The 56,474-nt window shown below is 64.1% G+C and carries 54 protein-coding genes (1 of these 54 cut by a window edge); 30 read left to right on the top strand and 24 right to left on the bottom strand.

Features of this window, described 5'->3' with window-relative positions; all coding sequences use genetic code 11:
- The 9 genes from nusA to DPM35_RS14420 all read left to right on the top strand — a co-directional run.
- Window positions 1–1,487, top strand: the 3' portion of a protein-coding gene (gene nusA / locus DPM35_RS14460) for a transcription termination factor NusA (protein ID WP_112127964.1). It extends 109 nt beyond the left edge of the window; 1,487 of the gene's 1,596 nt are visible here — the last part of the coding sequence; its start codon lies off the left edge, out of view; the stop codon is at window positions 1,485–1,487.
- A 32-nt stretch (window positions 1,488–1,519) separates the two neighbouring features.
- Window positions 1,520–2,170: an RNA-binding protein gene (locus tag DPM35_RS14455; RefSeq protein ID WP_112127963.1), complete on the top strand. Its 651-nt coding sequence runs from the start codon at window positions 1,520–1,522 to the stop codon at window positions 2,168–2,170.
- On the top strand, window positions 2,167–4,749 hold the full coding sequence (infB, locus tag DPM35_RS14450) for a translation initiation factor IF-2 (protein WP_112127962.1): 2,583 nt from the start codon (window positions 2,167–2,169) through the stop codon (window positions 4,747–4,749). The genes DPM35_RS14455 and infB overlap by 4 nt, the downstream gene beginning before the upstream one ends.
- A 121-nt stretch (window positions 4,750–4,870) precedes the next feature.
- Window positions 4,871–5,287, top strand: coding sequence for a 30S ribosome-binding factor RbfA (gene rbfA / locus DPM35_RS14445; protein ID WP_112128469.1), 417 nt, complete (start codon window positions 4,871–4,873; stop codon window positions 5,285–5,287).
- Complete coding sequence (truB, locus tag DPM35_RS14440) at window positions 5,287–6,246, top strand: tRNA pseudouridine(55) synthase TruB (protein ID WP_112127961.1); 960 nt, start codon at window positions 5,287–5,289, stop codon at window positions 6,244–6,246. Before rbfA ends, truB begins: the two co-directional genes overlap by 1 nt.
- Window positions 6,247–6,368: 122 nt before the next feature.
- Window positions 6,369–7,457, top strand: coding sequence for a magnesium/cobalt transporter CorA (gene corA, locus DPM35_RS14435; RefSeq protein WP_112127960.1), 1,089 nt, complete (start codon window positions 6,369–6,371; stop codon window positions 7,455–7,457).
- Window positions 7,458–7,680: 223 nt separating this feature from the next.
- Window positions 7,681–7,950, top strand: coding sequence for a 30S ribosomal protein S15 (rpsO, locus tag DPM35_RS14430; protein WP_042647108.1), 270 nt, complete (start codon window positions 7,681–7,683; stop codon window positions 7,948–7,950).
- Window positions 7,951–8,316: 366 nt separating this feature from the next.
- Window positions 8,317–10,467: a polyribonucleotide nucleotidyltransferase gene (gene pnp / locus DPM35_RS14425; protein WP_112127959.1), complete on the top strand. Its 2,151-nt coding sequence runs from the start codon at window positions 8,317–8,319 to the stop codon at window positions 10,465–10,467.
- A gap of 70 nt (window positions 10,468–10,537) precedes the next feature.
- Entirely contained in the window at window positions 10,538–11,545 is a 1,008-nt protein-coding gene (locus DPM35_RS14420; RefSeq protein ID WP_112127958.1) for a class I SAM-dependent methyltransferase, read from the top strand.
- A 20-nt stretch (window positions 11,546–11,565) separates the two neighbouring features.
- Here the strand turns inward: DPM35_RS14420 and DPM35_RS14415 are convergent, their stop codons facing one another.
- The 4 genes from DPM35_RS14415 to fabA form a co-directional block, all read right to left on the bottom strand.
- Complete coding sequence (locus DPM35_RS14415) at window positions 11,566–13,119, bottom strand: putative bifunctional diguanylate cyclase/phosphodiesterase (protein ID WP_112127957.1); 1,554 nt, start codon at window positions 13,117–13,119, stop codon at window positions 11,566–11,568.
- 102 nt (window positions 13,120–13,221) lie between these two features.
- The gene (fabI, locus tag DPM35_RS14410) at window positions 13,222–14,034 is read right to left on the bottom strand and encodes an enoyl-ACP reductase FabI (RefSeq protein WP_112127956.1); all 813 of its coding nucleotides are present in this window, start codon (window positions 14,032–14,034) and stop codon (window positions 13,222–13,224) included.
- A 13-nt stretch (window positions 14,035–14,047) separates the two neighbouring features.
- A complete protein-coding gene (gene fabB, locus DPM35_RS14405) occupies window positions 14,048–15,268 on the bottom strand; it encodes a beta-ketoacyl-ACP synthase I (RefSeq protein ID WP_112127955.1) in 1,221 nt (406 codons plus the stop codon).
- Window positions 15,269–15,383: 115 nt separating this feature from the next.
- Window positions 15,384–15,899, bottom strand: coding sequence for a 3-hydroxyacyl-[acyl-carrier-protein] dehydratase FabA (fabA, locus tag DPM35_RS14400; protein ID WP_040985924.1), 516 nt, complete (start codon window positions 15,897–15,899; stop codon window positions 15,384–15,386).
- Window positions 15,900–16,145: 246 nt separating this feature from the next.
- Between fabA and irrA the strand changes: the two genes are divergently transcribed.
- A complete protein-coding gene (gene irrA / locus DPM35_RS14395) occupies window positions 16,146–16,577 on the top strand; it encodes an iron response transcriptional regulator IrrA (RefSeq protein ID WP_112127954.1) in 432 nt (143 codons plus the stop codon).
- Window positions 16,578–16,581: 4 nt separating this feature from the next.
- Window positions 16,582–16,968 (top strand): DUF4260 domain-containing protein, encoded by a 387-nt coding sequence (locus DPM35_RS14390; protein WP_112127953.1) that lies wholly within the window; start codon window positions 16,582–16,584, stop codon window positions 16,966–16,968.
- 148 nt (window positions 16,969–17,116) lie between these two features.
- Here DPM35_RS14390 and DPM35_RS14385 read toward each other — a convergent pair whose 3' ends face one another.
- Window positions 17,117–17,674: an SH3 domain-containing protein gene (locus DPM35_RS14385; protein WP_112128468.1), complete on the bottom strand. Its 558-nt coding sequence runs from the start codon at window positions 17,672–17,674 to the stop codon at window positions 17,117–17,119.
- 269 nt (window positions 17,675–17,943) lie between these two features.
- Here DPM35_RS14385 and DPM35_RS14380 point away from each other — a divergent pair, with 269 nt between their 5' ends.
- Entirely contained in the window at window positions 17,944–18,945 is a 1,002-nt protein-coding gene (locus DPM35_RS14380; protein WP_112127952.1) for a 2-hydroxyacid dehydrogenase, read from the top strand.
- A gap of 4 nt (window positions 18,946–18,949) precedes the next feature.
- Here the strand turns inward: DPM35_RS14380 and DPM35_RS14375 are convergent, their stop codons facing one another.
- From DPM35_RS14375 to DPM35_RS14325, 11 genes are all read right to left on the bottom strand, one after another.
- Window positions 18,950–19,363, bottom strand: a complete 414-nt coding sequence (locus DPM35_RS14375) for an aconitase X swivel domain-containing protein (RefSeq protein WP_112127951.1) — start codon at window positions 19,361–19,363, stop codon at window positions 18,950–18,952.
- A complete protein-coding gene (locus tag DPM35_RS14370) occupies window positions 19,360–20,613 on the bottom strand; it encodes an aconitase X (protein ID WP_112127950.1) in 1,254 nt (417 codons plus the stop codon). Before DPM35_RS14370 ends, DPM35_RS14375 begins: the two co-directional genes overlap by 4 nt.
- Window positions 20,610–21,098 carry a GNAT family N-acetyltransferase gene (locus tag DPM35_RS14365; protein WP_112127949.1) on the bottom strand — a complete coding sequence of 163 codons (489 nt, stop codon included), beginning with the start codon at window positions 21,096–21,098 and terminating at the stop codon, window positions 20,610–20,612. Before DPM35_RS14365 ends, DPM35_RS14370 begins: the two co-directional genes overlap by 4 nt.
- A 4-nt stretch (window positions 21,099–21,102) precedes the next feature.
- Window positions 21,103–21,858: a molybdopterin-synthase adenylyltransferase MoeB gene (locus tag DPM35_RS14360; RefSeq protein WP_112127948.1), complete on the bottom strand. Its 756-nt coding sequence runs from the start codon at window positions 21,856–21,858 to the stop codon at window positions 21,103–21,105.
- Window positions 21,859–21,987: 129 nt separating this feature from the next.
- A complete protein-coding gene (recF, locus tag DPM35_RS14355) occupies window positions 21,988–23,148 on the bottom strand; it encodes a DNA replication/repair protein RecF (protein WP_112127947.1) in 1,161 nt (386 codons plus the stop codon).
- A gap of 137 nt (window positions 23,149–23,285) precedes the next feature.
- Entirely contained in the window at window positions 23,286–24,404 is a 1,119-nt protein-coding gene (gene dnaN / locus DPM35_RS14350) for a DNA polymerase III subunit beta (RefSeq protein ID WP_073989394.1), read from the bottom strand.
- Between the two features lie 199 nt (window positions 24,405–24,603).
- Entirely contained in the window at window positions 24,604–26,079 is a 1,476-nt protein-coding gene (dnaA, locus tag DPM35_RS14345) for a chromosomal replication initiator protein DnaA (RefSeq protein ID WP_425373359.1), read from the bottom strand.
- 910 nt (window positions 26,080–26,989) lie between these two features.
- Window positions 26,990–27,256 carry a 30S ribosomal protein S20 gene (rpsT, locus tag DPM35_RS14340; RefSeq protein ID WP_040985913.1) on the bottom strand — a complete coding sequence of 89 codons (267 nt, stop codon included), beginning with the start codon at window positions 27,254–27,256 and terminating at the stop codon, window positions 26,990–26,992.
- A gap of 187 nt (window positions 27,257–27,443) precedes the next feature.
- Window positions 27,444–28,217 (bottom strand): enoyl-CoA hydratase, encoded by a 774-nt coding sequence (locus DPM35_RS14335; protein ID WP_112127945.1) that lies wholly within the window; start codon window positions 28,215–28,217, stop codon window positions 27,444–27,446.
- A gap of 47 nt (window positions 28,218–28,264) precedes the next feature.
- Window positions 28,265–29,155: a bifunctional DNA-formamidopyrimidine glycosylase/DNA-(apurinic or apyrimidinic site) lyase gene (gene mutM / locus DPM35_RS14330; protein ID WP_112127944.1), complete on the bottom strand. Its 891-nt coding sequence runs from the start codon at window positions 29,153–29,155 to the stop codon at window positions 28,265–28,267.
- Window positions 29,148–30,386, bottom strand: a complete 1,239-nt coding sequence (locus tag DPM35_RS14325) for a phosphopentomutase (RefSeq protein WP_112127943.1) — start codon at window positions 30,384–30,386, stop codon at window positions 29,148–29,150. The genes mutM and DPM35_RS14325 overlap by 8 nt, the downstream gene beginning before the upstream one ends.
- 174 nt (window positions 30,387–30,560) lie before the next feature.
- Between DPM35_RS14325 and DPM35_RS14320 the strand changes: the two genes are divergently transcribed.
- Window positions 30,561–31,457, top strand: a complete 897-nt coding sequence (locus DPM35_RS14320) for a phosphate/phosphite/phosphonate ABC transporter substrate-binding protein (protein WP_245431540.1) — start codon at window positions 30,561–30,563, stop codon at window positions 31,455–31,457.
- Window positions 31,458–31,460: 3 nt separating this feature from the next.
- On the opposite strand, the gene DPM35_RS14315 is transcribed toward DPM35_RS14320, so the two are convergent.
- The 3 genes from DPM35_RS14315 to DPM35_RS14305 all read right to left on the bottom strand — a co-directional run bounded on the left by DPM35_RS14315 (window position 31,461) and on the right by DPM35_RS14305 (window position 33,284).
- Window positions 31,461–32,087, bottom strand: coding sequence for a TadE/TadG family type IV pilus assembly protein (locus tag DPM35_RS14315; protein WP_112127941.1), 627 nt, complete (start codon window positions 32,085–32,087; stop codon window positions 31,461–31,463).
- Window positions 32,088–32,129: 42 nt separating this feature from the next.
- On the bottom strand, window positions 32,130–32,723 hold the full coding sequence (locus DPM35_RS14310; RefSeq protein ID WP_425373358.1) for a TadE/TadG family type IV pilus assembly protein: 594 nt from the start codon (window positions 32,721–32,723) through the stop codon (window positions 32,130–32,132).
- 138 nt (window positions 32,724–32,861) lie between these two features.
- Window positions 32,862–33,284: a pilus assembly protein N-terminal domain-containing protein gene (locus tag DPM35_RS14305; protein WP_112127940.1), complete on the bottom strand. Its 423-nt coding sequence runs from the start codon at window positions 33,282–33,284 to the stop codon at window positions 32,862–32,864.
- A gap of 355 nt (window positions 33,285–33,639) precedes the next feature.
- Between DPM35_RS14305 and DPM35_RS14300 the strand changes: the two genes are divergently transcribed.
- The 11 genes from DPM35_RS14300 (at window position 33,640) to DPM35_RS32190 (ending at window position 43,498) form a co-directional block, all read left to right on the top strand.
- Window positions 33,640–33,822, top strand: a complete 183-nt coding sequence (locus DPM35_RS14300; RefSeq protein WP_112127939.1) for a Flp family type IVb pilin — start codon at window positions 33,640–33,642, stop codon at window positions 33,820–33,822.
- Between the two features lie 312 nt (window positions 33,823–34,134).
- A complete protein-coding gene (locus tag DPM35_RS14295) occupies window positions 34,135–34,317 on the top strand; it encodes a Flp family type IVb pilin (RefSeq protein ID WP_112127938.1) in 183 nt (60 codons plus the stop codon).
- 154 nt (window positions 34,318–34,471) lie between these two features.
- Window positions 34,472–34,990, top strand: a complete 519-nt coding sequence (locus DPM35_RS14290; RefSeq protein ID WP_112127937.1) for an A24 family peptidase — start codon at window positions 34,472–34,474, stop codon at window positions 34,988–34,990.
- A 196-nt stretch (window positions 34,991–35,186) separates the two neighbouring features.
- Entirely contained in the window at window positions 35,187–35,999 is an 813-nt protein-coding gene (gene cpaB / locus DPM35_RS14285; protein ID WP_112127936.1) for a Flp pilus assembly protein CpaB, read from the top strand.
- A complete protein-coding gene (locus DPM35_RS14280; RefSeq protein ID WP_112127935.1) occupies window positions 35,996–37,522 on the top strand; it encodes a type II and III secretion system protein family protein in 1,527 nt (508 codons plus the stop codon). The genes cpaB and DPM35_RS14280 overlap by 4 nt, the downstream gene beginning before the upstream one ends.
- Window positions 37,523–37,536: 14 nt before the next feature.
- On the top strand, window positions 37,537–38,268 hold the full coding sequence (locus DPM35_RS14275; protein ID WP_112127934.1) for a CpaD family pilus assembly protein: 732 nt from the start codon (window positions 37,537–37,539) through the stop codon (window positions 38,266–38,268).
- A 38-nt stretch (window positions 38,269–38,306) separates the two neighbouring features.
- Entirely contained in the window at window positions 38,307–39,590 is a 1,284-nt protein-coding gene (locus DPM35_RS14270; RefSeq protein WP_181592024.1) for a CpaE/TadZ family protein, read from the top strand.
- A gap of 30 nt (window positions 39,591–39,620) precedes the next feature.
- Window positions 39,621–41,120: a TadA family conjugal transfer-associated ATPase gene (locus tag DPM35_RS14265; RefSeq protein ID WP_112127932.1), complete on the top strand. Its 1,500-nt coding sequence runs from the start codon at window positions 39,621–39,623 to the stop codon at window positions 41,118–41,120.
- 29 nt (window positions 41,121–41,149) lie between these two features.
- Window positions 41,150–42,163 (top strand): type II secretion system F family protein, encoded by a 1,014-nt coding sequence (locus tag DPM35_RS14260; protein WP_112127931.1) that lies wholly within the window; start codon window positions 41,150–41,152, stop codon window positions 42,161–42,163.
- Between the two features lie 13 nt (window positions 42,164–42,176).
- On the top strand, window positions 42,177–43,193 hold the full coding sequence (locus DPM35_RS14255) for a type II secretion system F family protein (protein ID WP_112127930.1): 1,017 nt from the start codon (window positions 42,177–42,179) through the stop codon (window positions 43,191–43,193).
- A gap of 41 nt (window positions 43,194–43,234) precedes the next feature.
- Complete coding sequence (locus tag DPM35_RS32190; RefSeq protein ID WP_146767955.1) at window positions 43,235–43,498, top strand: hypothetical protein; 264 nt, start codon at window positions 43,235–43,237, stop codon at window positions 43,496–43,498.
- Here the strand turns inward: DPM35_RS32190 and DPM35_RS14250 are convergent.
- The gene (locus DPM35_RS14250) at window positions 43,462–44,289 is read right to left on the bottom strand and encodes a tetratricopeptide repeat protein (protein WP_112127929.1); all 828 of its coding nucleotides are present in this window, start codon (window positions 44,287–44,289) and stop codon (window positions 43,462–43,464) included. The two genes, DPM35_RS32190 and DPM35_RS14250, sit on opposite strands and share 37 nt — an antisense overlap.
- A 123-nt stretch (window positions 44,290–44,412) precedes the next feature.
- Between DPM35_RS14250 and DPM35_RS14245 the strand changes: the two genes are divergently transcribed.
- From DPM35_RS14245 to pdeM, 5 genes are all read left to right on the top strand, one after another.
- Window positions 44,413–45,780 (top strand): leucyl aminopeptidase family protein, encoded by a 1,368-nt coding sequence (locus tag DPM35_RS14245; protein WP_112127928.1) that lies wholly within the window; start codon window positions 44,413–44,415, stop codon window positions 45,778–45,780.
- Window positions 45,781–45,835: 55 nt separating this feature from the next.
- On the top strand, window positions 45,836–46,186 hold the full coding sequence (locus DPM35_RS14240; RefSeq protein ID WP_112127927.1) for a MarR family winged helix-turn-helix transcriptional regulator: 351 nt from the start codon (window positions 45,836–45,838) through the stop codon (window positions 46,184–46,186).
- A gap of 28 nt (window positions 46,187–46,214) precedes the next feature.
- Complete coding sequence (locus DPM35_RS14235; RefSeq protein WP_181592023.1) at window positions 46,215–47,075, top strand: C40 family peptidase; 861 nt, start codon at window positions 46,215–46,217, stop codon at window positions 47,073–47,075.
- Between the two features lie 229 nt (window positions 47,076–47,304).
- Window positions 47,305–49,836, top strand: a complete 2,532-nt coding sequence (locus DPM35_RS14230; RefSeq protein ID WP_112128466.1) for a ligase-associated DNA damage response DEXH box helicase — start codon at window positions 47,305–47,307, stop codon at window positions 49,834–49,836.
- A gap of 19 nt (window positions 49,837–49,855) precedes the next feature.
- Window positions 49,856–50,572: a ligase-associated DNA damage response endonuclease PdeM gene (gene pdeM / locus DPM35_RS14225; RefSeq protein WP_112127925.1), complete on the top strand. Its 717-nt coding sequence runs from the start codon at window positions 49,856–49,858 to the stop codon at window positions 50,570–50,572.
- 4 nt (window positions 50,573–50,576) lie between these two features.
- On the opposite strand, the gene DPM35_RS14220 is transcribed toward pdeM, so the two are convergent.
- Genes DPM35_RS14220 through DPM35_RS32435 form a run of 4 tightly spaced genes read right to left on the bottom strand, consistent with a single transcriptional unit; the run spans window position 50,577 to window position 55,334 of the window.
- Entirely contained in the window at window positions 50,577–51,515 is a 939-nt protein-coding gene (locus DPM35_RS14220; protein ID WP_112127924.1) for a dimethyl sulfoxide reductase anchor subunit family protein, read from the bottom strand.
- Window positions 51,516–51,517: 2 nt separating this feature from the next.
- Window positions 51,518–52,252, bottom strand: coding sequence for a 4Fe-4S dicluster domain-containing protein (locus DPM35_RS14215; RefSeq protein ID WP_112127923.1), 735 nt, complete (start codon window positions 52,250–52,252; stop codon window positions 51,518–51,520).
- Window positions 52,249–55,179: a molybdopterin oxidoreductase family protein gene (locus tag DPM35_RS14210; protein ID WP_112127922.1), complete on the bottom strand. Its 2,931-nt coding sequence runs from the start codon at window positions 55,177–55,179 to the stop codon at window positions 52,249–52,251. The genes DPM35_RS14215 and DPM35_RS14210 overlap by 4 nt, the downstream gene beginning before the upstream one ends.
- Window positions 55,176–55,334 carry a hypothetical protein gene (locus DPM35_RS32435; protein ID WP_181592022.1) on the bottom strand — a complete coding sequence of 53 codons (159 nt, stop codon included), beginning with the start codon at window positions 55,332–55,334 and terminating at the stop codon, window positions 55,176–55,178. The genes DPM35_RS14210 and DPM35_RS32435 overlap by 4 nt, the downstream gene beginning before the upstream one ends.
- Window positions 55,335–55,458: 124 nt before the next feature.
- Between DPM35_RS32435 and DPM35_RS14205 the strand changes: the two genes are divergently transcribed.
- On the top strand, window positions 55,459–56,346 hold the full coding sequence (locus DPM35_RS14205; RefSeq protein ID WP_112127921.1) for a LysR family transcriptional regulator: 888 nt from the start codon (window positions 55,459–55,461) through the stop codon (window positions 56,344–56,346).
- Window positions 56,347–56,474 lie beyond the last annotated feature (128 nt).

Here is a 56,474-nt window from a genome sequence, read left to right as displayed (position 1 = left end):
AGAAGGCAGCGCGCTCGCGTTACGGCCAGGAGACCAACATCCGCGCCGACATCAACCCGAACACCGGCGAGATGAAGCTGCAGCGGCTGATGGAAGTGGTCGAGAAGGTCGAGGACTACGCGACGCAGATCGCGCTTTCCACGGCGCGCGAGCGCAACCCCGACGCCCAGCTCGGCGACTTCATCGCCGAGCAGCTGCCGCCGATGGATTTCGGCCGCATCGCCGCCCAGTCGGCCAAGCAGGTCATCGTGCAGAAGGTGCGCGAGGCCGAACGCGATCGCCAGTATGACGAATACAAGGATCGCATCGGCGAGATCGTCAACGGCACCGTCAAGCGCGTCGAATACGGCAACGTCATCGTCGATCTCGGCCGCGGCGAGGCGATCATCCGCCGCGACGAGCTGATCCCGCGCGAGAACTATAAGTATGGCGACCGCGTTCGTGCCTATGTCTACGACGTGCGCCGCGAGCAGCGCGGCCCGCAGATCTTCCTGTCGCGCACCCATCCGCAGTTCATGGCCAAGCTCTTCACCATGGAAGTGCCGGAAATCTACGACGGCATCATCGAGATCAAGTCGGTCGCCCGCGATCCCGGCTCGCGCGCCAAGATCGCCGTCATCTCGCGCGATTCCTCGATCGATCCGGTCGGCGCCTGCGTCGGTATGCGCGGCAGCCGCGTCCAGGCGGTGGTCGGCGAATTGCAGGGCGAGAAGATCGACATCATTCCGTGGTCGCCTTCGGCCGCTTCCTTCATCGTCAACGCGCTGCAGCCGGCCGAGGTCGCCAAGGTGGTGCTCGACGAGGATGCCGAGCGCATCGAGGTGGTGGTGCCGGACGACCAGCTGTCGCTGGCCATCGGCCGCCGCGGCCAGAACGTGCGCCTGGCCTCGCAGCTCACCGGCTGGGATATCGACATCCTGACCGAGCAGGAAGAGAGCGAGCGCCGCCAGAAGGAATTCGTCGAGCGTTCGGCGCTGTTCATGGAAGCTCTCGATGTCGACGAGATGGTCGGCCAGGTGCTTGCCTCCGAAGGTTTCACCAGCGTCGAGGAAGTCGCCTATGTCGACGCGGGCGAAATCTCCTCCATCGACGGCTTCGACGAGGACACCGCTTCGGAAATCCAGACCCGCGCCCGTGAATATCTGGAGAAGATCGAGGCCGAGCATGACGAAAAGCGCAAGGCGCTGGGCGTCAAGGACGAGTTGCGCGAGATCCCCGGCGTCACCACCGCCATGATGGTGACGCTTGGCGAGGACGGCGTGAAGACGATCGAGGACTTCGCCGGCTATGCCGCCGACGACCTGATCGGCTGGAAAGAGCGCAAGGACGGCGAGACCAAGGTCTATCCGGGCGTTCTCGCCGCTCACGGCGTCTCGCGCGCCGAAGCCGAGCAGATGGTGCTCGCCGCCCGCAAGAAGGCCGGCTGGATCACCGAGGAAGAGCTCGCCGCCGAAGAGGCAGCGGCCGGCGAAACCGTCGGTGCGTGAGGTGACCACCAATCGCAAAGCCCGTGGACGAGATGAACGATCGCACTTGCATCGTTACGCGCAGGCAGGCCGAAGCGGATGAACTGATCCGCTTCGTCGTCGGCCCGGATTCGGCCGTCGTTCCGGACATCAAGAGAAATCTGCCCGGCCGCGGTTGCTGGGTCACCGCCGATCGCCTACATATCGAGAAGGCAGCGGCGAAGAACCTGTTCGCCCGCGCATTCAAGGCGCAGGTGACCGTTCCAGTCGATCTCGGCGGCATGGTCGACGGGCTGCTTTCCAGATCCGCTCTGGGTATGCTTGGCCTTGCCCGCAAGGCTGGCGCCGTCGTTCTTGGCGCCGCCAAGGTCGAGGGCGCGGTGCGAGACGGGCAGGCGCTGTTCGTGCTGCATGCGGCAGAGGCGTCGGACGACGGTGTCCGCAAGATCAGTCAGGCGCGGCGGGCGACCGTCCATCTCGGCGGTCCCGCCATTCTTGCCTACAAACTTTTCTCCGAGGCCGAGTTGAGCTTGGCATTGGGGGGTACAAATGTGATACATGCTGCCGTCCTCGCGCAGGACGCGGGACTGGCGGTTGAGAAGCGCGTTGTTGCGCTCGACCGATATCGGGGCGGTACCCCGAACGATCTGGCAATGCTTGCGGCCGTTGCCGACGAAGATGATGCCGCAGAGGATATGGAATGAACGATACGAAATCGGGCGACGACAAGACGTTGAGCGTTACGCCGAAGAAGACCTTGACGCTGAAGCGCCCCGGTCTCGAGCAGGGCACCGTGCGCCAGAATTTCTCGCACGGCCGCACCAAGTCGGTCGTCGTCGAGACCAAGAAGCGCAAGTTCTCGCTGCCCGGCGACAAGCCGGAGCCGGTGGCGCCGTCCGTGTTCACGCCGAAGCCCGCCGCGGCCGCCCCTGTCGCCGCCGCGCCTGTCGTGCAGGAAGCGCCGAAGGCGCCGCCTCCGCAGCCTGAGCGTTCGGGCATGGTCCTGAACGAGCTGTCACGCGGCGAGATGGAAGCGCGCCGCAGGGCGCTGGAAGGCTCCAAGGCCCGCGAGGCCGAGGATCGCCTGCGCGCCCAGGAGGATGCCAAGCGCCGCGCCGAGGAAGAGGAACGCCGCAAGCGCGAGCGCGACGAATCCGCGCGCCGTCAGGCGGAGGAAGAAGCGCGCCTGCAGGCCGAGGCCGAGTCGCGGCGTCGTGCCGAGGAAGAGGCTCGCCGTCGCGCGCCGCAGGCAGCCGATGTCGCTACGGCCGACGACGAGGAAGAGGTCAAGCCGAGGCGCACCGGTGCCGGTGGCGGAGCCAGCGCGCCGCCGCGCCGTCTCGCGACCCCGGAAGTAGCCCGTCCGGCCAAGCCGACCAAGGGCGAGGAAGATCGCCGCCGTGGCAAGCTGACGCTGAATTCGGCGCTCTCGGATGACGATGCGCGCGGTCGCTCGCTGTCGTCGATGCGCCGCCGCCAGGAAAAATTCAAACGCGCGCTCCATAATGAGCCGCGCGAGAAAGTCATGCGCGAAGTGATCCTGCCCGAAACCATCACCATCCAGGAACTGGCGCAGCGCATGTCCGAGCGCGCCGTGGACGTGGTCAAGTTCTTCATGAAGCAGGGCCAGATCCTGAAGCCGGGCGACGTCATCGACGCCGACACGGCCGAACTGGTGGCTTCCGAATTTGGCCACACGGTCCGCCGCGTTGCAGAGTCCGACATCGAGGAAGGCCTGTTCAACATCGCCGACCGTCCGGAGGACTTGGTATCGCGCCCGCCGGTCGTGACCATCATGGGCCATGTCGACCACGGCAAGACCTCGTTGCTCGACGCCATCCGCAACGCCAATGTCGTCTCCGGCGAGGCCGGCGGCATCACCCAGCATATCGGCGCCTACCAGATCGAGAAGAACGGTCAGAAGATCACCTTCATCGACACGCCCGGCCACGCCGCCTTCACGGCCATGCGCGCCCGCGGCGCCCAGGTCACCGACATCGCCGTGCTGGTGGTGGCGGCGGACGACAGCGTGATGCCGCAGACGATCGAATCGATCAATCACGCCAAGGCGGCCGGCGTGCCGATCATCGTGGCGATCAATAAGATCGACAAGCGCGACGCCGATCCGCAGAAGGTGCGGACCGAACTGCTGCGCCACGAGGTGTTCGTGGAATCGATGGGCGGCGAGGTGCTGGACGTCGAGGTTTCGGCGACCAAGGGCACCAATCTCGACAAACTGCTCGAAGCGATCCTGCTGCAGGCCGAAGTTCTCGACCTCAAGGCCAATCCTGACCGCACCGCCGAAGGCGCGGTGATCGAAGCCAAGCTCGACAAGGGCCGTGGTCCGGTCGCCACCGTTCTGGTGCAGACCGGCACCCTGATGCCGGGCGACATCATTGTCGCCGGCAACGAGTGGGGCCGTGTGCGCGCGCTTGTCGACGACCGCGGCGAGCACGTGCCGGAAGCCCCGCCGGCGATGCCGGTCGAGGTGCTCGGCCTTCAGGGCACGCCGCAGGCCGGCGACCGTTTCGCCGTCGTCAACAATGAGGCCCGCGCCCGCGAGATCACCGAATACCGTCAGCGCCTGGCGCGCGACAAGGCGGTGGCCAAGCATGCCGGCCAGCGCGGCTCGCTCGAACAGATGATGTCGCAGTTGCAGACGAGCGGACTGAAGGAGTTTCCGCTGGTCATCAAGGGCGACGTGCAGGGCTCCATCGAGGCGATCAACGCCGCTCTCGAAAAGCTCGGCAACGACGAGGTCAGGGTGCGGATCGTCCATTCGGGCGCTGGCGGCATCACCGAGAGCGACGTCTCGCTGGCCGAGACATCGGGTGCCGCGATCATCGGCTTCAACGTCCGTGCCAACGCGCAGGCGCGCACCGCGGCAGCTGCCGCGGGCATCGAGATCCGCTACTACTCGATCATCTACAACCTCGTCGACGACGTGAAGGCCGCCCTTTCCGGCATGCTTTCGCCGGAGCGGCGCGAGACCTTCATCGGCAACGCCGAGATACTCGAGATCTTCGATATCTCGAAGGTCGGCAAGATTGCCGGCTGCCGCGTCACCGAAGGCAAGGTCGAGCGTGGTGCAGGCGTGCGCCTGATCCGCGACAACGTCGTCGTCCATGAAGGCACGTTGAAGACGCTCAAGCGCTTCAAGGACGAGGTTGCGGAAGTGCCGGCTGGCCAGGAGTGCGGCATGGCCTTCCAGAACTACGAGGACATGCGCGTCGGCGACGTCATCGAATGCTTCCGCGTCGAGATGGTGAGCAGGACGCTCTAATTCGGGTATACTTGCCGAAATGAAACGGGCGGCGGCCGCAAGGCTGCCGCCCAGACCGCTCATGCATTTGAGACATGCGGCGTGGTCCCATCCCGCGCTCCACGATTTCAGGACCGAAGAAATGTCACGTTCGACAACGTCAGGCCCCTCCCAGCGCATGCTGCGCGTCGGCGAGCAGGTGCGCCATGCCCTTTCCGAAACCTTGCAGCGCGGCGAGATCATCGATCCGGTGATCGAGAACAGCGTCGTCTCGGTCTCCGAGGTGCGCATGTCGCCCGATCTCAAGATCGCCACCGCCTTCGTCTCGCCGCTTGGCGCGGGTGACGACAATGCCGTGGTCGAGGCGCTCAACAAACATGCGAAGTTCATCCGCGGCCGTGTTTCGGGCGCGTTGAGGCAGATGAAGTATATGCCGGAGTTCCGTTTCCGGCTCGATACCTCCTTCGACAATTTCGCGAAGATCAATGAACTGCTGAAATCGCCCGAAGTCGCGCGCGATCTCGGCGACGGCAAGAACAACGACAAGGACGAGGAATAGTGGCGCGCCGCGGCAAGAAGAAGGGACGGCCGGTCTCCGGCTGGGTGGTGCTGGACAAGCCGGTCGGCATGGGCTCGACCGAGGCCGTTTCCAAAGTCAAATGGCTGTTCCAGGCCGAGAAGGCCGGCCATGCCGGCACGCTCGATCCGCTCGCTTCCGGCATGCTGCCGATCGCGCTTGGCGAGGCGACCAAGACCGTCCCTTATGTGCAGGACGGCGCCAAGGTCTACCGCTTCACCGTCGCCTGGGGCGAGGAGCGCTCGACCGACGACCTCGAAGGCCCGGTGACCAACAGCTCCGACCGCCGCCCGGCCCAGGCCGAGTTGCGGGCGCTGCTGCCGAAATACACCGGCGTCATCATGCAGACGCCGCCGCAATTCTCGGCCATCAAGATCGCCGGCGAACGCGCCTACGATCTCGCTCGCGACGGCGAGACGGTCGAGATACCCGCGCGGGAAATCGAAATCGGCCGCCTGGATATCGTCGAGCACCACGCCGACAAGACCGTCTTCGAGGTCGAGTGCGGCAAGGGCACCTATGTGCGCTCGCTCGCGCGCGACATGGGCCGCGATCTCGGCTGCTTCGGCCATATCGCTGAATTGCGCCGCGTCGAGGTCGAGCCGTTCACGCCGGACGATTTCGTCACGGTTGCCGAACTGGAAGCGGCCCGTTTTGGCGGCAAGGCCGAAGAAAGTCCGGACGAGGCCGAGGCGCCGGCCGATTTCAGCGCCATCGACGCGCTGCTGGTCGAAACGGCGGCGGCGCTCGATTGCCTGCCGCAGGTCGCGGTCAGCGACGACGCGGCGACGAAGATCCGGCTGGGCAATCCCGTCATCATTCGCGGCCGCGATGCGCCGGTCGAGGCGGAGGAGGCCTGCGCCACCGCGCGCGGCAGGCTCGTCGCCATTGGTGCCATCGAGCAGGGCATGTTCAAGCCCAAGCGGGTCTTTGCCGGGTGAATCCGGTGCAAGTGTCTGTTATTTATCCAATTCCGAACGGAAAACCGCTGCGCGCTTGTCCTGGAATGCTCTAATCTCGGCCGAGCGCGGAAGCCCGGGGAGCTCATGGCCCCAGGAAGAACATGGCTGATACAGGCAACAAGAGGGCGCCGCTGAGAACCCGCCGGCCGCCGGTCGGGGCGTCGCCCGGCACGCTGATCGCCGATCCGGCGGCACGGCGCAGCGAGCTTCGGCTGACATTGATCTCGCCGCAGAAATACGAGACCATCGACAATGCCTCGATCGACGACCTCAACACCCATTGCCAGAAATGGCCTGTCGTCTGGCTGGACTGCACGGGGCTTGCCAACATTCCGCTGATCGAGGAGATCGGCCGTATCTTCAACCTCCACCCGCTGGCGCTGGAGGATGTCGTCAACACCGGCCAGCGGCCCAAGGTGGATTTCTTCGAAGACCATGCCTTCGTCGTCATGCGCATGATCGACGATGTCACCTCGCATCGCTACGAGCAGATCGCGCTGTTCTTCGGCCGGAATTTCGTCGTCACCTTCCAGGAACGCGAGGGCGATCCGTTCGATCCGGTGCGCAAGCGCATCGCGGCCGCGATGCCGAACCGGCTGCGCTCGCGCGGCGCCGACTATCTTGCTTATGCGCTGATCGATGCCATCGTCGACAGCTATTTCCCGCCGATCGAGGCGGCGAGCGAATTGGTCGACGGCATCGAGGACGAGATGCTGAACAAGCCGCACAAGCATCAGATGCGGCAGCTGCATGAACTCAGGCGTGACGCCGGCGTGCTCAAGGGCGTGCTGTGGCCGATGCGTGACGCGCTGGCGACGCTGATCCGCAACGACGTGCCTTTCGTGAAGGCCGAAACCAAGATCTTCTTCAACGACACGCTCGACCATTCGCTGCGGCTGATCGAGCTGGTCGAGAACCAGCGCGACATGCTCACCGGCCTGATCGAGATGCATCTCTCGCTGACCCAGGCCCGCACCAACGACGTCATTTCCTATCTGACGATCGTCTCGGTGATCTTCATGCCGCTGACCTTCCTGGTCGGCGTCTGGGGTATGAATTTCGATCCGGAAAGCTCGCCCTGGAACATGCCCGAGCTGAAGGCCTATTACGGCTATCCGGCCTCGCTTATGTTCATGGCGATCATCGCGGTCGGTTTGATCGCGTTTTTCAAATGGAAGAAGTGGCTCTAACCCCTGCACACTTTCTGGGCGACATGCATTAGCCTTTGAATTCTCCCGGTTTCGCGGCCGGAACCTGCGACAAGCCGGCTTGACAATTGGGCTGGTGTTTTTTCCGGAATTGCACTATATGCGCCGCAGCTTCGCGCCCTGACGCGTCGCTTGCACTGGCCCCTGCTGGACGACATCCCGGCTGTGGGCGTCCCGTTTCCTCCAACAGATAAGGAAAAGCACGATGTCGATTACTGCCGAGCGCAAGAAAGAACTGATGACCGAATTCGCGACCGCGAAAGGCGATACCGGATCTCCGGAAGTCCAGGTTGCCATTCTTTCCGAGCGCATCAAGAACCTGACCGAGCACTTCAAGGACCACAAGAAGGACAACCATTCCCGCCGTGGCCTGCTTGCTCTGGTTTCCCAGCGCCGCAGCCTGCTTGACTATCTCAAGCGCAAGGATGATGCGCGCTACCAGACGCTGATCGACAAGCTCGGTCTCCGTCGCTGACCAATTGACCGGCGGGCTCTCCAAGGGGGCCCGCCGGTCGCGCATTGGCGCATCGGATGGTCCGGTGCCGCAATGCTGAAAAGGAAATTCGCCTGCGCGCATGGCGCGTTCCGGAAACAGGATTTCCGGCGTCATGCGCAGGGTCGGCCGGGACCAATCGGCCAACCGGGTTCCGGACTGCAGAGGGCTATCCGGAACCGCCCATGGACGGTCATGGGGCAGGATTGCAGGATGCTCGCTCGGCTCTGAGCCGGACTTTATCGAGCTTCCCGTTGTCTTGCCCGTGGCTGCCCGAAGGAAGCCAGGGAAGGGAGAACCCGCGACCGTTTGGACGGTGCGGCCCTTTCCGCATATGAAGGACAAGATATGTTCAATCAGCACAAAGTGGAAATCGAATGGGGCGGCCGTCCGCTCATTCTGGAAACCGGCAAGATCGCGCGCCAGGCTGACGGCGCGGTGCTGGCCACCTATGGCGAGACCGTGGTTCTGGCCACCGTCGTCTCGATGAAAGAGCCGAAGCCCGGCCTCGATTTCTTCCCGCTCACCGTCAACTACCAGGAAAAGACCTATGCCGCCGGCAAGATCCCGGGCGGCTATTTCAAGCGCGAGGGCCGTCCGAGCGAAAAGGAAACGCTGGTTTCGCGCCTGATCGATCGCCCGATCCGCCCGCTCTTCGCCGACGGCTACAAGAACGACACCCAGATCGTCGTCACGGTCGTCCAGCATGACCTTGAGAACGATCCGGACATCCTGTCGATCGTCGCCACCTCCGCCGCGCTCACGCTTTCGGGCGTGCCCTTCATGGGTCCGATCGGCGGCGCCCGCGTCGGCTACATCAACGGCGAATATGTGCTCAACCCGCATATCGACGAGATGGAGGAATCCAAGCTCGACCTCGTCGTCGCCGGCACCGCCGACGCCGTGCTGATGGTCGAGTCCGAGGCCAAGGAACTCTCCGAGGACCTGATGCTCGGCGCCGTCGTTTTCGGCCACAAGAGCTTCCAGCCGGTCATCGATGCCATCATCAAGCTGGCCGAGGTCGCCGCCAAGGAGCCGCGCGACTTCACCGCGCCGGATTATTCCGCGCTTGAAGCCGAGATGCTGAAGGTTGTCGGCGACGAGCTTCGCGAGGCCTACAAGATCACCGACAAGCAGTCGCGCTATGCGGCGGTCGACGCCGTCAAGGCCAAGGTCAAGGCCGCCTTCGCCCCGGCCGAGGGCGAGGAAGCCAAGTACACCTCCGAGCAGATCGGCAGCGTCTTCAAGGAACTCCAGGCCAAGGTCGTGCGCTGGAACATCCTCGACACCGGCTCGCGCATCGACGGCCGCGATCTCAAGACCGTGCGCAAGATCGTGTCCGAAGTCGGCGTCCTGCCGCGCACCCATGGCTCGGCGCTGTTCACCCGCGGCGAGACCCAGGCGCTGGTGGTCGCCACGCTCGGCACCGGCGAGGACGAGCAGTTCGTCGATTCGCTGACCGGCATGTACAAGGAGAAGTTCCTTCTCCACTACAACTTCCCGCCCTACTCGGTCGGCGAGACCGGCCGCATGGGCTCGCCGGGCCGTCGCGAAATCGGCCACGGCAAGCTGGCCTGGCGTGCGATCCATCCGATGCTGCCTTCGGCGGAACAGTTTCCCTACACGCTGCGTGTCGTCTCGGAGATCACCGAATCCAACGGTTCGTCCTCGATGGCGACCGTGTGCGGCACTTCACTGGCGCTGATGGACGCGGGCGTGCCGCTGGCAAAGCCGGTCGCCGGTATCGCCATGGGCCTGATCAAGGAAGGCGAGCGCTTCGCTGTGCTCTCCGACATCCTCGGCGACGAGGACCATCTCGGCGACATGGACTTCAAGGTCGCCGGCACCGCCAATGGCGTCACCTCGCTGCAGATGGACATCAAGATCGACGGCATCACCGAGGAGATCATGGGCATCGCGCTTGCCCAGGCCAAGGACGGCCGCCTGCACATCCTGGGAGAGATGGCGCATGCGATCTCCGGCGCCCGCGCCGAGCTCGGCGAGTTCGCGCCGCGCATCGAGGTCATGCATATCCCGACCGACAAGATCCGCGACGTCATCGGCTCCGGCGGCAAGGTGATCCGCGAGATCGTCGAGAAGACCGGCGCTAAGATCAACATCGAAGACGACGGCACGGTCAAGATCGCTTCGGCCAACGCCAAGGAGATCGAGGCGGCGAAGAAGTGGATCCACACCATCGTCGCCGAGCCGGAAGTCGGTGAGATCTACGAAGGCACCGTCGTCAAGACGGCCGACTTCGGCGCGTTCGTCAACTTCTTCGGCCCGCGTGACGGTCTCGTCCACATCTCGCAGCTCGCCAATGAGCGCGTCGCCAAGACCTCCGATGTCGTCAAGGAAGGCGACAAGGTTTGGGTCAAGTTGATGGGCTTCGACGAGCGCGGCAAGGTTCGCCTGTCGATGAAGGTCGTCGACCAGGCGACCGGCAAGGAAATCGTCCAGGAGAAGAAGAAGGCCGAAGGCGAGGAAGACGCCGCCTGATCGGTTCGGCTGGATAGTTTAAGACGGGCGCGCCGCAAGGTCGCGCCCGTTTTGTTTCGAGGGTGCATGAATGGCCGCCGAGCCGCTGAAGACGCTGTTCTACCCGTTCGAGGCCGAGGCGCTGCCTCTGCCGCGAGAGGATGCCCGCGTTCTTTTTCTGGGCGCCGAGCCCGGCTTCCGCTTGCCCGAGGGTTTCGAGGCGGCACTGCATCTCGTGCAAGGTTTTCGGCCGCATTTTCGCGCCTTGCAGGCGTCCGGCTACACGGTCACGCCGCGAGTGGAAGGCCAAGGCTACGACATGGCTCTCGTGCTCGCCAGTCGCCATCGGGGCCAGAATGAGTTGCGCATCGCCGAAGCACTCGAGCGTGTCGAGCCGGGCGGGCTGATCGCCGTGGCAGGTGGCAAGGATGACGGCATCGACAGCTTGCGCAAGCGGATCAATGCGCTGGCGCCGCTCGAAGGCCACCTGCCGAAGCATCACGGCGTTGCCTTCTGGTTCCGGCGGACCGGCACGGAAGCAGCCGCGACGCTGCGCGCCGGCAACCCGGACCTGATCGTCGAAGGGCGCTTCAAAACCACGCCTGGCATGTTCTCCTTTGATCGGATCGATGCCGGTTCGAAACTGTTGGCCGCCAGCCTGCCTGATGATCTCAAAGGCAATGTCGCTGATTTCTGCGCGGGCTGGGGCTATCTGGCGGCGGAGGTTCTGCAGCGCTCGCACGGCCTTACCGCGCTTGATCTCTACGAGGCGGACTTCGAGGCCCTGGAAGCAGCCAGGCTGAACGTCCATGGCGCCATCGAGCCGCGCTTTTTCTGGATCGATCTTCTCACCGAAGCGGTCGAGCGGCGCTACGACGCAATCGTCATGAATCCGCCTTTCCACAGCGGCCGCGCCGCCGAGCCCGGCATCGGTGCCGGCATCATCCGCGCGGCGTCGAAGGTGCTGAAGCCGGGTGGCCGCCTGTTCATGGTCGCCAACCGCCAGCTTCCTTACGAACAGGTGCTTTCGGCGGCCTTCGCCAGCCATGTCGAGATTGCGCGCGACGGCATGTTCAAAGTGTTTTCGGCGCGCCGCTGAAATGCCTGTTGGGTGGCAGTTTACTGCAAGCTGACGATCCGTGCCGGCTCGCGCGCGGCGAAAGCGGACCGCGCCTCGCCGAGCTCGTCAGTGAGCGGCGCCGGCCGGCCGAACAGATAGCCCTGCACCACCTCGCAGCCAGCTGCCCTGAGCAGCGTGGCCTGGTTCTCGGTCTCCACGCCCTCGGCGATAATGCCGACGCCCAGTGCCCGCGACAGGCCGACAATGGTCGAGACGATCGCGCCGGAACTGGAGTCGGTGTCGATGCGGCTGACGAAGGAACGGTCGATCTTCAGCTTGCCGAAGGAGAAGTCGATCAGGTAGCTCAAATTGGAATAGCCGGTGCCGAAATCGTCGACGGCCACCGAAATCCCCATCTCGGCAAGCTGCTTCAGGATCGCGGCGGCGCGGTCGCGATCCTGCATCATCGCCGTCTCGGTGACCTCGAGCTCCAGCCGCGACGGCTTGATGCCGGTCGATTCCATCACCTCGCGCACGATGCCGACGAAATCCCTGGTCATGAACTGGACCGGCGAGATGTTGACGGCGACGAAGCAGTCCTGCGGCAGGTGCGCGGCGTCGCTGCAGGCCTTGCGCAGCACCCATTCGCCGATCGGGTTGATCATGCCGGTTTCCTCGGCGATCGGAATGAACTCCATCGGCGGGATCATGCCGCGCTCGGGATGCTTCCAGCGGATCAGCGCCTCGTAGCCGACGACACGACCGCTCGGCAGATTGAGCTGCGGCTGGTAGTGGAGGCTGAAGTCGCCGCGGTCGAAAGCGGTCTTCAGCTCAGCCTCGATCCATTGCCGATAATCGGCCACGCGGCCCATGTCGGCCTGGAAGACAGACCAGTTGCCGACGCCGCTGGACCGCGCATTCTGCAGCGCAAGGTTCGAACGGCGCAGGATCACCACCGGGTCGACGCCGTCCTTCGGCATCGCCACGATGCCTACCGACAGGCTGACCGACTGCAGGTGGGTCTGCAGCTGATAAGGCTCCATCATCTCGTTGATGAATTTTTCGATCAGCCGCTCGATCGAACCACGGATGTCGCGGTCCGGCAGCAGCACGCCGAACTCGCCGGCGCCGATGCGCCCGATCACCGCATCCTTCGGCATGCTCTCCCTCAGCCTGCTGGTGAAGGCGCGGACAAGCTCGTCGCCATGGCTGTAGCCGATGGCGTCGTTGATCTGTTTGAAGCGATCGATGTCGATGTCGATCAGGAACACCGGCTCGCCGGTTCGGATCGTCTCCGAGGCGGCATCGGCTATCTTGCCGACCATGGCCTGGCGCGACAAAAGGCCGGTGAGCTTGTCGAAATGGGTTTCCTTGACGACATAGGCCACCGATTCATCGACGCCGGCGAAGAACGACATCGCTGCACCGCCGGCGGCAAGCGCGCACAGCGCGGCGACGGCGCCTATCATCGTCTCGGCCGGCATGCCGGCCATGCCGTCGCCGAAGCCGAACCGCACTCCCCACAATCCGAGGATAAAACTGCCCATGCCGGAGCTGGCGATGGTGATCAGCCGGAACAGCGGTGTTCGCTTCGGGTTGCTGACTGCAGACATGCAAGGTCCCTGGATTGAGGGGTCTTATAACGGATATCTCCTTAAAATGAGTTTCCGCCGATGCATGCAATTTTACTGGAAGGCTACTGTCGCGACGGCAAACTATTCACGACCACCGTCGTTCTGCTTCAGTTCCTCCAGCGACGGCATCGAAACGATGTGATAGCCGGAATCCACATAGTGGATCTCGCCGGTGACACCCGACGAAAGATCGGAGAGCAGGTAAAGCGCCGAGCCGCCGACTTCGTCGAGGGTCACGGTGCGCCGCAGAGGCGAATTGCGCTGTTGATAGGAGAACATATGGCGGGCGTCGGAAACGCCCGAGCCGGCCAGCGTACGCACCGGTCCGGCCGAGATGCCGTTCACTCGGATGCCGCGCGGCCCGTAGTCATTGGCAAGGTAGCGCACGCTGGCCTCGAGCCCGGCCTTGGCGACGCCCATGACATTGTAGTTCGGCATCACCCGCACCGACCCGGCATAGGTGAGCGTGATCATCGAGCCGCCATTGCCCATCAGCGCGGCGGCGTTGCGGGCGACCTCGGTGAAGGAATAGCAGGAGATCACCATGGTGCGCACGAAATTGTCGCGGCTGGTGTCCGCGTAGAGGCCCTTGAGCTCGTTCTTGTCGGAAAAGCCGATGGCATGCACCACGAAATCCAGCCCGCCCCAGGCCTTGCCGAGGGTTTCGAAGGTCGCGGTGACCGAGGCGCTGTCCTCGACATCGCATGGCACGATCAGAGAGGCCCCCACCTTCTCGGCCAGCGGCTTGACCCGACGCCCGAAGGCGTCGCCCTGGTAGGTGAAGGCCAGCTCCGCCCCGTGCTCGGACAATTTCTTGGCGATGCCCCAGGCGATCGAATGATCGTTGGCGACCCCCATGACAAGCCCGCGCTTGCCCTTCATCAACCCTTCCATGTCCGGCAGATCCTTATGCGGAATAGCGCTGGAAAATCAGCGTTGCGTTGGTGCCACCGAAACCGAAGGAATTGGACAAAACGGTGTCGATCTTGGCGTTGTCGATACGCTTGCGCACGATCGGCATGCCCTCGAATTCCGGATCGAGCTCCTCGATATGGGCGCTCTCGCCGATGAAGCCGCCCTGCATCATCAGGATCGAATAGATCGATTCCTGCACGCCTGCCGCGCCCAGCGAATGGCCGGTGAGCGACTTGGTCGAGGTGATATAGGGCATCTTGTCGCCGAACACCTCGCGGATGGCGCCCATTTCCTTGGAATCGCCGACCGGCGTCGAGGTGCCGTGGGTGTTGATGTAGTCGACCGGGGTCGAGACGGTGGCAAGCGCCTGCCGCATGCAGCGGATGGCGCCTTCCCCCGAAGGCGCGACCATGTCGTAGCCGTCGGACGTCGCGCCGTAGCCGACGATCTCGGCATAGATCTTGGCGCCGCGCGCCTTGGCGTGCTCCAATTCCTCCAGCACCAGCACGCCTGCGCCGCCGGCGATGACGAAACCGTCGCGGTTGACGTCATAGGCGCGCGAAGCGGTCGATGCCTTGTCGTTGAACTTCGACGACATGGCGCCCATGGCGTCGAAGAGGTCCGACATCGTCCAGTCGAGGTCTTCATGGCCGCCGGCGAACATCATGTCCTGCTTGCCCCACTGGATCAGCTCATAGGCATTGCCGATGCAATGCGCGGAGGTCGAGCAGGCCGATGAGATCGAATAGTTGACGCCATGGATCTTGAACCATGTGGCCAGGGTGGCCGACGCCGTCGACGACATCGCCTTCGGCACGGCGAATGGACCGATGCGCTTGGGACTGTTGTTCTTGATCGTGGTTTCGGCCGCTTCGACGATGGTCCGGGTCGAAGGGCCGCCGGACCCCATCACGATGCCCGTCCGCTCATTGGTGATATCGCTTTCGCCTAAGCCCGCATCGGCGATCGCCTGGTCCATGGCGACGTGGTTCCAGGCCGCGCCCTGGCTCAGGAAGCGCATGGCGCGGCGATCGATCATCGGGGTGGGATCGAGCGTCGGCGCGCCCCAGACCTGGCAGCGGAAGCCGTGCTCGGCGAAGGAATTGGAAAAGCTGATGCCGGATTTGGCATCGTAAAGCGAGCTCTGTACCTCATTGGCATTGTTGCCGATCGACGACACAATGCCGAGCCCTGTCACTACGACCCGTCTCATTCGCAACTCCTTCCGGCGTATCCGGGCGGAAACCTAGCCGGTTTTCGCCTGTGATCATACGCAAATAAACTGACGTGGCGCCCATTGGGTACGCGGACGCCATGGCGAAAAACGGTCAGGCGGCCGACTGCTTGGACAGGCCGACCTTCAGATCCGTGGCGGCGTATATGGGTTCGCCATCCGCCTTAAGCCAGCCGTCGGCGATGCCGAGCACCAGCCGGCCGCGCATCACGCGCTTGAAGTCGACGCCGTACTCGACCTTCTTCACCGACGGCGTCACCATGCCCTTGAACTTCACCTCGCCGGTCGAAAGCGCCATGCCCTTGCCGGGCTCGCCCAGCCAGCCGAGATAGAAACCGGTCAACTGCCACATGGCGTCGAGGCCGAGGCAGCCCGGCATGATCGGATTGCCGATGAAGTGGCAGGCGAAGAACCACAGGTCCGGCTTGATGTCGAATTCGGCGCGGATGAAGCCCTTGTCGAAAGCGCCGCCGGTCTCGCTGATCTCGGTGATGCGGTCGAACATCAGCATAGGTGGGTAGGGCAGCTGGGCGTTGCCCGGCCCGAACAGGTCGCCGCGGGCGCAGGCGAGTAGTTCCTCGTAATCGTAGCTGGACTTTTGATCCGCCATCAAATTTCCGTCCCCGTGTTCTTCGCGGGCGGCAGGGCGCCCTTGTCGTTGGTTTCCTAACACACTCTGTTTGCGGCCGGAAACCGGCGTTTGCGCTTAACCCGTGCGCCTTCGCGGGTCAATGCGCGCTATTGATCGCATTCGGACTACAGAATATATGTCGATTGGTGTCCGGTTTTGGCTTTTGACGTCTTTTTGCCATTCTGGGCCTGTTGGTGGGCTGGGCAACAAAGCTTCGACGCGAAGATGGATTCGGGCTATCGGAAGGACAATGTCGCTGTGGACAAGCGGGTTCGCGAAGCCGGCCTGAGGCCGACGCGCCAGCGCATCGCGCTGGCCGATCTGCTTTTCGCCAAGGGCGACCGCCACCTTTCGGCCGAGGAACTCCACGAAGAGGCGATCGCCGCCGGCGTGCCGGTTTCTTTGGCGACGGTCTATAACGCACTCCATCAGTTCACCCAGGCCGGCCTATTGCGCATCCTGGCGGTCGAAGGCTCGAAAACCTATTTCGACACCAACACCTCCGACCATCATCACTTCTACGTCGAGGGCGAGAACCGGATTTTCGACATCGAAAGCGGACCGGTCACCGTCTCCAACCTGCCGATACCGCCGGAGGGCATGGAGATCGCCAATGTCGACATCGTCGTGAGGCTTCGCCCGAAGCGCGGCGACTGATCCCGTGGCGACGCGGCCCGTCGACCTGATCGTCCGATTTGAGTGGGTCACCGTCGCCGCCTTGGCTGTCGTTTGCTACGCATTGGCCGGCTTTTCCTGGTGGCTTTTTGCGCTGCTTATCCTGGCGCCGGACCTGTCGATGCTGGGCTACCTCGCCGGGCCGCGCGTCGGCGCCGTCACCTACAACGCCTTGCATATCCTGATTGCCCCGCTCGTCCTTCTGCTCGCGGGTGCGTTGCTCGCCGGCCCGCTCACGACCACCGTGGCGCTCATCTGGATAGCGCACATCGCCATCGACCGTGCCCTCGGTTACGGCCTCAAGCTGCCCACCGGTTTTCAGGATACGCATCTCGGCCGCATTGGCCGCGACCGCAATCGCGTGGCCGGTTAAGGGTACGTCGAGATTCAGGCCAAGCCGGCTTGACCTGAATTCGCTTAAAGCGCTTCGCGCTGAACCGGATTCAGGCGACGCGCTTTAAGCCTTTGTTTTGATGCATGTCGTTGTCCCAGAACCGCTGTACACTTCTGGGCGACATGCATTAGTTCTTGAACTTCTCGCCCGGATAGGCGCCCCACACCTGCGACTGGGCCATCCAGCCGGTGTGGCCGTCAAAGGTCATCTCGCACCATTGGCCGTCGCATTTCTTGATCGAGCCGATCACGCCCGGCTCGATGATGGCGATGACGCCGGCATCCTTGTCGGGCTCGTCGAGCAGGTTGACCTGCCCGCCCTTGCCACGCTGCCAGGGCGCGACGATGGCGGTGCGCCGGCCGGAAAGCAGCGACTGGTTGATCCAGCCCTCCGACCCATCGGCATCGCGCACGCGGCGCCAGGTGTCGAATTCCTGGATGACTTCCATCGGCAGGCCGGCCTTCAGATACATCCAGTTGACGGAATAGTTGGCGCCGGGGCCGACGCGCGAATTGACGCGGGCCGGTTTCAGGCTGACGAAGCGCGGCAGCGGCAGGCCGCTCGGACCAAGCGTTATGGTTTGCGCCGGCGCGGCCGCACTTTGCGCGAATGCCTGCGGCGCGCAAAGGAGGGCGCCAAGGATGGCTGCGCTGAAGGCCAGGCGAAGCGACGCGAAACCAGACACTTTCGTTCCTTTCGGCGCCGGTCCGTCGGATGAGCGCCCCTTTTTCTTTGTCTTCGGCGGCACCGCTTGTTACAGGAGTGGGCAGATGCCGCGACTGGCTACAAGTTTCGCCGGTCTTGGTTAAAGAGGTCTCAACGAGATCGGTTTCGAGAGCATGATCCCGAAAAGTGGGAACCGGTTTTCGGAACAGATCATGCTCCAAAAAAGAGTAGGATCGGGATGACGATTCGACGAAACGTCATCCTGATCGAGGAAGCTCCGGGGATAAAATGGCAGGCAAAAAACGGCCCCTCGTCGTCATCACGCGCAAGCTGCCCGACCCTGTCGAGACCCGCATGCGCGAGCTGTTCGACGCAAGGCTGAATGTCGAGGACCGGCCGATGACCCAGCCTGAGCTGGTCGCGGCGGTCAAGGAAGCCGACGTGCTCGTTCCCACCATCACCGACCACATCGACGCGGCGCTGATCGCCCAGGCTGGCGAAAACCTCAAGCTGATCGCCAATTTCGGCAACGGCGTCGACAAGATCGACGTCGCGGCGGCGGCCAAGAAAGGCATCACCGTCACCAACACGCCGAATGTGCTGACCGAAGACACCGCCGACATGACCATGGCGCTGATGCTCGCCGTGCCGCGGCGGCTCGCGGAAGGAGCCAATGTGCTGACGGGTGAGAAGAAATGGGCCGGCTGGTCGCCGACCTGGATGCTCGGCCGGCGCATCTGGGGCAAACGTCTCGGCATCGTCGGCATGGGCCGCATCGGCACGGCCGTCGCCAGGCGGGCCAAGGCCTTCGGCCTCTCGATCCACTACCACAACCGGCATCGCGTGCTGCCGGCGGTCGAGGAGGAGCTGGAGGCAACCTACTGGGAAAGCCTCGACCAGATGCTGGCCCGCATGGACATCATCTCGGTCAATTGTCCCTCGACGCCGGCGACGTTCCACCTTTTGTCCGGCCGCCGGCTGGCGCTGATGCAGCCTTCGGCCTACCTCGTCAACACGGCGCGCGGCGACATCATCGATGAGGAAGCGCTGATCAAGCTGATCCATGACGGCAAGATCGCCGGCGCCGGCCTCGACGTCTATGAGCACGAGCCGGCGCTGAACGCCAAGCTATTGAAGCTTGCCGCCAAGGGCAAGGTGGTGCTTCTGCCGCATATGGGCTCGGCCACGCTCGAGGGCCGCATCGACATGGGCGAGAAGGTGATCATCAACATCCGCGCCTTCTTCGACGGCCATCGCCCGCCGGACCGCGTTCTGCCGCTGAGGGCCTGAAGGCTTAAACGGCCACGGTAATCGCGCCGTCCGCGGCGACGGTTACCGCGCCTCCGCGGTAGGCATCGAACGCGCCGCGGTCGAGCCGCACCGCGATCGGCGTCTGCCAGCCCATTTCCCGGGCGACGATCAGGCCGAGCAGCAGGATGGCGTCCGGCTCGTGCAACACCAGGGCCGCCGGCGCGCCGCCGTTATGGACGAGTTCCATCAGCACCGCCGAAGCGGATGACGAGCCGATCGTGCCCGGGAGGAACAGCACCCGGCCGGCAATGACCTCGCCATGCTGCGGGTGGCGGACATCGGCGATGCGGCCCGTCTTGGGGTCGACGCCGCCCCAGAAGCTGATCGGCGCCGTCAGCACCAGCGCTTCGCCTTCGCCGGCCTTGCCTGGCACAAGGATTTCGGCCGTGGCGCTCATGCGGCGATATCCGTGAAGACCGGGTTGCCGAGGACCGCGCTTTCGACACAGTCGGCGAGCGAGGCATAGAGCACCGCGTAGCCGGTGTTGCCCGGCGCGTAATGCGCGAACTTGCCCGAATTGGTCATCAGCACGCCGCTGCTCAGCTCCGGCATGATCGGCGTCACCACCACGCATGTGTCGGCGACGATGACCACGCCGCTCGCCTCGAGCCTTTTTCGCCGGCCGTCCTTTTCCAGCAGGGCAAGCGCGTGGCGGCCGGTGCAGGCATAGATCGGGACAGTAAGCCGCCGCCCGGCGATCAGCCGCTCCAGGCTGTCGAATTCGTCATGCGACAGATGCGGGCTGCCGATCGCCACCGCATCGATGGTCTTTGGCGCTGCCGCGGTCGACAAGCCGGCGCGGGCCTTAGCCGCCATGTCGTGCGTCACCCGGATCACCGCTTCCGGCTCTGGCCCGGCCAGGATGGTTGCGACGTCGGGAGCCTCGGGCGTCACGCCGGCAATGTGGAACAGCCCGACCGCGCCGGACGACGCGGCCGCCGCGCCGAACGCTTTCAGCGCGTCCTCGCCGGGATGACCGGTCACGCCTTTGACGACGCCGATCGCGTTGCCCACCTCGCGGCCGTAGAGGCTGCCCAGGACGGGCCAGGCGATCTCCGAGGCAAGGAAGGATGGCGACAAGCCTGAGACATCGAACACGAGCCGCGCCCGGCGATTCTCGGGCCGGTGCAGACCGTAATCCGGCGCGCGGGCGGTGATGGCGCAGGCAATGTCGAGGAAATCGCCGTAGCGGTTGGTGCGCGCGCCCAGCACCGAATTGCAGAAGACGACCGCGTTGGACTCGCCCCAGGCCACGTTGCTGCCGAGTGCGGGCCTGTGGCCGGCCTGATAGGGCGCGCAGGTCCAGCTCTGCTCGCAGCCGAGCTTACGATAGGCCTCCATCATCCGCCGCGCCATGCCGCGCTGCGGCTCCTCGAGACGAATGCGCGAGCAGCCCATCAGGTCGAGCGCTCCGACATTGAGCGTCGAGCGCACCGCGACCTTCGCGCCGCCTTCGACCAGCCTCTCGGCAAACAACGTGCCGGAATCGCCATGATAGAGCGCGCCGTCGATATGCGCGGACGCGATCGGGATCAGCCTCGGCGCGCCGAGCAGCCTGGCGCTTTCGGCGACGATGCGCATCGCCATGCCCGCGCCGTCCTGGCCGGCGACGATCGCCTGTTCTTGCGGGCTGAGTGCGAGACTCAAGGCAGCACCTTGCGCATCGTGATGGAGGTCGGCCTGTCATAGCCCGCATGCGCCGTGCGCGCAGTCTCGCGAAAGCCGAGCCGGGCGAAGGCCGCATGGTTTGCAGTCAGTTCGATGCGGGCCTGGAGCTCGATCGCATCCTTGTCCCGTTCGCGGGCAAGATCCTCCACCGCTTGCATCAGCCGGGCTCCGACGCCTTGACCCTGGAGCGCTGGCTCGACCGCGAGCTTGCCGACATAGAAATCCCGCGCCCGCTCCAGCGCGAAGACGCAGCCGACGATGCGGCCGTTCTCGACGGCCAGAAACCCCGCCTCCCTTTTCGCTTTCTCGGCAAGGCTGTCGGCGCTCAGAAGATGCGCCGAAGATGGCGGGTCGATAACGCCGTCCATATAGGCGAAGGCGCGGCGGATCAGCGCGAGCAAGTCGTCCCATCGGTCGAAATCCGCGGGTAGGCCGATTATGGAGATGCCGACGGTCTGGTCCATGCGCTCAAACGGCCTTGTAGCGGATGGTGTCGAAGCGGGCCGTGAGCCCGTCATAGAGTAGCAGCCTGCCGATGAGCGGCTCGCCTATGCCGGTGATCAGCTTGATCGCCTCCATCGCCTCCAGCGCGCCGATGACCCCCGTCAGCGCCCCCACGATGCCGGCAACGGCGCAGGAGGGCACCAGCCCTTCGGGCGGGGCTTCCGGGAACAGGTCGCGATAGCTCGGATTGCGCTTGCCGTCGGCACCAGTCTCGAACGGTTTCAGCACCGTTACCGAGCCGTCGAAACGGCCGACGGCGGCGGTGACCAGGGGTTTCTTCTCGCTGGCGCAGGCATCGGCGACCGCGTAGCGCGTCTCGAAATTGTCGGAGCCGTCGACAACGACATCGTAGCGGGCGACGAGGGCAGTGGCGTTCTCTTCGGTCAGCCTCAGGCGGTGCGCTTCCACCGTGACGTTGGGGTTGATGCGCATGATCGCAGCTGCCGCGCTGTCGGTCTTGGCCAAGCCGATCGTGTCGCTGCCATGGATCACCTGCCGCTGCAGGTTGGACAGCGAAACCGTGTCGTCATCGACGATGCCGAGCGTGCCGACGCCGGCGGCGGCAAGATATTCGAGCACCGGCGCGCCGAGCCCGCCGGCGCCGATCACCAGCACCCGCGCCCGTTTCAGCTTCTGCTGGCCTGGCCCGCCGATCTCGGGCAGCACGATGTGGCGGGCATAGCGTTCGAGTTCTTCGTCGGTCAGGGCGGCATCGGTCATGGCCGGACCTTATCTCTGGCGCAGAGCCTTGTCAGTAAGCGCAAGGCAATGCCTTGTGGTCCACACACGAGGGGTTTGGCATGACGCAAGGCAAGGCCTTGTGGCCCAGTGCCGAAATAGCTTCACCGGCTAGCCGGTCGGCTCGACGCTGCCGTGATCGACCGTGAGGAATTGCGCCCGGCCGGCAAGGCTTGAGAACAAGGCGGCATCCGTGCCCGTCATGAAGGCCTGGCAGTTGAGCTCCTCAAGGATCGAGAACAGCGCCGCGCGCCGGCCGGCGTCGAGATGCGCGGCAATCTCGTCCAGCAACAGGATCGGCGTCAGGCCCGACATCTCGCCGGTCAGCCTGGCATGCGACAGCACGATACCGACCAGCAGCGCCTTCTGCTCGCCGGTCGAGCACAGTTCCGCCGGCATCGACTTAGGCCGGTGCCGCACCAGCAGGTCGGAGCGGTGCGGGCCGTCCAGCGTGCGACCGGCGGCGCGGTCGCGCTCACGACCATTGGCAAGAGCGGCACGATACCGCTCCTCGACGTCGACCGCCGGTGCATCGCCGAGCGCGCCCTCCAGGTCCCCGGCAAGGCTGATATCGGCCTGCGGAAACGGCCCGCTGCCGGGCAATCTGTCGATCATGGCGGTAAGCAGCCGCACCAGTTCGGACCGCGCCGCGGCTATCGCCACGCCGGTTTCGGCCATCTGCGTCTCGATCGCGTCGAACCAGGCGCCGTCCCGCGAGCCTTCCGTAAGCAAGCGGTTACGGCCGCGCATTGCCTTCTCATAGTCGAGCGCGCGCTGACCGTGGCCAGGGTCGATCGCCAGCACCAGCCGGTCGAGGAAGCGGCGGCGGTCCGCCGCCGGACCGGGAAACAGCCCATCCATCGCCGGCGTCAGCCAGACGACCCTGAGCCATTCCAGCATGTCCTCGGCCGATCGCGCCGGCGCGCCGTTGATCCGCACCTTCCGGCCGCCTTCGCCGGCGGCGTCGCCGCCGGAAATGCCGGTGCCGATCTCGACCTGGCCCTCCGGCCCGTCGATGCGCGCATGCAAGGCGAAGCCGCCAACGCCGCCTTCCCGCGCAACATCCGCATAAGGCGCGCGGCGCAGGCCCCGGCCAGGCGTCAGGAACGAGATCGCTTCCAGGAGATTGGTCTTGCCGGCGCCATTGTCGCCCGACAGCACCACCGCGCCAGGCGCAAAGTCGAGGGAAAGCGCCGCATAGTTGCGGAAATTCGTAAGCGTTAACTTACTTATATAGCTTTGCTGCCGAAGCTGTTTCGCATCCGCGGTCACGACGACACATCAGGTCCGCTAGAGCAATTCCAGGAAAAGTGCACTGCGGTTTTCCGCCCGGAATTGCGACAGACAAAAGCGCAATTCCAGGAAAAGTGCACAGCGGTTTTCCGTCCGGAATTGCGGCGACAAGAGACCTAGACCCGCATCGGCATCAGCACGTAGAGCGCCGTCTCGTCGGCCATGTCGTGGATCAGCGTCGGCGAGCCGGCATCGGCCAGCATGAACTTGGCCTCCGAACCGGTGAGCTGGGCCGCGACGTCGAGCAGGTATTTGGCGTTGAAGCCGATCTCGATCGGGTCCGACGAATAGTCGGCCGCCAGTTCCTCGGTGGCGCTGCCCGAATCCGGATTGTTGACCGCGAGCGTGAGCTGGCCGTCATTGATCGACAGCTTCACGGCCCGGCCGCGTTCGGAGGAAATGGTCGAAACGCGGTCGACCGCGGCGGCGAAGCTCTGGCGGTCGATGATCAGCTTCTTGTCGTTGCCGGTCGGGATGACGCGCTGATAGTCGGGGAAGGTGCCGTCGATCAGCTTCGAGGTCAAAACGACACTGCCGATGGTGAAGCGGATCTTGGTGTCCGACAGTTCCGTCGTCACCGCGACATCGGGGTCGTCGACCAGCTTCTGCAGTTCGCTCACCGTCTTGCGCGGAATGATGATGCCCGGCATGCCTTCCGAACCGGCCGGCGCGTCGATCTCGGCGCGCGCCAGGCGGTGCCCGTCGGTGGCGACCGAGCGCAGCTTCAGCTTGCCGCCGACTTCAACGGTGTGCAGGTAGATACCGTTGAGATAGTAGCGCGTTTCCTCCGTCGAGATGGCGAACTGGGTCTTGTCGATCAGCCCCTTCAGCGCCGCCGATTCCAGCCGGAAGATATGCGAGAACGAGCCGGCCGAAAGCTCCGGGAAGTCGGATTGCGGCAGGCACTGCAGGCGGAAGCTCGAACGGCCCGAGGTGACGGTCATCGCGTTGCCGTCCTCGTCCGTCTTCAGCATCACCTCTGCGCCATCGGAAAGCTTGCGCACGATGTCGTAGAGCAGATGCGCCGGCACCGTCGTCGCGCCGCCACGCTCGACCTTGGCGGGCGTCGCCTCCGTCACCTCGAGGTCGAGGTCGGTCGCCTTCATCTCAAGGCTCGCGCCCTCGGCGCTGAGCAGCACGTTGGAGAGGATCGGTATGGTGTTGCGCCGCTCGACCACACGGTGGACGTGGTTGAGGGACTTCAGGAGATTTGACCGTTCCAGGATAACACGCATGACGAACAGGCTCTCTTCAATGAATGAACGGATCACCGCAGGCGGCATCCCGCGAAAGCCCTGAAAGGCTTCCAGAATCTCTGTAAGCTGACAGTAAAAAGCCTGCGAACGCAAGCCCGCGGCACCGGTTACGGCCGGTTGCGCGGGCTTTCTGGGGATAAAGCCGGCGATGCGGGTCGCCGGCCATTTTTGCATAGCCTCAGGCCTGGTCGTTGATCAGCCTTCTGAGCAGTTCGAGCTCCTGCGCCAGCGTGTTGTCGGCGCCTGAAAGGTCTTCGATCTTGCGCACGGCATGGAGCACGGTCGTATGGTCGCGGCCGCCGAAACGCCGCCCGATCTCCGGCAGCGAGCGCGGCGTCATCACTTTCGACAAATACATCGCCACCTGCCGCGGCTTGACGATGGTGCGCGTGCGCCGGTTGGACAGAAGCTCCGTCTTCGACACGTTGTAGTGGCGCGCCACGATGCGCTGGATGTCCTCGATGCGCACCCGCTTCGGCTCGCCCGAGCGGTAGATGTGGCCGAGAATCTCGTCGATGCGGTCGATCGTGATCTGCGGCTCGAAGGACTGGCGAAACAGAAGCTGGTTGAAGGCGCCTTCAAGCTCGCGCCCGCTGCCGGTGACGGTGCGGGCGACATGCTCCAGGATCTCGTCCGAGATGTCGAGCGAGGTGTCATCGGTCTTGGCGGTGGCGCGGCGCAGCTTCAGCATGCCGAGCCGCATGGCGAAATCGGGAGCCGACATCTCCAGCGCCACGCCGCCATTGAGGCGAGAACGGACGCGCGGCTCCAGCGATTCCAGTTCCGACGGCGGCCGGTCGGCCGCCACCACCACCTGCTTGGCGCTGTCGAGCAGCATGTTGATGAGGTGGCAGAATTCGTGCTGGATCGACTTGCCTTGCAGGAACTGCATGTCGTCGATGATCAGCAGGTCGATGTCGCGCAGCTGCTCCTTTAGCGTCAGCGCGTTGTTGTCGCGGATCGCGGTGGCGAAGCGCCACATGAAATACTCCGCCGTCAGATAAACGACGCGCGACTTCGGATTGTGCCGCAGCGATTCCGCCGCGATCGCCTGCAAGAGGTGCGTCTTGCCGAGCCCAACGGTGGCATGCAGGAAAAGCGGATTGAAACGCACCGCGCTCGACTGCGATTCCGCCACGGCTCTCGCCGCCGCGAAGGCCACCCTGTTGGACGGCCCCTCGATGAAAGACGCGAACGTGTAGCGCGGGTCGAGCGGTGAGCCCAGGACATTGTGGCGGAACTCCGGTTCCGCGGACGCGCCCTGGCGGGGCGCCGGCGCCCGTTGTTCCACGCGTCCGGCGCTCGCGGTGCCGTTGGCGAGCGCGGTGTGCGTCTGTCTGGTCATCTTGCGGGCCGGCACGATTTCCGGCTCGACATGGTTGCGCCCCTGGCGCGTCGCGGTGCGCACGACAATCTCGATCTTGAGGACGTCGGGATCCTCATGCCGCCACAGCTCCGCGATAAGCTCGAGATAGTGGCCGTTGATCCATGACCGCAGGAAGGCGGTCGGCACCGAGATGCGGACAATGCCGCGGGAGGCCTCGGCGACCTTCATGCGACCAAACCAGCTCGAATAGACCTCGGCCCCGAGACGCGCCTTCAGCTGGGTCTTGACCCGCTCGAACTTCTGTTCCGCGTCGCTGGATGCCGCCACGTCGTCCCCCCCAACAAAAGTTGCCGAAAATGGGAGCTCGCCCGCTATCTCCCTCTCGATGCCGCCTTGCATGATCAAAGTTCCTTGTCTTTCGTACCCTTTTCCGCCGGGGATGCGCCTCCTGCATCCTTGGTCCGGCGACCTCATTCGCTGCGCTGCCGCTGCCGCCGCCGGCAAACGGTCATCGCAACTCGCGCAAGGGACCAGCCGCCGGCTCCGCACGCCGGCTTCGACAAAGACAAGGCAATACGCCACCCTCCGGCGAAAACGCCGGCGAGACATCGACCGCCAATGTACAATTACGCCAGTCCCCTACCGCACCGAAGAGACAAACCAAGCCACGCGCGGAATTGCTCCACGTCATGAATTCTGCCATTTTGTGCTGGCCGATTCAGGCTGGGTCAGGGGCTAGAGCCCGTCCCTTCGATGGATGGACATTACCGAAATCGCTGTGGATAGGGCAAGGCCACATCTAACGGTTTTTTAACGAATCTGGTTACCGCAAGGGGCTTGAATTCGGGTGCCGCAACGGCACGTTTTGACAAAGCCATTGTGATTCAAACCCTTTTCCGGCGAATATGAAAAAGGCCGCCCGAAACGAAATATTCTGAAATAATTCTCTTGACAGCTACTTCTCCCCCGCCGCCCGACCGCGCGTTGAACAAGCTGTGGATGACCGCCTGTAAGCCTTTGAAAAAAATACAGAATTTCTGACAGGGGAATTTGGGCAGGTGCCGCGTCGGAGGCGCGCAGATATAAGCGGCGCTGTATATGCCGGCAAAACATTACCGGGATTGGAATCGCCTCATAAGTGCAGCTTGCGAGCAAACTTTTTAAGTACTTGCCGGCAAACGAAAAAACCCGGCCTGTACGGCCGGGTTCAGTATCGACGGAGTGAAAGAGGAGTCGGTCAGGCCGACAGCGTCTTGACCCGCTGGGCCAGCCGCGAAACCTTGCGGGAAGCCGTGTTCTTGTGGACGACGCCCTTGGTGGCGGCGCGCATCAACTCCGGTTCCGCCGCCTTGAAGGCTTCCACCGCGGCGGCCTTGTCGCCGGCGGCCAGCGCCTCTTCGACCTTGCGGACATAGGTGCGGACGCGCGAGCGGCGGTTCTTGTTCACCGCAGCGCGGCGGGCGATCTTGCGCGTAGCCTTTTTGGCCGAGGAAGTATTGGCCATGATGCCTCTCTTCTGATCTGGTAAACGCCAGCGATGTCGCGGGGCGCAAAAAACAAACGGGCAGCCACGGGCCGCCTCGGTTGGTGCGGCTTATAGTTCAGCTTTCCCGGCTCGTCAACGCCGCTTCGCGGTCTTTTTAGGCCTCGATGTCGTGTCCCGCAAAATTGCGGCCACCTGGCCGACGCGCCTAGCGGTTGGTGAAGTTCGGCTTCCGCTTTTCGACGAAGGCGGCCATGCCTTCTTTCTGGTCGTCGAGCGCAAACAGCGAATGGAACAGACGGCGCTCGAAGCGCAGCCCCTCGGCCAGCGTCGTTTCGTAGGCGCGGTTGACGGCTTCCTTGGTCATCATGACCGACGGCAGTGAGAACTCGGCGATCTTCGCCGCCGCCTTCAGCGCTTCGTCGAGCAGTTCGGCGACCGGGACCACCCGCGAAACCAGTCCGCAGCGCTCGGCCTCGGCCGCATCCATCATGCGCCCTGTCAGGCACATGTCCATCGCTTTGGACTTGCCGACGAATCGGGTCAGCCGCTGCGAGCCGCCCATGCCCGGCATGACGCCGAGCGTGATTTCGGGCTGGCCGAACTTGGCGTTGTCGCCGGCGATGATGAAGTCGCACATCATGGCCAGCTCGCAGCCGCCGCCGAGCGCATAGCCCGCGACCGCCGCGACGATGGGCTTGCGCGTGCGCGTGAATTCCTCCCAGCCGACGAAGAAATCCTGCGTGTAGGCGTCGGCGAAGGACATCGCCTGCATTTCCTTGATGTCGGCGCCGGCGGCGAACGCCTTTTCCGAGCCGGTGAGCACCATGGCGCCGATCCCCGCATCGGCGTTGAACGCACCCGCCGCCGCCACCACCTCCGCAAGGACCTGCGAATTCAGCGCGTTGAGCGCCTTGGGCCGGTTCAGCGTGATCAGCCCGACCTTGCCGCGTGTTTCCACGAGAATGGTTTCATAGGTCATGGTTCGCTTCCTTCCGCGGCAGTGGGACGATCCACACCGTTCCTAGCTTACCGCTGACAGGTCCGGCAATAGAAGGTCGAGCGGCCGCTTTGCACGATGCGCTCGACATGGCCGCGGCAGCCCGGCCTCTGGCACGGTTCCCCCTCGCGATCGTAGACCGCGAAGGAATGCTGGAAATAGCCGAGCGATCCGTCGGCCTGGACATAGTCGCGCAGCGAGGAGCCGCCGGCGGCGATCGCGTCGGCGATGACCGCTCGGATCGCCTCCGCGAGGCGCCCGCTTTGTTCTTTCGCCCTCTTGGCCGATCCGGCGATGGTGCCGGCTTCGCGCAGCGGCGAGAGCCCGGCTCGCCACAGGGCCTCCGCCACATATATATTGCCGAGCCCGGCGATCAGCCGCTGGTCGAGCAATGCCGCCTTGAGCGGCGATCTGCGATCCTTCAGCAGTGAGGCGAGCAAGGGACCGTCGAGCGCGTTGCCGGTCGGCTCGACGCCCAGTCCGGCGAGCATCGGGTGCGCGTCCGGCGCGCCTTCGGCAAACAGCATGAAGCCGAAGCGGCGCGGGTCGTTGAAGATGACCCGGGAGCGCGCGCCTTTTTCCGAGACGACGTCGAACACGACATGGTCGTGCGCCGCGCTTTTCGACCGCTCGTGATGGAAGGTGCCGGGGATGTCGCCGCTCCCGGCGGTTTCGACCCGGAATGACCCCGACATGCCGAGGTGGCAGATCAGCACCGGACCATCTTCGATATGCATCGTCAGATATTTGGCGCGCCGGCCAAGCGCCGTCACGGTCTTGCCGGTGAGCCGCTCCGAAAAGCGTTCGGGAAAAGGAAAGCGAAGGTCGGGCCTGCGCGCTTCGACCTTGACGAGCCGCGCCCCTTCCAGGACCGGCTGCAGTCCGCGCCGGACTGTCTCGACCTCGGGCAGTTCAGGCATGGCCGCCTATCGTTGCGAGGAAGGATGTTCCATGGCGGCCGGCTGCCAGGCCAAGGTGATCCGCAACGGTCTCGCCGATATCGGCGAAGGTCGGCCTGAGTCCGATGTCGCCGCCCTTCAGCCCCGGCCCGATGCCGATCACCGGAACGCGCTCGCGCGTATGGTCGGTGCCGCGCCAGGTCGGGTCGTTGCCGTGATCGGCTGTGAGGATGAGAAGGTCGCCCGCCCTGAGGCGCGACAGCGCCTCGGGCAGCCGACGGTCGAAGGCTTCGAGCGCGGCCGCATAGCCGGCGACGTCGCGCCGATGGCCGAACTCGGTGTCGAAGTCGACGAAATTGGCGAAGACCAGGTCGCCTTCGCCGGCGTCGTCCATGGCGCCGAGCGCCGTGTCGAACATCGCCATGTTGCCGCCGGCCTTGCGCACATGCGAGATGCCGCGATGGGCGAAGATGTCGCCGATCTTGCCGACCGCGATGACCTTGCTGCCGCGCTCCGTCAGCCGGTCGAGCAGGGTCTCCTCCGGCGGCGGCACCGCATAGTCGCGGCGGTTGTGGGTGCGCTGGAACGTGGCGGGCGTCTCGCCCACGAAAGGCCGCGCGATCACGCGTCCGATCTTGAGCGGATCGACGAGCCGGCGCACCGTGAGGCAAAGCTCATAAAGCCTCTCCAGGCCGAAATGCGTTTCATGCGCGGCGATCTGCAGCACGGAGTCCACCGAGGTGTAACAGATCGGTTTGCCGGTGCGGATATGCTCATCGCCGAAGCGTTCGATGATCTCGGTTCCCGGCGCATGGCAATTGCCGAGGATGCCCGGCACCTTGCCTTCGCGGATGATCTTCTCGGTCAGCTCGGGCGGGAAGGCCGGCACGGTATCGGGAAAGTAACCCCAGTCGAAGCGCACGGGCAGCCCTGCGATCTCCCAATGGCCCGACGGCGTGTCCTTGCCGCTCGACACCTCCTGTGCGGCGCCGTGGAAGGCCGAGGCGACCAGCGGCGCATCGATGCCGGTGCTGAGCCCGGTCGCGGCTTGCGCCGCCCGGCCAAGCCCGAGCGACATCATGTTGGGCACGGCGAGCGGTCCTTTGCGCAGACCTTCCCGATCGGCGCGGCCTTCGGCGCAAGCCTTGAAGATGTGTCCGAACGTGTCGGCGCCGGCGTCACCATAGCGTTCGGCGTCGGCCGCTCCGCCGATGCCGAAAGAATCGAGAACGAACAGGAACGCGCGCGCCATGGGTGTCATCGTTGTCAGTCCTGGTCGCCAGACATAAGGTTCCCCGGCGGCGTTGGCAAATCGGAAACCAAACCGCAACCGCTTCGCGCCATAGTTGCGACGAGGCGTGGCTATGACAGGAGCAAAGCAAGCATGGCGAGGCGCGGCAAAACCGCGGCGAATCAGGCCGTGAAAATGTGCGCGGCCGCTCTCCTGGCGTCCGGCGCCGCCGCATGGCCGGCACACGCCGACTGGCGTGACGACATCGGCACGTTCCGCATCGGCATCGTTGCCGAGCCGGGCGGCGGCAACACCGTCCCCGGGCTTGCGCGCCTGACGGATGCCTATGCCAACGCGCTCGGCATGAAGGTCGAGTTCGTCGTTGCCCGTGACTATGCGGCGCTGATCGAGGCGCAGGCGAGCGGGCGCGTGCAATACGCGGTCTATTCGACGCTTGCCTATGCCACTGCCTCGGAGCGCTGCGGCTGTGTCGAACCGCTGGTGGCGCCGGTCGACGCCGACGGCGCCGTCGGCATCCGCTCCGTCCTGGTGACGCGCGACGGCAGGCTGCAGGACCTTGCCGCCATGGCTTCGCATCGGATCGCTATTGCGCCGGCCGATAATGTCGGCGGCGCGCTGCTGCCGTTGGCGGCCCTTTCCGCCGCAGGGGTCAAGATCGCGCAGGATTCGCCGTTCCTGGCACGCGCCGCGTCTGCCACGGCGGCCGAGACGATGTTGAGCGGCGGCGATGCGGATGGCCTGTTCGGATGGGAGCCGGCCGATGCCGACGGTCAATCCACCCATTCCGGCGGCACTGTCGCGCGGCTGGAGGCTGCCGGTATTTCCGGGGCGTCGCTTAGGGTGTTATGGACCTCCAACCTGTTGCGCTACGGGCCGCATGCCGTGCGCAGCGATCTCGATCCCGAGGCAAAACGCCGGCTGACGGTCTTCCTGACCAATCTCAAATCGCAGACGCCTGACGTGTACGACCTGCTGGAGAGGGCGCATTCCGGTGGCTTCGTGCCGGCGATGTCCAAGGATTACGCCATGGCGATGGGAATCGTACGGCGGGCATTGGATGGCCGCGAATGACCGTCAGCAGTCGCTGCAAGGGATCGTCGGACTCCGGCGAGGCCTGAGATAATAAGTTTCGCTCATGTTTATGTTGCTGAAGGTCGACAGCAATCCAAACGATTTCGCTTTTTCATCCGTCGCGCTCCAGGCGATGACCGGTATATAGCCGAGATCGCTTTCCACACGGATTACGAAAGTGTTGCGGATCTTCAACGTCGCCGGCACCGTGGTGGTGCTGCCCGCGGCCGCGTCGACGCTGTAGGTGGTGCCCACCAGCTTGCGCGACCACACTACCTTCACTGTCGGCGACGCCTCGTCCGACATCTGTATGGCGGTGATGATGATCTTCGGATTCGAGCGGTTGTAGGGCAAAAGCGTCGTGCTGCCGATCTTCATGATCGCTTCGAGGTTTGCCTTCACGACCGTCTGCTGCTGCGTGACGAGGTCGGCCACCATGCTGCCGATGCGGCTGACCTTCTTGCTGGTCTCGATGGCCTGTGATGCCTCCATCGTGATGAAATACATGATGAGCAGCACCGGCGCGATGAACGCAAACTCGATCGCGGCGACGCCGCGCCGATCGCGGCCGAACCGCCTCGCTCGCGCCACCATGGCCGAAATCCCCCAATGTGCCCCCGCACGGTGCATCCTATCCCTCCAAGCCGCCCCAGCCTCAGCCGTCCGCCGGCCTTAGTTGTCGTCGAATGGTTCGTTCTGCCAGGTCACGGATGCAAAATGCAGCGTGGTGCCGTCGTTGAAATTCTGCATCTGCTTGGCCAGGAGATCCGTCATCACCGGCCATTTGTAGAATACCCGCAGCATGTTGATGGATTCTGCCAGGCCGGGTGCAACCGTGAAGTTCGTGTCGCTCCCCCCTTGCGTCAGAATGATCTGGTTGCCCGATATCCTGAAGCCTGCGGTGGCGGCGTTCGCAAAGCTCGAATATTCGCGCAAATCGACCTGCAACCCCGGGCAGTTCTGGGCCACCATGATCTGCAGGCGGTTGCAGATCAGCTGTTTTATCGAAGAGTCGGTGACGTTGCTCTTCTGGATCTGCCCGGTCCGCAACTGACGTGCAACGTCATCCGTGGCGTTGGCCATCACCTCCTGGCCGGCAAACGAGATGCAGCTCTCGAGGATAGCGAAGACGAGAAGCGCGAACGGGATGGCCAGCATCGCAAATTCCATTGCCGTGCTGCCGCGTCTGTCGCTGAAGAAGCCGGGGCGGGACTTGGCGCACACCGTGCTGTCCATGCCGTTGCCGGATGTGGCATCCTTGCTCATTTGCGTTCCTGCCGATCCCCTTGCGGTACCGGCGGCAAGGTTAGCGAAAACCCATTGAGGTCCGGTTTGGATGATCGTTAAATTCGCCGGGCAGGCTTTAAGCTGTCCTTAATGCCTGCTCCGACGCTCTCTTCGGGTTTAGTGCGCGGCGCTCATTTCGGTCTCGGAAGCCTTCTCGGCGTCGGTCTTGTAGGCGCTCTCGCAATAGGGCGTGCAAGACATGGTCTGGACTTCGGCACGCCTGTAGATGCGCACCGAGGAAGCGGCCTGTCGCACGACGGTCACCTGTTCATCGATGATCGGGCTGCCGTCCGAGTCGAGCACCACCAGATTGGTGACGCCAAAACCTTTGCCGGTAAGAACGATGGTCGAGGCGTCCTGCACCGAGGCGTCGGCGATGGCCGGATTGCCGATAACGACAGTGTCGGCCGCGCGGGACAATTTGACGATCTTTGCCTGGTTCATGGTCACTTCCACACCCGCGCCGGCCCTGGCCGGCATCACCAAGGCAGCAGCCGCCAGCAGCGCGGCGACTGGAAACAGTGATCTCGACAACGTCATTGAGCAGCTCCCGGCAGGCGGATTCTTCAACGGAACATGAACGAGATTGGTGAAGCAACGGTTAAACCGGACCTGGTCGCGATTAAGGACTTGCCTCGCTCGTCCACGCACCGACGGCGCTTCCTGTTTTAGTAACGTTGCATAAGCGCCGGTTTGCGCCGCTTTGCTCGATCCTCGAGCTGGCTGACAATGCTTAGGCCGCGGTTAACCACGCAGCGCGTTTGCCCCCGGAAAGGAATCGGTAAGGCTGTTTATTAAGCCGATCGAAACGGCTTCTCCCTAGATTTGCAGCATCCGATCAACCGCAAAGAGAAGTTGACGGAAGTGCTGTAACACGTGGAGTAGGAGCTCTCGAATGTCTAATCTCATTGCACGTTTCGTGAAGGACGAATCCGGCGCGACCGCCATCGAATACGGTCTGATCGCCGCCCTCATCGCGCTCGCCATCATGGTCGGCGCGAGCTCGCTCGGCACCGCCCTGAACACCAAGTTCAATGCGATCGCCACTGCCGTCAACAACGCTCCGTCGGCTCCGTAATAGCCGAAGGGTAACACAGTCATTCTCGACGACAAGGGCCGCCCATGGGCGGCCCTTGTTTCATGTCGTCGGGCAATTTCAAGTGCCCCTACCGGTTCGCGCTGTTTTGAGATGTTGCAGGCGCGCTCATCTCTGGCGTGTTCCCGACCTTCCGGTCCGCGTTTGACGTTAAGGGCTCGCCGCTGGAAAGGAATCGGTAAGGCTGTTTATTAAGCCGAACGAAAGGGGCTTCTCCCTAGATTGCAACGTCCGGTCAACCGCCATGAGAAGTTGACGGAAGTGCTGTAACACGTGGAAAGGGGGCTTTCTCCAATGTCTAAACTCGTCGCACGCTTTGTGAAGGACAATTCCGGCGCGACCGCCATCGAATATGGTCTGATCGCCGCCCTCATCGCGCTCGCCATCATGGTCGGCGCGAGCTCGCTCGGCAGCGCGCTGAACGCCAAGTTCGACGCTATCGCCAGTGCTGTGAACAACGCCCCGTCGGCCCCATGATAGCCGAACGGTGACGGAGTCGTTCTCGAAGAGAAGGGCCGCCGAAGGGCGGCCCTTCTTCCGTCTCGTCGGATGATGGGTGAGCTGCCTCATCAATCGTTAATCCGGCGTGCCTTAGACTGCTGCCGCAAGTTCCACAGCGGGCGCCTTGTCCATGCTTGAAGCCGTTATCTTCGTCGTCTTCCCATTCTGCATGCTGTTTGCTGCGATCTCCGACACGTTGTCGATGACGATCGCCAACCGCGTTCCCGTATTGTTGGTGGCGACATTCGCGCTTGTCGCGCCGTTCACCGGGATGGACTGGGCGACCTATGGCTGGCACTTCGCCGCCTGCGCCCTCGTGCTTGCCACGACATTCGGCCTCTTTGCGCTCGGCGGCATGGGCGGCGGCGACGCCAAGCTTCTGGCCGCGACCGCTCTATGGATGGGCCTCAACATCAACTTGATCGGCTATCTGGTGACGTCGGCTTTCATCGGGGGTCTGCTGACCATCGCAATCCTGGCTTACCGGAAATCGCCGCTGGCCGCGTATACCGGCCACAGCCGATTCCTGCGCTACTTCGCCGACGAGAAAGTGGGCATTCCCTATGGCATCGCGCTTGGTGCCGGTGGACTGATCACGTTCCCGGATTCGCCGCTGATGGTCTGGGCGCTGCAGAGGCTCACGGCATAGGTTGGTGACATCGATGTCGGCGATCGAAGGCGGCCGCGGCCGCCTTTTTTGTTAATGGCGGGCCGTTCGATCCAATTTGAGTAAACCTTAAATTAATCACGATCGTAAGCATTGCATTAACCTTGTTTTGACGATTGCAGCTGCAAAGTCCGGCCAGGCGTGGGTGGTTTGCCACGAGGCGAAGGGTTTCGGACGAATGCCAGCATCCCGATTGATTATTCTGGGCGTGGCTGCGGTCGCGGCGGGTGGCGCGGGCTATGTCGCCAAGAACATGGTGGTGGCGCCGCCGCCGCAGGTCGTCGTCGATGCGCCGGCGCAGCCGGCGATCGCACTGCAGGATGTGCTCGTGCTTTCCGGCGACGTGCCGATGGGCAGCCAGCTCGGCAACAACATCAGTTGGGAAAAATGGCCGTCCGACGGCGTCAATGCCAATTTCATCACACGCGCCGCCGAACCTGACGCGGTCGAAAAGCTCAAGGGCTCGGTCGCCCGCGTCGCCATGTATACAGGCGAGCCGCTGCGCCGCTCCAAGCTGGTCGGCGAGGGGCAGAGCTTCATGTCCTCGATCCTGCCTTCGGGGATGCGCGCTGTCGCCACCGCAATATCGGCCGACACTTCCGCCGGCGGTTTCATCCTGCCCAACGACTTCGTTGACGTCATCATGACCCGCCGTGCCGACACAGGCAATGGCGGCACCGGTTTCAACACCTCGACCATCCTCAAGAACATCCGCGTGCTGGCCATCGACCAGACCATCCAGGAAGACGAGGAAGGCAAGAAGACCAGGGTCGGCCAGACCGCCACGCTGGAACTGACGCCGCAGCAGGCCGAGATCATCACCGTGGCGCAGCAGATGGCGGACCGCCTGACCCTGGCACTGCGTCCGATCACCGATATCCATGAGAAGAATACGGACGAAGCCGATTATCTGGTCAACGGCAACGGCCGGCGCGGAACCGTGCGGCTGATCAAGTCGGGCGAAGTTTCCGAAGTGGGAGCAAGGAAATGAGGCTAAACGGTAAACTGCCCGTCATGACGGCAGCGGCAATCGGCCTGTTCCTGCTCGGCACCGATGCGCCCGGCCTTGTCGAGGCCAGGGCCGCGGGCAAGGCGGGCGTGACGGCCTCGGTCGCCACCCAGCGCGTCAAGCTCGGTCTCAACAAATCGGTGGTCATCGACCTGCCGAACGATGCCTATGACATCCTCGTCGCCAATCCGGCGGTTGCCGACGCGGTGACGCGCACGGCGCGCCGCATCTATTTGTTTGGCAAGGCGGTCGGTGAGACCAACATCTTCGTCTTCGGCCCCAATGGCGAGCAGATCGCCAGCCTCGACCTGGCGGTCGAACGCGATGTGGCGGGGCTGGAAGACTATCTCAAGCGCTTCCTTCCGACGTCGCAGATCAAGGTCGAGCTGCTGAACGACAACGTCATCCTCACCGGCACCGTGGATACGCCGCTCGACGCCAAGCGCGCCGTCGATCTCGCGACCATCTTCGTCTCGGGCGGTGAAGCGACGACCGGTCAATATTCGCAGACGGCGGCCGGCGGCTCGGTCAATGGCGGCGTCGACATCAACAACCCCGACCAGGAACGCCGGGTCTCCAAGATCGTCAACCTGTTGCAGATCATCGGCGATGATCAGGTGACGCTCAAGGTGACCGTGGCAGAAGTCAGCCGCTCGGTGATGAAACAGCTCGGCGTGAATATGGTCGGCAATGGGGGAAGCAACGGTATCAGTTACGGCGCGATCAGCGACAATTTCATGGGTTTGGGTAAACAGCTTTCGAATTCGGGCGGGACCATCGGCAGCTCGTCACTGACAGCTTACATCAATGCCATGGAGCAGTCGGGTGTCATGAAGACATTGGCTGAACCGACCCTGACCGCCGTCTCAGGCGAGAAGGCCACATTTAAGGTTGGCGGCGAATACAATATGGTGACCGGTGTCACAGCCAATGTGTCAACCGACAATCAGACCGGCCTAAAGAACTATACGATGGACAAGATCGAGTACGGTATCGGTCTGGAATTCCAGCCGGTGGTTCTATCGCCGGGTCGCATCAGCCTGAAAGTCAGGACAGCCGTCTCCGAGCCGACCACTGAAGGATCCGTGGCGCTTTCCTCCGGCGTGACGAGCCCCGGCACCAATATCCTGTCGTTGCGCAAGCGCCTTGCGGATACGACGGTGGAATTGCCCTCCGGCGGCTCCATGATGATCGCTGGCCTGGTCCGCGACGACGTGCGGCAAGCGGTCGCCGGATTGCCTGGTCTCTCCAAAATCCCTGTCCTTGGCACGCTCTTCCGCAGCCGCGATTTCGTCCGCAACGAAAGCGAACTGGTCATCATAATCACGCCCTATCTGGCGCGGCCGGTGGCACGCAACGATCTGGCCAAGCCGGACGACAATTTCAATCCGCCGAGCGACGGCGCCGGCATGTTCCTCGGCCGCGTCAACCGCGTCTACGGCACCATGCAGACCGACAGGCCAGCCGGCCGTTATCACGGCGTCGTCGGCTTCATCTACAAATGAGTGGGAATGCGGATATGTCCAAGTCAGCATCGAAGGTCATGACGGTCCGGACAGCATCCGGCATCGCAAGGATACGCCGGCAGGTCTTCCCGGCACTGGCGATCGCCCTTGCGACGTCGCTCGCCGGATGCGCCAATCGCGACAGCATCACGGTCGGGTCGATCCCGGACGACTACCGCACGACCCATCCGATCGTCATTGCCGAGAAGAATCAGAAGATCGATCTGCCGGTCGGTGCCGGCGATCGCGGCATGACGGGCGCGCAACGCGACGCGCTGCTCGGTTTTCTCGACGGTTACGACAAGAGCGCCGCGCCGGCGCTGACGATTGCGATGCCGGCCGGATCCGCCAACGAGGTTGCCGCCCAGGCGGCAGGTCGCGATTTTGCCAGGCTCGCCATGAGGGCGGGCGTCAAGCGCAACCGCATCGTCATGACATCCTATCAGTCGGCTGTGCCGGAGGCATCCGCGCCGGTGCGTGTCGCCTTCGTCGCGGTGCGGGCTCAGACCGACAAATGCGGGCGTTGGCCCGACGACCTGACCGAGACGTCGGAGAACAAGCACTATGCCGACTTCGGCTGCTCCTACCAGAACAACCTCGCGGCCCAGGTCGCCAATCCCAACGATCTGATCGGGCCGCGCAAGCAGTCCGAAATCGACGCCGAAAATCGCGGCGCGGTGATCGATGTGTACCGGGCCAGGGGCATCTCCGACGAGTTCCTGGGCAATTCGGAAGTGACGTACTGAGCCCTGACGAAGAGAGTAGTCACGGAAAGAGCATGACGATGAGCAATCTTGCCTACGATACGCCCGCGGAAACCGGCGACCTTTCGCAGCAGGACATCGCCGCCATGCAGGCGCTGCGCCCCGTGCCGCGCATCTCGATCCAGGCCTTCTGCGAGACGGAAGGCGTCGCCAGCCCCGTGGAGCGCGCCGGCGAGGATCGCCGGATGGCCAAGGCCCATCTCAAGGTCCATATGGGCGGCATCCCGACCGCGATCGAGTTCTACCAGTCCGCTCCGACACCGAACCTGATCCTGCTGGAATCGCGCAGCGAACCGAAGCAACTGCTCGAACAACTCGGTCAACTCGCGGAATATTGCGATCCGTCTTCCAAGGTCGTGGTCATCGGCCACTACAACGATGTCGGGCTCTACCGCGAGCTCATCCGTTCAGGCATTTCCGAATATGTGATCGCGCCGGTCTCGATGACCGACATCGTCAGCGTCGTGTCGTCGATCTTCGTCGATCCGGAATCGGACCCGATCGGCCGCTCGATTGCTTTCATCGGCGCCAAGGGCGGCGTCGGCTCATCGACCATTGCTCACAATACCGCCTGGTCGATGTCGTCGCTGTTCAAATCCGAGGTCGTCATCGCCGATCTCGACCTCGCCTTCGGCACCGCCAACATCAACTTCGACCAGGATCCGGCTCAGGGCATCGCCGAGGCCGTGTTCTCGCCCGAGCGGGTCGACGAGGTCTATCTCGATCGCCTGCTCGCGCAATGCGCCGAGCATCTGTCGCTGCTTGCGGCCCCCTCCACCTTGGAGCGCGTCTATGATTTCGATGCCGAAGCGTTCTCGCAGGTCATCGAGATAGCGCAGCGCAGCGCGCCCCTGCTGGTTCTCGATATCCCTCACATCTGGAGCGGGTGGACGAAGAGCACGCTGATCAAGGCCGACGAGGTCGTCATCACGGCCACGCCCGAACTGGCAAATCTTCGCAACACCAAGAACATGGTGGACATGCTGAAGCGGCTGCGTCCGAACGATCCGCCGCCGAAGCTGATCATCAACCAGGCCGGCGTGCCGAAACGGCCGGAGATCGCGCCTTCCGATTTCGCCGAGCCGCTCGGCATCACGCCCATGGCGGTGATCAATTTCGAACCTCTGCTGTTCGGCAATGCTGCCAACAACGGCCGCATGCTGAGCGAGATGGACGCCAAGAACCCGGTCGTCGCTACCATCAATGAGATAGCGCATGTGCTGACCGGACGTAGCGAAATCAAGACAAAGAAGAAGGCGGGCCTGGGTTCGATCCTCGGCAAGCTCTCGCGCAACAAGAAGTGACGCTGTTTGAGCGGCATCGGGTAGTCGATCATGTTTGGTAAGAGAGGCAAAGACGACGGCAACCGGGTGACGCCCGAATTCCGTCCGCCGGTATCGGCTCCCGCCGCTCCCGCTTCGACGGGAACGATGACGGCCGAGCGGCCGGCCGCGCCGGCGTCCAGCGCGCCGGCCGCGCCGCCGGCTCGCCGTCCCGTCGAGGCTCCGCCGATGGCGCCCGAGCCGCCAAGAAGGGTCCAGCGCGAGCGCAGCGAGACCTATTACGATACCAAGAGCCAGGTTTTCTCCGCGCTCATCGACACGATCGACCTGTCGCAGCTCGCCAAGCTCGATCCAGAGAGCGCGCGCGAGGAAATCCGCGACATCGTCAACGACATTATCGCGATCAAGAACTTCGCCATGTCGATCTCCGAGCAGGAGGAGCTGCTCGAGGATATCTGCAACGACGTTCTGGGCTATGGACCGCTGGAGCCGTTGCTTGCCCGCGACGACATAGCCGACATCATGGTCAACGGCTCCAAGAACGTCTACATCGAAGTCAACGGCAGGGTCGAGCAGACCGGCGTCCGCTTCCGCGATAACCAGCAGCTGCTCAACATCTGCCAGCGCATCGTCAGCCAGGTCGGCCGCCGCGTCGACGAATCGAGCCCGATCTGCGACGCGCGCCTACCCGACGGCTCGCGCGTCAACGTCATCGCGCCGCCGCTCTCCATCGACGGCACCGCGCTCACCATCCGCAAATTCAAGAAGGACAAGCTGACGCTGGACCAACTGGTCAAGTTCGGCGCCATCTCGCCGCAAGGCGCGGAAATCCTCAAGATCATAGGCCGTGTCCGCTGCAATGTCGTCATCTCGGGCGGCACCGGCTCCGGCAAGACGACGCTGCTCAACTGCCTGACCAACTATATCGACCGCGAGGAGCGGGTCATCACCTGCGAGGACTCGGCCGAACTGCAGCTGCAGCAGCCGCATGTGGTCCGTCTCGAAACCCGGCCGCCCAATCTCGAGGGCGAGGGCGAGGTGACCATGCGCGACCTCGTCAAGAACTGCCTGCGCATGCGGCCCGAGCGCATCATCGTCGGCGAAGTGCGCGGACCGGAAGTGTTCGACCTTCTGCAGGCGATGAACACCGGTCACGACGGCTCGATGGGAACGATCCACTCGAACAGCCCGCGCGAATGCCTCAACCGTATCGAATCGATGATCGCCATGGGCGGCTATTCGCTGCCGCAGCGCACGGTGCGCGAGATCGTCGTCGGCTCGATCGACGTGATCATCCAGGCCGCCCGCCTGCGCGACGGTTCGCGCCGCATCACCCACATCACCGAGGTGATCGGCATGGAAGGCGACGTCATCATCACCCAGGATCTCGTCCTCTATAACATCAAGGGCGAGGACTCGAGCGGCCGGCTGGTCGGCGAGCACGTGTCGACGGGCATCGGCCGCCCGCATTTCTGGGATCGCGCCCGCTATTATGGCGAGGAGCAGCGCCTCGCCAATGCGCTCGAGGCGATGGAGAAACGCGCTGACTGATTTGTCTGGAGGTGTAGGGGCACCGGTCAATGTTCGGAATTGACACCACCGTCCTGGCGTTCATCGTGCTTGCCGGCTTCAGCGCCGGCGCGGTGGCCTATGCTTTCCTGTTCACGCGCATCGACAACGAGAAGCAGGCCGGCAAGCGCCTTCAGACCATCAAGACAGCCGAAACGGACCGGTCGGTGGTGAAAGCCACGCGCGATCGCGCCGCGGAGGCGGTCAAGCGGCGCAAAAGTCTTCAGGACTCGCTCAAGCAGCTCGACGAGAAACAGAAGACCAACGATCGCAATGTCAAGAAACCGCCTCTGAAGGTCCAGATCCGCCAGGCCGGCATGCAGGTCCCGATCGAGCGCTTCTACATGTACTCCGCCGTCTGCGGCATCATCCTGACGGCCCTTCTCTTTTTCGTCGGCGCGCCCCTGTGGGTCCTGCCCGGCGCTTTGCTTGTGGGCGGCCTCGGCCTGCCGCGCTGGTTCGTTTCGTTTCGCCGCACACGTCGCGTCAAGGCCTTCCTGGAAGAGTTTCCGAACGCGCTCGACATCATCGTGCGCGCGGTCAAGTCCGGTCTGCCGCTCAACGACGCGATCCGCCTGATCGCCAACGAATCGCCCGAACCGGTCCGGTCGGAGTTCCGCCGCATCGTCGATTCCCAGCAGATGGGCATGTCGGTCCCCGACGCCGCCATGCGCATGTCCGAGACCATGCCCTGCAGCGAGGCCGGCTTCTTCGGCATCGTCATCCAGATCCAGTCGCAAGCCGGCGGCAACCTGTCCGAGGCGCTGGGCAACCTTTCGCGCGTGCTGCGCGACCGCAAGAAGATGAAGGCCAAGGTCCAGGCGCTGTCCATGGAAGCCAAGGCATCCGCCGTCATCATCGGCGCCCTGCCTTTCGTGGTCGCGTTCCTCGTCTATCTGTCGAGCCCGACCTATATCATGCCGCTGTTCACCACCAGTGTCGGCAACCTGATCCTCGGCTGCTCGGGTGTCTGGATGTCGATCGGCATCCTGGTGATGCGCAAGATGATGAATTTCGAAGTGTAGGGGCGCGGATCCGGTGACAGAGCAGGTCGTCAAAACACTCACCGACCCTTCCTTCCTGATCGCGATGCTGGTCGGCATCGCCGTGTTCGCGACCGTGTTCACCCTGATGCCGGCGTTCGGCGGCACGTCGCTCAAGTCGCGTATGAAGACCGTGGCGCTCGAACGCGACAAATTGCGCGCAGAGCAGCGTGCGCGGCTGGCCAGCGAGGCCGACCGGCGCCGCAAGGGCCTGCGCGAGGAACAGTCCGTCGGCATGCGCAACATCGTCGACCGCCTGGATCTCAGGCGCGCGCTCGCCGACGAAAACACGATTCAGAAGCTCAAGGTCGCGGGCTTCCGCGGCCAGAACCCGCTGACGCGCTTCCTCTTCTTCCGCCTCGTCCTGCCATTCGTTGGTTTTGCGCTGGCGGCCGTCTACCTGTTCGTGCTCGGCGGACTGCCGCAGCAGCCGGCCTTCATCAAGTTGTTCGTCTGTGTCGTCGTCGCCTATGGCGGCTTCTACTCGCCGATCCTCTACGTCAACAACCGCGCGACCAAGCGCAAGCAGTCGATCCAGCTGGCGTGGCCGGACGCGCTCGACCTGATGCTGATCTGCGTGGAATCCGGCATGTCTGTGGAAGCGGCCCTGCGCAGGGTCGCCGACGAAATTGGCGCGCAGTCGGTCGCGCTTGCCGAGGAGTTCGTGCTCACCAATGCGGAACTGTCCTATCTGCAGGATCGCAAGATCGCCTATGAGAACCTGGCGAGCCGCACTGGCCTGGAATCGGTCAAGTCGGTGTCGCAGGCCCTGGTCCAGGCCGAACGCTACGGCACGCCGGTGGCGCACGCGCTGCGCGTGCTCGCCTCGGAAAGCCGCGACATGCGCATGAACGCGGCCGAGAAGAAGGCCGCGGCGCTGCCGCCGAAGCTCACCGTGCCCATGATCCTGTTCTTCCTGCCGGTGCTGTTCGCCATCATCCTGGGCCCGGCCGGCATCCAGGTCAGCCAGCGCGGCATCTTCGGCGACCAGCACAGCTCCTCGAGCCAGTAAAGCAATTCCAGGAAGAGCGTCGAGCGGCTTTCCGTCCGGAATTGCGTAAAAACAACGGGAAGCAATTCCAGGAAAAGTGCCTGGCGGCTTTCCGTCCGGAATTGCGTAAAAACAACGGGAAGCAATTCCAGGAAAAGTGCCTGGCGGTTTTCCGTCCGGAATTGCGTAAAAACAAAGAGATAGAACCGTTCGCGTCAATCAAGAAAGCCGCGCGGGGTCCACGCGGCTTTTTTGCATTGTCGGAGCGGGCGGCGCTTGGCAGCGTCCGTCAGTTCGTGGCGACCTTCGCCTTGTTCTTGTCCTGATCCTTCAGCTGGCTCCAGGCGTTCTGCTGGGCAAGCATCTGGCGCAGATAGGCGACGTTGGCCTGCGCCTGCTCGGGCGACAATTCCTGCGAGGCGATCTTCTCGGCCTCGTCGAAGCGACCCTGCAGGCCCACCACCAGCGCAAGGTTCTGCCGCACCCGGCTGTCGGCGCTGGGCTGCTGCGCGGCCGAGCGCATATAGGTCTCGGCCGTGCGCAGGTCGCCTTCGAGCACATAGGACATGCCGAGATTGGACAGCACCGAAGGTTCGTTCGGTTTGAGTTCCAGCGCCTTGCGGTAGTCCTGACGCGCCTCTTCCTTCTGGCCCATCTGGTCGAGGATCGCGGCTTCCGCCGACACCAGCTTCCAGTCCGGATATTCGGGCGTCTGCGCGCGACGCACGGCGTCGAGCGCCGGCTCGAACTGGCCGTTGGCGGCGAGCGCCTTGCCATAGGCGGCAAGCACCTCGCGATCCTTGGGATAGGCGATCGCCAGCTTGCGCATCACGGCGAGCGACTGATCGGCATCGCCGTCCATCTGCAGCGCCGCCGCGAAATTCATCGCCATGCGCTTGTCATTGGGATTGCGGGCGTAGGATTCGCCAAGCCTGGACGTGGCCGTGTGCAGTTCGCCGGCCGACATCGTTTCCAGCGGCCTTCTGTCGGAGCGCGAGATGGAGCCGGTGGTCATTTGGCTGGTGCTGCCGCAACCTGCCACGCTGGCTGCCAGTGCCGCCATGAAGGCTGTGCTGATCAGACGCCTGGCTCTATGGTTCAACGCTTTGATCGGCATCGGCGCCCGGTCTCCATTCCTGTGCGGCCATAGGCTGGCCGTCTTCCCTCCCGCAGAAATATTCTGTTAACCCTAACGGACCGTTAAGAAGCCGACTCATCCTGTTCGGCCGGAGATCATCGCATGCCTGTCGAACTCGTCGGACAAAAGCCGCAAGCCGCCTTGCCTGTCTATCTGGTGGCAAAGGACGCCCTTGAAGCCGCGGCATTGCCGCCGCCTGCCATCGCCTGGGCAAGGGCCAACGCTTTTTCCGGCGAGGCGGGACGCACCCTAGTCCTGCCGGGCGAAGACGGCGGCCTCGCCGGCGCGCTGTTCGGCACCGGCGACGGCGAGAGCGCGCTTGCTCTGGGCGCGCTCGCGAGGGCGCTGCCGGAAGGCGACTGGTATTTCGCGTCGGGCCTGGCGCAACCCGAACTCGCCGCACTCGCGCTTGTCCTGGGCGGCTATGTCTTCACCCGCTACGGCAAGAAGCCCGGCAAGGCCTTGCGCTTCGCGCTTCCGGAGGGCGCTGACGCTGCGCATGTCCGCCGCGTCGCCGACAGCGTGTTCCTGACACGCGACCTCGTCAACACGCCGACCAGCGACCTCGGTCCAGTCGAATTGGAAGAAGCCGCCCGGCAAGTGGCGGCCGCCCATGCCGCCGATATTTCGGCAGTCCATGGCGACGATCTCCTGGCGCGGAATTTCCCTATGATCCATGCTGTCGGCCGGGCCAGCGCCGACGCGCCGCGGCTGATCGACATGAGCTGGGGACAGAGTGACGCGCCGAAGGTGACGCTCGTCGGCAAGGGCGTCTGCTTCGACACCGGCGGCCTCGACATCAAGCCGTCGTCCGGCATGCTTCTGATGAAGAAGGATATGGGCGGAGCCGCCAATGTGCTGGGCCTCGCTTCCATGATCATGGGGGCGAAACTGAATGTCCGGTTGCGCGTGTTGATTCCCGCCGTCGAGAATTCGATCGCCGGCAACGCCTTCCGACCCGGCGACGTGCTCAGGAGCCGCAAGGGCATCACCGTCGAGATCGGCAACACGGACGCCGAAGGGCGGCTGATCCTGGCCGACGCGCTGGCGCTGGCCGATGAGGAGAAGCCCGATTTGCTGGTCGACATGGCGACGCTGACCGGAGCCGCGCGCGTCGCGCTCGGGCCGGACCTGCCGCCTTTCTACACCGCCGACGAGACGCTTGCCGCCGAAATTGCCGCCGCGTCCGCGGCAGTCGAGGATCCGCTGTGGCGCATGCCGCTGTGGCGTCCTTACGATGCAAAGCTTTCCTCGAAGATTGCCGACATCAACAACGTCACCACCGACGGCTTTGCCGGCTCGATCACCGCGGCGCTTTTCCTCAAGCGCTTCGTCGAGAAGACCCATAGCTGGGCGCATTTCGATATCTTCGCCTGGAACCCGGCCGACCGTCCCCACGGCCTGACCGGCGGCGAGGCGCAGGGCATTCGCGCGCTGGAGCGGGTCATCGCCGGGCGTTTCGGAGCGTAGCGGCAAACGCCGTTACTGAAACGGAACCGAAACAATTTGCCGGCATGCTTGGGCGATGTCGATCTCGATGCGCCCGAGCCAGGCCTTGCGACTGTGGCAGCAGGTGATGCTGGCCCAGGTGCGCGATGGCGAGCCCGATCTCACCATGCGCCAGACGGCGATCCTGTTCACCATCTACCTCGATCCGCCGCCGCATACGGTGCGCGGACTGGCCGCCAGGCTCAACGTCACCAAGCCGGTCATCACCCGGGCGCTGGACACGATGGGCGCGCTGAAGCTCGTCTCGCGCCACCGCGACGAGCTCGACAAGCGCAATGTGCTCATCCGGCGCACGGTGGAAGGCGCGCTCTTTGTCGAGCGCTTCGGCGATGGTATCGTCGCCAGGGCGCAAGAACTGCCCATCTGACCTCATCGCTGACGACTGGATTATCGATTTGACCGCAAGGGATGCCCGCCTTCACGCCTTCCGCTCCGACCTTGCCGACGCAAGGCTGAAAGGCGAGGTCGCCGCCGACCGCTTCGTCACCGGCCGCCCGGCGCGGATCACGGCGTCGGTGGCCGACCTGCGCAAGGCGCCGCGCCCCGATGCGGGCGTGAACACGCAGGCGCTGTTCGGCGACGACGTGCTCATCTTCGAGGATGCCGAGGGCTGGGCCTGGGTGCAGGCCGAGCGCGACGGCTATGTCGGCTATGTGGCGGACAATCTTCTTGGCGCGCGTGAGCATGCGCCGACCCACATCGTGTCCGTGCCGCGCACCTTCCTCTATCCGGGACCGGACCTGCGCTTCCCGATAGACGGACAGCTATCTATGGGCTCGACGGTCACGGTGACCGGCTCGGCTGAAACGCGCGGCACGCATTATGCGCTGCTGCCCTCCGGCCAGGCGGTCATCGCCCACCATTTGCGGCCGATCGGCGAACTCTCGGAGGATTACGTCACCGTCGCTGAAAGCTTCCTCGGCACGCCCTATCTGTGGGGTGGCGTCTCCGGCTTCGGCATCGACTGCTCCGGCCTCGTGCAGCTTGCGATGCGCATGACCGGCAAGGATGTGCTGCGCGATTCCGACATGCAGGCGGCGTCGATCGGCACGCCGTTCGAGCCGGGTGCGGACTATTCAGGACTACAGCGCGGCGACCTCGTCTTCTGGAAAGGCCATGTGGCGATCATGACCGACGAAAGGGACATGATCCACGCCAACGGCCACACCATGCTGGTCTCGCGCGAAGGGCTGAAGGAAGCGGTCGAGCGCATCGGCTATCTCTATGGCGGCCCGACAGGGTTCAGGAGGCCGTAGCGCCCTTTACCTCTCCCCTTGTGGGAGAGGTCGGATTGCCCCGATTTGTCCTTCACAAATCGGATGGCAATCCGGGTGAGGGGTAGCTTGGCGCCAAGCTGGAACACCCCTCATCCGTCTCGGCGCTGCGCGCCGATCCACCTTCTCCCACAAGGGGAGAAGGGAAAAACGATCCCCTTTTGTTCCGATTTTCCTTGGCGAGCGCGCCCCGTCGCGCTACCTGTTGGGCGTGACCGAGCAGCCGCGCCTTGCCGAACAGAATGCCGCCGTCCTGCTGCCTGAGCCATTCGTCAAATGGTTCGGCGAAAAAGGCTGGTCGCCGCGCGTCCATCAGCTCGAGCTGCTGGCGAAGGCGCAAAGCGGCCAATCGGTGCTGCTGATCGCGCCGACCGGCGCCGGCAAGACGCTGGCCGGCTTCCTGCCGTCGCTGACCGAACTCGCCAACCGGCCGAAGCGCAAGCCGGGCCAGGCGCATCGCGGCATCCACACGCTCTACATCTCGCCGCTGAAAGCGCTGGCCGTCGACATCGAGCGCAATCTCGGCAAGCCGGTCGAGGAGATCGGCCTGCCCGTCACCATCGAGACCCGCACCGGCGACACGCCTTCGCACAAGCGCCAGCGGCAGAAGCTGGCGCCGCCCGACATTCTGCTCACCACGCCAGAGCAGCTCGCCTTGCTGATCGCCTCGAACGACGCGAAACGCTTCTTCGAGGATCTGCGCTATGTCGTGCTCGACGAGCTGCATTCGCTGGTCACCTCGAAGCGGGGCCATCTTCTGGCGCTTGGCCTGGCGCGTTTGCGCGCCTTTGTCCCTGACCTTCAGACCATCGGCCTGTCGGCGACCGTCGCCGAGCCCGATGAATTGCGGCGATGGCTGGTCAGTCAGGCTTCTCCGGGCGCCATGTCCGAGCTCATCGTCGTCACGGGCGGCGCCAAGCCCGACATTTCGATCCTTGATTCCGAAGAGCGCGTTCCCTGGGCCGGGCACTCGGCCCGCTACGCCACGCCTGAAATCTACCGCGAGATCAAGCGGCACAAGACCACGCTGCTTTTCGTCAACACGCGCAGCCAGGCCGAGTTGCTGTTCCAGGAACTATGGCGCGTCAATGAAGACACGCTGCCGATCGCGCTTCACCACGGATCCCTTGATGTCGCCCAGCGCCGCCGCGTTGAGAAGGCCATGGGCGAGAACGCGTTGCGCGCCATCGTCGCCACCTCGACGCTGGATCTGGGCATCGACTGGGGCGACGTCGATCTGGTCGTGCATGTCGGCGCGCCGAAGGGGGCGAGCCGCCTTGCGCAGCGCATCGGCCGCGCCAACCACCGCATGGATGAGCCATCCAAGGCGATCCTGATCCCGGCAAACCGCTTCGAGGTTCTGGAATGCCGCGCCGCGCTCGACGCCAACTATCTCGGCGCCCAGGACACGCCACCGCTGGTCAATGGCGGGCTGGACGTCTTGGCGCAACACGTGCTGGGCTGCGCCTGCGGCGCGCCGTTCCATGCCGATACGTTGTTCGATGAAGTAAGGACGGCCGCGCCTTACGCCAGCCTGGACAGGCCGACATTCGACCGGGTCATCGACTTCGTCGCCACCGGCGGCTACGCGCTGAGAAATTACGAGCGCTATGCCCGTATCCGGCAGACCAAGGAAGGCCTGTGGCGGGTTTCAAATCCGGCCGTTGCCCAGCAATACAGGCTCAATGTCGGCACCATCATCGAGGTGCCGGCGCTCAATGTACGCTACGTCCAGGCCGGCAGTCGGGGGGCAGCCTCGCGCGGCGGCAGGGTTCTGGGAAAGATCGAGGAAGCGTTTCTGGAGACTTTGACCCACGGCGACACCTTCATGTTCGCCGGCAAGATCCTGCGCTTCGAAGGCATTCGCGAGAATGAGTGCTTTGTCTCGAACGCGCCGGGCAGCGACGCGAAGGTGCCTTACTATGGCGGTGGCAAATTCCCGCTTTCGACCTACCTCGCCGAGCAGGTGCGCGCCATGCTCGACGACCCGCAACGCTGGAAGAAACTCCCCGAGCAGGTCGCGGACTGGTTGAGATTTCAAGCGGACAAGTCCGTTTTGCCGAAACGCGATGACCTGTTGATCGAAACCTTTCCGCGCGGCAACCGGTATTACATGGTGGCATATCCGTTCGAGGGCAGGCTTGCGCATCAGACGCTCGGCATGCTGCTTACCCGGCGGCTGGATCGGGCAGGAGCCAAGCCGGTCGGATTCGTGGCCACAGACTATGCGCTGGCCATCTGGTCGCTGGCCGACATGGGTTGGATGTTCAAGAACAGAAAACCGTCGCTGGCCACGCTGTTCGATCAAGACATGCTCGGCGACGATCTCGAAGTCTGGTTTGCCGACAGCTGGCTCTTGAAGCGCACCTTCCGCAATTGCGCGCTGATTTCCGGACTGATCGAAAAGCGCCACCCCGGCAAGGAGAAAAGCGGCCGCCAGGTGACCGTTTCGACCGACCTGATCTATGACGTGCTGCGCAGCCATGAACCCGACCATATTCTGCTGCAGGCCACCCGCACGGATGCGGCGACCGGGCTGCTCGATGTCAGCAGACTTGCCGAGATGCTCTCGCGCATCCGCGGTCGAATCATGCATAAGAATCTCGAGCAGATATCGCCGCTGGCGGTGCCGATCATGCTTGAAATCGGCAAGATGCCGGTGAATGGCGAGGCGGATGAGACGCTGTTGATGGATGCCGCCACCCTCGTCGAAGAGGCCATGGGCCCCGAGATGATGGACTGAAAGAGAGAGCCGAGAGGGGATGAATTTTTCGCTGTCGCGCGCAACGCTGATCGCCGAGGCCGACCTCGTCGGCATCGCCGGCGAGCGCGCGGTCTGCGACCGGCGTGGCGTGCTCTATTTCCCCGATCTGCGGCTGCTCGCGGTCTCCGACCTGCATCTCGAAAAGGGCTCGTCCTTCGCCAGGCGCGGCGCGCTGATTCCACCTTACGATACCGGCGCGACCTTGCTGCGGCTGCAGGCGGTGATCGCCGACTACCAGCCGCGGATCGTCGTCAGCCTGGGCGACTCCTTCCATGACGGCGGCGGCGCCGAGCGCATGCATTCGAGCTTCCGCGAGCGCCTGGAAGCGATGATGGGTGGCCGCGACTGGATCTGGGTCGCCGGCAACCACGATCCCGAGGCGCCCGCCGATCTGCCCGGCGAGACGGTGCGGGAACTCGCCATCGGCTCGCTGCTCTTCCGGCACGAGCCCTCCAAGACACGGATCGAGGGCGAGATATCAGGCCACCTCCACCCTTGCGCGCGTATCGTCCAGCGCGGCCGCTCAGTCAGGCGGCGCTGCTTCGCCGGCGACGGCGGCCGCATGATCATGCCGGCCTTCGGCGCCTATACCGGCTCGCTAAACGTGCTCGACCGCGCCTATGCCGGCCTGTTCCGGCTGGAAACGCTGATGGCCTATATGCTCGGCGCCGAACGCATTTTTGCGATTTCCGGCTCGATGCTGCGGCCGGGATGAGGCTCTATGCCCTGCCATAGTAGAGCGTGACCGTGTGCTTCGCCTCGGCGAAGAACAGCCAGCGCTCGACAAGCATGCCGGCGAATTGCGAGACAGCCGCCAGCGCGGACGCCATTGACGCCAAAGGCCATGGCGCCATGAAGGCGAGGATGAGCAGGACGATCGGCACCACGAAAGCCAGCGCCTGCGTGATCCACCGCAGCTTCGCGCTATGCTTGCGCGCAATTCGAAAACCCATTTCCTTCAGCAGGTAGTTTTCTTCCGTATGCGGCCATTCGATCGACCGCACGGTGCCACCTGCGAGCCCCGTCGCGGTGTTTGCGGTGGTCGGAATCTCCAACTGGTCATTGTAGCGCCAGGTCGCGAGCTTCCAGACCCAGCCGGCGAGCGTGGCAAGCAGAGCGAGCGCTAGTATAGCGCTGGAGCCGGCGCTGAAGCTTTGAAGCAGGGCGTTCGCCAGAACGCTCCCGGTCATCGCCGCGAAGATAAGATAGGCCGGTAGCGTATAGCGGCTGTGCCACTGCGCGATCGGCTTCAGCGAGGCGTAGATCATGCCGGTGGTGCAGACAGTCACCACCGCACCTGCCGCCGCCAGCAATCCGGCGGCCGCCACCCAGCCGCCGCTCTTGCCGAAAAACACCCAGCCGATGCCGAACAGCCCGGCGGGGATGAAGGTCGCGACCGACGCCACGCCTTCGCGCGACAGCCAGGAACTGCGCCATTGCGAGAAGGCCCGCCAGGCTCGCTCCGGCCGGCCGAGATGACCGGTGGAGGACAAAAGCCCGGCCACGATCAGCCCGAGCGCCAGCGCCATGCCGGCAAGGCCAAGCCAGAAATCGGCGGGAATGAACCCCAACCCACCAAGCACGCCGAGCAGCGCCAGCAGGCCGTAGCCGGCGCCGGTGGCGGTGGTGAAGAAGACGACCGAGAAAGCGGGATGCATGATCAGTTCGAAAGCATGCGGTCGATCCAGCCCAGGAAACCGCCCTCGGCCTTGATCGGCTCCAGCGCCGGCGCGTCGACCTTCGCCGCCCGTTCGCTGCGGGCCCGCGGCGGCAGATAGCGGTTGGTCGGCTTGTAGCCGAGCTCCGGCATCAGCGCGACGCCACCCCGCTCCTCCACCAGCTGTGAAATCGCCGAGGTCGGATCGCCGAGATCGCCGAAATGCCGGGCGCTGGTCGGGCAGGCGGCGACGCAGGCCGGCACGCGATCTTCCTCGGCCAGATTGTGGTTGTAGATGCGGTCGACGCAGAGCGTGCATTTCTTCATGACGCCGACATCGGTGTCGAACTCGCGCGCGCCATAGGGGCAGGCCCAGCTGCACAGCTTGCAGCCGATGCACTTATCCTCGTCGACCAGCACGATGCCATCGGAGGCGCGCTTGTAGGAGGCGCCGGTCGGGCAGACGGTGACGCAGGCCGGCTGCTCGCAATGCAGGCAGGAGCGCGGAAAATTCACCGTACGGCCGCCCAACTCCGTCGTGTGTTCGTAACTGTGCACGCGGTTGAACCAGACACCGTCGGCATGCGCGCCATACGGATCGGTGTCGGTCAGCGGCGCCATATGGCCGCCCGTGTTCCATTCCTTGCAGGCGGTGACGCAGGCCTGGCAGCCGACGCAGGTGTCGAGGTCGATGACGAGGCCGAGTTTCTTATCGGTTTGGGCGGGAAGGCAGGTCATTCGGCGACTTCCCTGTTCATGCGGAATTCCGCGCCGAAGCGAAGTATGTCGGGCGAAGATTCGAAATGCGGCGGCCGGGCAAAACGCTCGAATTGCGGCTCGGTGAAACCGGCTTCCTGCGGCGCGCATTTCGTGATGCGCACGCGCACGTCGAACCATGCCGCTTGTCCCGTGACCGGGTCTGAATTGGAGTAGCGCTTGCCGCTGGCATCGGCCTCTGTCTGGTCGCCGATGATGTGGTTGAGCAGGAAGCCGCGATTGCTCTCCGCCGCATCGTCCTTCAGGCCCCAGCTGCCGCGCCTCTTGCCGATCGCGTTCCAGGTCCACACCGTGTCCGGATTCACGCCGTCGATCAGCTTGATCTGTCCCTTCACCCGGCCGTTGACGCTTTCGATCCAAACCCAGTCATCGTCGGCAAGGCCAAGCCTGGCGGCCGTCTGGTGATGCACGAACAGCCGGTTCTGGCTGGTGATCTGCCGCAGCCACGCATTCTGCGAGCCCCAGGAATGGTACATGTGCATCGGCCGCTGCGTCAGCCCATGCAGTGGGTATTTTTCGAGATCGACAGTGTCGTCCTCGAAGGGCGCGTACCAGAAGGGCAGCGGGTCCATATAGGCCTCGATGCGGCTGCGCTCGGCCTCCGGTGGCTGCGTCTTGCCATGGCCCCGCGCGGCAAGCCTGAACCGCTGCATCGGCTCCGAGTAGAGCTGGAAGACGATGGGCTCCGCCTTGGCGATGAAACCCATCTCGACCGCGAAATCGAGATAGGAGCGGTTGCCCATCTTGTAATAGCGCTGGTCGTCGGAAAAATCGTGGTGCCAGAAGCCGCCATTGTCGATGTAGCGCTGCAGCTGGTCGGTGTTGGCGTCGCCCTTGCCGATCGATGCGCCATCCTTGCCGCGCCAGCCGGCTAAAGGGCCGATGCCGGGCATGCGCTCGTGGTTGACGATGTAGTCGGCATAGTCGCGATATTTCGTCGAGCCGTCCTCGTTGACGAAGCCAGGCAGGCCAAGCCGCGCGCCGAGCTCAATCAGCACCGACTGGAAGGGCCGCACGTCGCGGTCCGGCTCCACCACCGGATGGCGGATGGCGTCGGCGGCTCCGTCGGCATGGCTGATCGGCCGGTCGAGCAGGCTGATGCAGTCGTGCCGCTCAAGATAGGTGGTGTCCGGCAGCACTAGGTCGGCAAACGCCACCGTCTCGGAATAATAGGCGTCGGAATAGATGATGAAGGGGATTCTGTACCCGCCCGACCCGTCCTCGTCGGTGAGCATGCGGATCGTCTCGACCGTGTTCATCGAGGAGTTCCACGCCATGTTCGACATGTACATGAACAGCGTGTCGATCGGATAAGGATCGCCGGCCCAGGCGTTGCGGATGACCGTGTGCATCAGCCCATGCGCGGCCAGGGGCGCTTCCCAGGAATAGGCCTTGTCGATGCGGGTGGGATAGCCGGCCTCGTCGACCAGAAGATCGTCCGGGCCGCAGACAAAGCCGAGCGGCATGCCATCCAGCGGCGTCATCGGCTGGGCGTTTTTTCCGCATGGCTTCGGCCCCGGCGGCGCGCAACGTGGATAGGGCGGCTTGAAGCGGAAGCCGCCCGGAACGTCGACAGTGCCGAGCAGAACCTGCAGCAGGTGGATGGCACGGCAGGTGTGGAAACCGTTGGAATGGGCCGAGATGCCGCGCATGGCATGCATCGACACCGGCCGGCCCTTGATCGTCTCGTGCTGGCGGCCGGCCCAGTCAGTCCAGGCGATCGGCAGCTCGATCGTCTGCTCGAAGGCGACATGCGCCAGTTCGGCCGCGATGCGGCGGATCGTCTCCGCGCTGACGCCGCAGCGCGCAGCGACCGCGTCGGGCGAATAGCTCTTGTCCAGATATCGGTCGGCGATCAGCTGGAACACCGGCGTGCAGGGGCGGCTATTGACAATGTAGCTACCTGTCAGCGCCGGCTTTGTTTCAGGGTCGGCTGCGTTGACCGGATGCTTGGCCACCCTGTCCCACGCTAGCAGGTTGCCGGCGTCATCGCGGACGAACAGCCCATCATCGGCCGCGCCCGGCTCCTGCACAACCAGCACCGGCGCGTTGGTGTAGCGCAGCAGATAGTCGAGATCGACGCGGCCAGCCTTGAGCAGTTCATGGACCAGCGCCAGCACGAACAGTCCGTCCGTGCCCGGCCTGATGCCGATCCAGTCGTCGGCGATGGCGTTGTAGCCCGTACGGCAGGGGTTGATCGAAACCACCTTGGCGCCGCCCGCCTTGAGCTTGCCGAGGCCGATCTTGATCGGATTGGAATCATGATCCTCGGCGACGCCAAACAGCATGAAGTATTTCGTGTTGTCCCAGTCGGGTTCGCCGAACTCCCAGAACGAACCGCCGATCGTGTAAAGCCCGGCGGCCGCCATGTTGACCGAGCAGAAGCCGCCATGCGCGGCGAAATTGGGCGTGCCGAATTTCGACGCCCACCAGCCGGTCAGCGATTGCGACTGGTCGCGTCCGGTGAAGAAGGCGAGCTTCTTCGGGTCAGTTCTGCGGATCGCCGAAAGCCGTTCGGTGGCAATGGTCAGCGCTTCGTCCCACTCGATCTCGCGGAATTCGCCCGAGCCGCGCGTCCCTGTCCTCAGCAGCGGTTTCTTCAGCCGCGCCGGGCTGTAATGCTGCATGATGCCGGCGCTGCCCTTGCCGCAGATCACGCCGCGGTTCACCGGATGGTCCTTGTTGCCGTTGATGTAACGCACCTTGCCGTCCTTGATATGGACGTCGATGCCGCAGCGGCAGGCGCACATGTAACAGGTGGTCTTGGCGATGCGGTCGGAGACGGTTGGCGAGATGTCGACGCCGTCGCCTTCGTCCGGCGCGCGGCTGTCGGCCAGCGGCCGTTGCGAGGGGGCGGAATTGGCGCCGCGCGGCGCGGTTTTGCTCATGATTGGCGGACGCTGTTGCCGTTCGCCAATTTGGCCTTCGTCTTCGGTCCCGGGCCGCGCATATAGTGGAGTTCAGGATGATAGCGCTCGCCGGCGAACTGCCGCTTCAGCCGGCGGCTCCAATGCGCGAATAGGGATTTGAAGCGCCCTGCCATTTCCCGCTCTTGGCCTCTGGCGACCAATTTTTTCCAAGTCCGGCTAAAAACTTAGAACAAAGCAATTGATCCGTCTAACAAGCAGCTCTTGTAATTCCGATCGATTTTGCTTCTTAGTTGACCCATGACCCTCGACCAGTTGCGCATCTTCGTCGCCGTCGCCGAGCACGGCCATATGACCAAGGCCGCCGAGCGGCTCGGCATCTCGCAATCGGCGGCCTCTGCCGCCATCCGCGCGCTCGAAACCCAGCATGGCGTGCGCCTGTTCAACCGAGTCGGCCGCAATATCGAACTGGCAGAGACCGGCCACCGTTTCCTGCCGGAGGCGAAGGCTGTCCTGGACCGTGCCGCCGCCGCCCGCGGCGTTCTGGAGGATGTCTCGCAGACCGTCGCCGGCAGCCTGTCGATCGCGGCCAGCCAGACCATCGCCAGCTACTGGCTCCCGCGTCGCCTGGCCTCTTTTCACGAAGCCTATCCCGCCGTGAAGCTGAGCGTGACGATCGGCAACACCAGACAGGTCGAGACCAATGTGCTGGACGGCCGCGCCGATTTCGGCCTGGTCGAGGGTCGCACCGAGTCCGACATCCTGCGCCGCGCCACGGTCGACGAGGACCGCATGATGCTGGTGGTGGCGCGCTCGCATCCCGAGATCCCGATGACGCGGGCGGGCAACCTCGACATCAGGGCCTTGCGCTGGATCATCCGGGAAGGCGGGTCGGGCACGCGCGAGGCGCTGGAGGATTTCGCGCACAGTCAGGGCGTCCCGCCGGCGGAGCTGCAGATATTCCTGGTACTGCCCAGCAACGAGGCCGTGCGTCAGGCGGTGGAGGCCGGCGCCGGGGCGACGATCATCTCGGAGCTCGTCGTCGCGCGCTCCCTGGCGGAAGGCAGCCTCCGGGCCGTGCCGGTCGAATTGCCGAAGCGCGACTTCGCCATGATCACGCACCGCGACCGTCAGGCGAGCCTCGCCCAGATGGCGCTGAAGGCGCATCTGGGTGGAAAGGTCGGCTGAGGCCAGGGCGCAGCCGGATTGCGTTCTTGGGGTGTGGATCATTGCGAGCGCAGACCCGAGGATCCATGCCGTTACCTTGACCGTAGAATGCTGCGGAGCAGAATTCTGGACCGTCGCGACGCTTCCCG

Origin of the sequence: Mesorhizobium atlanticum, assembly GCF_003289965.1 — a bacterium.
GTDB classification, from domain to species: Bacteria; Pseudomonadota; Alphaproteobacteria; order Rhizobiales; family Rhizobiaceae; genus Mesorhizobium; species Mesorhizobium atlanticum.
The sequence above is the reverse complement of the archived record's forward strand: the minus strand, read 5'-3'. Positions and strand labels throughout refer to the sequence as shown.

Excerpts from the sequence above, each read along its gene's own strand:
- DPM35_RS14205 (WP_112127921.1), top strand. The coding sequence starts at position 55,459 with ATGACCCTCGACCAGTTGCGCATCTTCGTCGCCGTCGCCGAGCACGGC.
- mutM (WP_112127944.1), bottom strand. The coding sequence starts at position 29,155 with ATGCCTGAACTGCCCGAGGTCGAGACAGTCCGGCGCGGACTGCAGCCG.
- pnp (WP_112127959.1), top strand. The coding sequence starts at position 8,317 with ATGTTCAATCAGCACAAAGTGGAAATCGAATGGGGCGGCCGTCCGCTC.
- dnaN (WP_073989394.1), bottom strand. The coding sequence starts at position 24,404 with ATGCGTGTTATCCTGGAACGGTCAAATCTCCTGAAGTCCCTCAACCAC.
- DPM35_RS14415 (WP_112127957.1), bottom strand. The coding sequence starts at position 13,119 with ATGTCTGCAGTCAGCAACCCGAAGCGAACACCGCTGTTCCGGCTGATC.
- irrA (WP_112127954.1), top strand. The coding sequence starts at position 16,146 with ATGGATTCGGGCTATCGGAAGGACAATGTCGCTGTGGACAAGCGGGTT.
- DPM35_RS14300 (WP_112127939.1), top strand. The coding sequence starts at position 33,640 with ATGTCTAATCTCATTGCACGTTTCGTGAAGGACGAATCCGGCGCGACC.
- DPM35_RS14375 (WP_112127951.1), bottom strand. The coding sequence starts at position 19,363 with ATGAGCGCCACGGCCGAAATCCTTGTGCCAGGCAAGGCCGGCGAAGGC.
- DPM35_RS14420 (WP_112127958.1), top strand. The coding sequence starts at position 10,538 with ATGGCCGCCGAGCCGCTGAAGACGCTGTTCTACCCGTTCGAGGCCGAG.
- DPM35_RS32435 (WP_181592022.1), bottom strand. The coding sequence starts at position 55,334 with ATGGCAGGGCGCTTCAAATCCCTATTCGCGCATTGGAGCCGCCGGCTG.
- DPM35_RS14310 (WP_425373358.1), bottom strand. The coding sequence starts at position 32,723 with ATGAGCAAGGATGCCACATCCGGCAACGGCATGGACAGCACGGTGTGC.
- DPM35_RS14335 (WP_112127945.1), bottom strand. The coding sequence starts at position 28,217 with ATGACCTATGAAACCATTCTCGTGGAAACACGCGGCAAGGTCGGGCTG.
- rbfA (WP_112128469.1), top strand. The coding sequence starts at position 4,871 with ATGTCACGTTCGACAACGTCAGGCCCCTCCCAGCGCATGCTGCGCGTC.
- fabA (WP_040985924.1), bottom strand. The coding sequence starts at position 15,899 with ATGGCGGATCAAAAGTCCAGCTACGATTACGAGGAACTACTCGCCTGC.
- DPM35_RS14265 (WP_112127932.1), top strand. The coding sequence starts at position 39,621 with ATGTTTGGTAAGAGAGGCAAAGACGACGGCAACCGGGTGACGCCCGAA.
- DPM35_RS14455 (WP_112127963.1), top strand. The coding sequence starts at position 1,520 with ATGAACGATCGCACTTGCATCGTTACGCGCAGGCAGGCCGAAGCGGAT.
- DPM35_RS14305 (WP_112127940.1), bottom strand. The coding sequence starts at position 33,284 with ATGACGTTGTCGAGATCACTGTTTCCAGTCGCCGCGCTGCTGGCGGCT.
- fabI (WP_112127956.1), bottom strand. The coding sequence starts at position 14,034 with ATGGAAGGGTTGATGAAGGGCAAGCGCGGGCTTGTCATGGGGGTCGCC.
- pdeM (WP_112127925.1), top strand. The coding sequence starts at position 49,856 with ATGAATTTTTCGCTGTCGCGCGCAACGCTGATCGCCGAGGCCGACCTC.
- DPM35_RS14360 (WP_112127948.1), bottom strand. The coding sequence starts at position 21,858 with ATGACCGATGCCGCCCTGACCGACGAAGAACTCGAACGCTATGCCCGC.
- DPM35_RS14215 (WP_112127923.1), bottom strand. The coding sequence starts at position 52,252 with ATGACCTGCCTTCCCGCCCAAACCGATAAGAAACTCGGCCTCGTCATC.
- DPM35_RS14240 (WP_112127927.1), top strand. The coding sequence starts at position 45,836 with ATGTCGATCTCGATGCGCCCGAGCCAGGCCTTGCGACTGTGGCAGCAG.
- fabB (WP_112127955.1), bottom strand. The coding sequence starts at position 15,268 with ATGAGACGGGTCGTAGTGACAGGGCTCGGCATTGTGTCGTCGATCGGC.
- DPM35_RS14270 (WP_181592024.1), top strand. The coding sequence starts at position 38,307 with ATGAGCAATCTTGCCTACGATACGCCCGCGGAAACCGGCGACCTTTCG.
- DPM35_RS14290 (WP_112127937.1), top strand. The coding sequence starts at position 34,472 with ATGCTTGAAGCCGTTATCTTCGTCGTCTTCCCATTCTGCATGCTGTTT.
- DPM35_RS14365 (WP_112127949.1), bottom strand. The coding sequence starts at position 21,098 with ATGGACCAGACCGTCGGCATCTCCATAATCGGCCTACCCGCGGATTTC.
- DPM35_RS14325 (WP_112127943.1), bottom strand. The coding sequence starts at position 30,386 with ATGGCGCGCGCGTTCCTGTTCGTTCTCGATTCTTTCGGCATCGGCGGA.
- DPM35_RS14320 (WP_245431540.1), top strand. The coding sequence starts at position 30,561 with ATGTGCGCGGCCGCTCTCCTGGCGTCCGGCGCCGCCGCATGGCCGGCA.
- DPM35_RS14295 (WP_112127938.1), top strand. The coding sequence starts at position 34,135 with ATGTCTAAACTCGTCGCACGCTTTGTGAAGGACAATTCCGGCGCGACC.
- DPM35_RS14275 (WP_112127934.1), top strand. The coding sequence starts at position 37,537 with ATGTCCAAGTCAGCATCGAAGGTCATGACGGTCCGGACAGCATCCGGC.
- DPM35_RS14280 (WP_112127935.1), top strand. The coding sequence starts at position 35,996 with ATGAGGCTAAACGGTAAACTGCCCGTCATGACGGCAGCGGCAATCGGC.
- rpsT (WP_040985913.1), bottom strand. The coding sequence starts at position 27,256 with ATGGCCAATACTTCCTCGGCCAAAAAGGCTACGCGCAAGATCGCCCGC.
- infB (WP_112127962.1), top strand. The coding sequence starts at position 2,167 with ATGAACGATACGAAATCGGGCGACGACAAGACGTTGAGCGTTACGCCG.
- DPM35_RS14245 (WP_112127928.1), top strand. The coding sequence starts at position 44,413 with ATGCCTGTCGAACTCGTCGGACAAAAGCCGCAAGCCGCCTTGCCTGTC.
- DPM35_RS14260 (WP_112127931.1), top strand. The coding sequence starts at position 41,150 with ATGTTCGGAATTGACACCACCGTCCTGGCGTTCATCGTGCTTGCCGGC.
- DPM35_RS14220 (WP_112127924.1), bottom strand. The coding sequence starts at position 51,515 with ATGCATCCCGCTTTCTCGGTCGTCTTCTTCACCACCGCCACCGGCGCC.
- DPM35_RS14250 (WP_112127929.1), bottom strand. The coding sequence starts at position 44,289 with ATGCCGATCAAAGCGTTGAACCATAGAGCCAGGCGTCTGATCAGCACA.
- DPM35_RS14380 (WP_112127952.1), top strand. The coding sequence starts at position 17,944 with ATGGCAGGCAAAAAACGGCCCCTCGTCGTCATCACGCGCAAGCTGCCC.
- DPM35_RS14315 (WP_112127941.1), bottom strand. The coding sequence starts at position 32,087 with ATGCACCGTGCGGGGGCACATTGGGGGATTTCGGCCATGGTGGCGCGA.
- DPM35_RS14210 (WP_112127922.1), bottom strand. The coding sequence starts at position 55,179 with ATGAGCAAAACCGCGCCGCGCGGCGCCAATTCCGCCCCCTCGCAACGG.
- corA (WP_112127960.1), top strand. The coding sequence starts at position 6,369 with ATGGCTGATACAGGCAACAAGAGGGCGCCGCTGAGAACCCGCCGGCCG.
- cpaB (WP_112127936.1), top strand. The coding sequence starts at position 35,187 with ATGCCAGCATCCCGATTGATTATTCTGGGCGTGGCTGCGGTCGCGGCG.
- rpsO (WP_042647108.1), top strand. The coding sequence starts at position 7,681 with ATGTCGATTACTGCCGAGCGCAAGAAAGAACTGATGACCGAATTCGCG.